The sequence below is a fragment of the Geopsychrobacter electrodiphilus DSM 16401 genome (genome assembly GCF_000384395.1).
GTDB classification, from domain to species: Bacteria; Desulfobacterota; Desulfuromonadia; order Desulfuromonadales; family Geopsychrobacteraceae; genus Geopsychrobacter; species Geopsychrobacter electrodiphilus.
In genome coordinates, this window is record NZ_ARWE01000001.1 from 2,015,647 (window position 1) to 2,073,317 (window position 57,671).

The 57,671-nt window shown below is 51.6% G+C and carries 47 protein-coding genes and 3 riboswitches (2 of these 50 only partly in view); of the genes, 21 read left to right on the plus strand and 26 right to left on the minus strand.

Going from position 1 to position 57,671, the window contains the following annotated elements:
* The 10 genes from D888_RS21260 to D888_RS0109615 all read right to left on the minus strand — a co-directional run.
* Positions 1-730, minus strand: the 5' portion of a protein-coding gene (locus D888_RS21260) for a S8 family peptidase (RefSeq protein WP_020676326.1). 1,877 nt of this gene lie to the left of the window's left edge; 730 of the gene's 2,607 nt are visible here — the first part of the coding sequence; the start codon lies at positions 728-730; its stop codon lies beyond the left edge, outside the window.
* Positions 731-938: 208 nt separating this feature from the next.
* Positions 939-1,532: an SCO family protein gene (locus tag D888_RS0109565; RefSeq protein WP_033423542.1), complete on the minus strand. Its 594-nt coding sequence runs from the start codon at positions 1,530-1,532 to the stop codon at positions 939-941.
* 202 nt (positions 1,533-1,734) lie between these two features.
* A complete protein-coding gene (locus D888_RS0109580; protein WP_020676330.1) occupies positions 1,735-3,177 on the minus strand; it encodes a sigma-54-dependent transcriptional regulator in 1,443 nt (480 codons plus the stop codon).
* Positions 3,178-3,361: 184 nt separating this feature from the next.
* A complete protein-coding gene (locus tag D888_RS23095; RefSeq protein ID WP_020676331.1) occupies positions 3,362-5,563 on the minus strand; it encodes a PAS domain-containing sensor histidine kinase in 2,202 nt (733 codons plus the stop codon).
* A gap of 33 nt (positions 5,564-5,596) precedes the next feature.
* Entirely contained in the window at positions 5,597-6,616 is a 1,020-nt protein-coding gene (galE, locus tag D888_RS0109590) for a UDP-glucose 4-epimerase GalE (RefSeq protein WP_020676332.1), read from the minus strand.
* Between the two features lie 18 nt (positions 6,617-6,634).
* The gene (locus tag D888_RS0109595; RefSeq protein ID WP_020676333.1) at positions 6,635-7,324 is read right to left on the minus strand and encodes a Crp/Fnr family transcriptional regulator; all 690 of its coding nucleotides are present in this window, start codon (positions 7,322-7,324) and stop codon (positions 6,635-6,637) included.
* Entirely contained in the window at positions 7,324-9,345 is a 2,022-nt protein-coding gene (locus D888_RS0109600) for a methyl-accepting chemotaxis protein (RefSeq protein WP_020676334.1), read from the minus strand. The genes D888_RS0109595 and D888_RS0109600 overlap by 1 nt, the downstream gene beginning before the upstream one ends.
* A gap of 90 nt (positions 9,346-9,435) precedes the next feature.
* A complete protein-coding gene (locus D888_RS0109605; protein WP_020676335.1) occupies positions 9,436-9,837 on the minus strand; it encodes an ExbD/TolR family protein in 402 nt (133 codons plus the stop codon).
* On the minus strand, positions 9,837-10,442 hold the full coding sequence (locus D888_RS0109610; protein ID WP_020676336.1) for a MotA/TolQ/ExbB proton channel family protein: 606 nt from the start codon (positions 10,440-10,442) through the stop codon (positions 9,837-9,839). Before D888_RS0109610 ends, D888_RS0109605 begins: the two co-directional genes overlap by 1 nt.
* Before the next feature lie 157 nt (positions 10,443-10,599).
* Positions 10,600-11,100 carry a metallophosphoesterase family protein gene (locus D888_RS0109615; RefSeq protein WP_020676337.1) on the minus strand — a complete coding sequence of 167 codons (501 nt, stop codon included), beginning with the start codon at positions 11,098-11,100 and terminating at the stop codon, positions 10,600-10,602.
* 395 nt (positions 11,101-11,495) lie between these two features.
* Here D888_RS0109615 and D888_RS0109620 point away from each other — a divergent pair, with 395 nt between their 5' ends.
* The 3 genes from D888_RS0109620 (at position 11,496) to D888_RS0109635 (ending at position 16,319) form a co-directional block, all read left to right on the plus strand.
* Entirely contained in the window at positions 11,496-13,760 is a 2,265-nt protein-coding gene (locus tag D888_RS0109620; RefSeq protein WP_020676338.1) for an NADP-dependent malic enzyme, read from the plus strand.
* A 192-nt stretch (positions 13,761-13,952) separates the two neighbouring features.
* Positions 13,953-15,344, plus strand: coding sequence for a threonine synthase (gene thrC / locus D888_RS0109630; protein ID WP_020676340.1), 1,392 nt, complete (start codon positions 13,953-13,955; stop codon positions 15,342-15,344).
* A 153-nt stretch (positions 15,345-15,497) separates the two neighbouring features.
* Positions 15,498-16,319 (plus strand): mechanosensitive ion channel family protein, encoded by an 822-nt coding sequence (locus D888_RS0109635; RefSeq protein ID WP_020676341.1) that lies wholly within the window; start codon positions 15,498-15,500, stop codon positions 16,317-16,319.
* A gap of 225 nt (positions 16,320-16,544) precedes the next feature.
* Here the strand turns inward: D888_RS0109635 and D888_RS0109640 are convergent, their stop codons facing one another.
* The 3 genes from D888_RS0109640 to D888_RS0109650 are packed head-to-tail and all read right to left on the minus strand — an operon-like array spanning position 16,545 to position 21,455.
* Positions 16,545-18,074: an OmpA family protein gene (locus D888_RS0109640; RefSeq protein ID WP_020676342.1), complete on the minus strand. Its 1,530-nt coding sequence runs from the start codon at positions 18,072-18,074 to the stop codon at positions 16,545-16,547.
* A gap of 28 nt (positions 18,075-18,102) precedes the next feature.
* Positions 18,103-20,535, minus strand: a complete 2,433-nt coding sequence (locus D888_RS0109645) for a methionine synthase (protein ID WP_020676343.1) — start codon at positions 20,533-20,535, stop codon at positions 18,103-18,105.
* A complete protein-coding gene (locus D888_RS0109650; protein ID WP_020676344.1) occupies positions 20,532-21,455 on the minus strand; it encodes a homocysteine S-methyltransferase family protein in 924 nt (307 codons plus the stop codon). The genes D888_RS0109645 and D888_RS0109650 overlap by 4 nt, the downstream gene beginning before the upstream one ends.
* 373 nt (positions 21,456-21,828) lie before the next feature.
* Here D888_RS0109650 and D888_RS0109655 point away from each other — a divergent pair, with 373 nt between their 5' ends.
* The 5 genes from D888_RS0109655 to D888_RS23985 all read left to right on the plus strand — a co-directional run bounded on the left by D888_RS0109655 (position 21,829) and on the right by D888_RS23985 (position 26,635).
* Positions 21,829-23,097: a GspE/PulE/PilB domain-containing protein gene (locus D888_RS0109655; RefSeq protein WP_020676345.1), complete on the plus strand. Its 1,269-nt coding sequence runs from the start codon at positions 21,829-21,831 to the stop codon at positions 23,095-23,097.
* A gap of 6 nt (positions 23,098-23,103) precedes the next feature.
* A complete protein-coding gene (locus tag D888_RS0109660; RefSeq protein ID WP_020676346.1) occupies positions 23,104-23,901 on the plus strand; it encodes a hypothetical protein in 798 nt (265 codons plus the stop codon).
* 222 nt (positions 23,902-24,123) lie between these two features.
* A complete protein-coding gene (gene argS / locus D888_RS0109665) occupies positions 24,124-25,872 on the plus strand; it encodes an arginine--tRNA ligase (protein WP_020676347.1) in 1,749 nt (582 codons plus the stop codon).
* A gap of 39 nt (positions 25,873-25,911) precedes the next feature.
* Positions 25,912-26,307 carry a YkgJ family cysteine cluster protein gene (locus D888_RS23980; RefSeq protein ID WP_020676348.1) on the plus strand — a complete coding sequence of 132 codons (396 nt, stop codon included), beginning with the start codon at positions 25,912-25,914 and terminating at the stop codon, positions 26,305-26,307.
* Positions 26,294-26,635 (plus strand): RNA recognition motif domain-containing protein, encoded by a 342-nt coding sequence (locus D888_RS23985; protein ID WP_020676349.1) that lies wholly within the window; start codon positions 26,294-26,296, stop codon positions 26,633-26,635. The genes D888_RS23980 and D888_RS23985 overlap by 14 nt, the downstream gene beginning before the upstream one ends.
* A gap of 201 nt (positions 26,636-26,836) precedes the next feature.
* Here the strand turns inward: D888_RS23985 and D888_RS0109680 are convergent, their stop codons facing one another.
* From D888_RS0109680 to D888_RS0109695, 4 genes are all read right to left on the minus strand, one after another.
* Complete coding sequence (locus D888_RS0109680) at positions 26,837-28,198, minus strand: sigma-54-dependent transcriptional regulator (protein WP_020676350.1); 1,362 nt, start codon at positions 28,196-28,198, stop codon at positions 26,837-26,839.
* 179 nt (positions 28,199-28,377) lie between these two features.
* Positions 28,378-30,891, minus strand: coding sequence for an ATP-binding protein (locus D888_RS0109685; RefSeq protein WP_020676351.1), 2,514 nt, complete (start codon positions 30,889-30,891; stop codon positions 28,378-28,380).
* A gap of 78 nt (positions 30,892-30,969) precedes the next feature.
* Entirely contained in the window at positions 30,970-31,938 is a 969-nt protein-coding gene (locus D888_RS0109690; RefSeq protein ID WP_020676352.1) for a polyprenyl synthetase family protein, read from the minus strand.
* An 85-nt stretch (positions 31,939-32,023) separates the two neighbouring features.
* Positions 32,024-33,526 carry a sensor histidine kinase gene (locus D888_RS0109695; protein ID WP_020676353.1) on the minus strand — a complete coding sequence of 501 codons (1,503 nt, stop codon included), beginning with the start codon at positions 33,524-33,526 and terminating at the stop codon, positions 32,024-32,026.
* Between the two features lie 235 nt (positions 33,527-33,761).
* Here D888_RS0109695 and D888_RS0109700 point away from each other — a divergent pair, with 235 nt between their 5' ends.
* From D888_RS0109700 to D888_RS0109740, 9 genes are all read left to right on the plus strand, one after another.
* A complete protein-coding gene (locus D888_RS0109700; protein WP_020676354.1) occupies positions 33,762-35,177 on the plus strand; it encodes a cbb3-type cytochrome c oxidase subunit I in 1,416 nt (471 codons plus the stop codon).
* 3 nt (positions 35,178-35,180) lie between these two features.
* A complete protein-coding gene (locus D888_RS0109705) occupies positions 35,181-36,047 on the plus strand; it encodes a cbb3-type cytochrome c oxidase subunit II (RefSeq protein ID WP_020676355.1) in 867 nt (288 codons plus the stop codon).
* Between the two features lie 2 nt (positions 36,048-36,049).
* The gene (locus D888_RS23635) at positions 36,050-36,190 is read left to right on the plus strand and encodes a CcoQ/FixQ family Cbb3-type cytochrome c oxidase assembly chaperone (RefSeq protein WP_020676356.1); all 141 of its coding nucleotides are present in this window, start codon (positions 36,050-36,052) and stop codon (positions 36,188-36,190) included.
* Positions 36,191-36,233: 43 nt separating this feature from the next.
* Positions 36,234-36,446: a cbb3-type cytochrome c oxidase N-terminal domain-containing protein gene (locus D888_RS0109715; protein ID WP_020676357.1), complete on the plus strand. Its 213-nt coding sequence runs from the start codon at positions 36,234-36,236 to the stop codon at positions 36,444-36,446.
* Positions 36,443-37,741 (plus strand): 4Fe-4S dicluster domain-containing protein, encoded by a 1,299-nt coding sequence (locus D888_RS23100; RefSeq protein ID WP_020676358.1) that lies wholly within the window; start codon positions 36,443-36,445, stop codon positions 37,739-37,741. Before D888_RS0109715 ends, D888_RS23100 begins: the two co-directional genes overlap by 4 nt.
* Position 37,742: 1 nt before the next feature.
* The gene (locus tag D888_RS0109725; RefSeq protein WP_020676359.1) at positions 37,743-38,201 is read left to right on the plus strand and encodes a FixH family protein; all 459 of its coding nucleotides are present in this window, start codon (positions 37,743-37,745) and stop codon (positions 38,199-38,201) included.
* A 1-nt stretch (position 38,202) separates the two neighbouring features.
* Positions 38,203-40,593, plus strand: coding sequence for a heavy metal translocating P-type ATPase (locus D888_RS0109730; protein ID WP_020676360.1), 2,391 nt, complete (start codon positions 38,203-38,205; stop codon positions 40,591-40,593).
* Complete coding sequence (locus D888_RS0109735; protein ID WP_020676361.1) at positions 40,590-40,739, plus strand: cbb3-type cytochrome oxidase assembly protein; 150 nt, start codon at positions 40,590-40,592, stop codon at positions 40,737-40,739. Before D888_RS0109730 ends, D888_RS0109735 begins: the two co-directional genes overlap by 4 nt.
* 89 nt (positions 40,740-40,828) lie before the next feature.
* Positions 40,829-41,527, plus strand: a complete 699-nt coding sequence (locus D888_RS0109740; protein ID WP_020676362.1) for a sulfite exporter TauE/SafE family protein — start codon at positions 40,829-40,831, stop codon at positions 41,525-41,527.
* A gap of 2 nt (positions 41,528-41,529) precedes the next feature.
* On the opposite strand, the gene D888_RS0109745 is transcribed toward D888_RS0109740, so the two are convergent.
* Positions 41,530-42,465: a helix-turn-helix transcriptional regulator gene (locus D888_RS0109745; RefSeq protein ID WP_020676363.1), complete on the minus strand. Its 936-nt coding sequence runs from the start codon at positions 42,463-42,465 to the stop codon at positions 41,530-41,532.
* A gap of 275 nt (positions 42,466-42,740) precedes the next feature.
* On the opposite strand from D888_RS0109745, the gene D888_RS0109750 reads away from it, so the two are divergent.
* The 3 genes from D888_RS0109750 to D888_RS0109760 all read left to right on the plus strand — a co-directional run bounded on the left by D888_RS0109750 (position 42,741) and on the right by D888_RS0109760 (position 45,310).
* Positions 42,741-43,070, plus strand: coding sequence for a cytochrome c3 family protein (locus D888_RS0109750; protein WP_020676364.1), 330 nt, complete (start codon positions 42,741-42,743; stop codon positions 43,068-43,070).
* 380 nt (positions 43,071-43,450) lie between these two features.
* Positions 43,451-43,532, plus strand: a riboswitch (cyclic di-GMP riboswitch).
* A 175-nt stretch (positions 43,533-43,707) separates the two neighbouring features.
* Positions 43,708-44,550 (plus strand): hypothetical protein, encoded by an 843-nt coding sequence (locus D888_RS0109755; RefSeq protein ID WP_020676365.1) that lies wholly within the window; start codon positions 43,708-43,710, stop codon positions 44,548-44,550.
* A 388-nt stretch (positions 44,551-44,938) separates the two neighbouring features.
* Positions 44,939-45,310, plus strand: coding sequence for a PilZ domain-containing protein (locus D888_RS0109760; protein WP_020676366.1), 372 nt, complete (start codon positions 44,939-44,941; stop codon positions 45,308-45,310).
* A 78-nt stretch (positions 45,311-45,388) separates the two neighbouring features.
* On the opposite strand, the gene prsR is transcribed toward D888_RS0109760, so the two are convergent.
* From prsR to D888_RS0109795, 7 genes are all read right to left on the minus strand, one after another.
* Positions 45,389-46,804, minus strand: a complete 1,416-nt coding sequence (gene prsR, locus D888_RS0109765; protein WP_020676367.1) for a PEP-CTERM-box response regulator transcription factor — start codon at positions 46,802-46,804, stop codon at positions 45,389-45,391.
* Positions 46,801-48,900, minus strand: a complete 2,100-nt coding sequence (prsK, locus tag D888_RS21280; protein WP_020676368.1) for an XrtA/PEP-CTERM system histidine kinase PrsK — start codon at positions 48,898-48,900, stop codon at positions 46,801-46,803. The genes prsR and prsK overlap by 4 nt, the downstream gene beginning before the upstream one ends.
* Before the next feature lie 6 nt (positions 48,901-48,906).
* Positions 48,907-49,545, minus strand: a complete 639-nt coding sequence (locus D888_RS0109775) for an exosortase C-terminal domain/associated protein EpsI (RefSeq protein WP_020676369.1) — start codon at positions 49,543-49,545, stop codon at positions 48,907-48,909.
* Complete coding sequence (gene xrtA, locus D888_RS0109780; RefSeq protein ID WP_245555006.1) at positions 49,542-50,348, minus strand: exosortase A; 807 nt, start codon at positions 50,346-50,348, stop codon at positions 49,542-49,544. Before xrtA ends, D888_RS0109775 begins: the two co-directional genes overlap by 4 nt.
* A gap of 208 nt (positions 50,349-50,556) precedes the next feature.
* The gene (locus D888_RS0109785) at positions 50,557-51,804 is read right to left on the minus strand and encodes a TIGR03790 family protein (protein ID WP_020676371.1); all 1,248 of its coding nucleotides are present in this window, start codon (positions 51,802-51,804) and stop codon (positions 50,557-50,559) included.
* A 323-nt stretch (positions 51,805-52,127) separates the two neighbouring features.
* Positions 52,128-53,333, minus strand: coding sequence for an Ig-like domain-containing domain (locus D888_RS23105; protein WP_020676372.1), 1,206 nt, complete (start codon positions 53,331-53,333; stop codon positions 52,128-52,130).
* Between the two features lie 11 nt (positions 53,334-53,344).
* A complete protein-coding gene (locus tag D888_RS0109795) occupies positions 53,345-55,417 on the minus strand; it encodes a fibronectin type III domain-containing protein (protein WP_020676373.1) in 2,073 nt (690 codons plus the stop codon).
* A gap of 134 nt (positions 55,418-55,551) precedes the next feature.
* Positions 55,552-55,630, minus strand: a riboswitch (cyclic di-GMP riboswitch).
* 203 nt (positions 55,631-55,833) lie between these two features.
* Positions 55,834-55,911: riboswitch (cyclic di-GMP riboswitch) on the minus strand.
* 253 nt (positions 55,912-56,164) lie between these two features.
* Between D888_RS0109795 and D888_RS0109800 the strand changes: the two genes are divergently transcribed.
* Positions 56,165-57,244, plus strand: a complete 1,080-nt coding sequence (locus tag D888_RS0109800; RefSeq protein WP_020676374.1) for an IS30 family transposase — start codon at positions 56,165-56,167, stop codon at positions 57,242-57,244.
* A gap of 266 nt (positions 57,245-57,510) precedes the next feature.
* Here the strand turns inward: D888_RS0109800 and D888_RS0109805 are convergent, their stop codons facing one another.
* Positions 57,511-57,671 carry the final stretch of a YdcF family protein gene (locus D888_RS0109805; RefSeq protein WP_026362324.1) on the minus strand. It continues 436 nt past the right edge of the window, so 161 of the gene's 597 nt are visible here — the last part of the coding sequence; its start codon lies beyond the right edge, outside the window; the stop codon is at positions 57,511-57,513.

Here is a 57,671-nt window from a genome sequence, read left to right on the forward strand (position 1 = left end):
GCTCGAGTCCCAGGCTTGAAAGCTGGCTGGTCACCGCCTGAGGCGTTATTCCCGGAGCGGGCTTTTTCAGCCGGACGATGACCTGGTTGGGCACGAATTCGTCCTCGATATGCAGGGAACGTGACAGAGTGGTGAAAGGGGCCTGTCCGATGCTGAGGGTATAGTTCGAGCCGGCATTGAAAGCGTAGACCTGCAGATAGTAATCACCGCTGGTCAGGACCTTGATCACCTCCTGCCGCGTCAGCCCCTCTGAGGTCTGGGCATCCAGCAGAGTGGTGGGATTCACCAGGAACAGGTCAAAATCGGGATTAGCGAGATTGGCGCTGTTGCCATCATGATCGGAGATCGTCAGGGTAACCGTTTGTCCGGCGGTCAGGGTGACCCGGTACCAATCCTGGAGATCGGCGACGGCGGAGAAACGGTCGCCGCTTACGCCGGTCGGAACGGCGGTCGCATACCCACCCAGAGTGACCGGGTTGGAGAGGGTTTGAGCATTCGCCGGGTCATCATTACTGACCGCTCTGGACTTGGGGTCGTTAGTGTCTACATCGACAGCACTCGTCGCAGCGGGCGTGATGGTTCCGCTCAGGCTGTAGGTTTCAGATGCAGGTGCCCCGCCCCCGGGTTGCGAGACCAGAGCACGCGTCGGGGTGCTGTCTCCGCAGGAGGCCAGAAACAACAGGGCAATAAACCCGAGCCCGACGAAGACCATTTTAAAGCTGACAGACATAGACACCTCTAAGTTTGTGTGAACTGTGCAAGCCGGCGACCTGCGGGTTCAGGTTCCTATGGGCCCTGTAAGTCCCCTGTCACAGAACTTTTTGCCTTCTCCCTGAAGGAGAAGGTGCCCGCAAGCCGAATGAGGGGAGCCTTCTGCTACCCTCCCCCTCCTCTGACCCTCTCCCTGGGGGAGAGGGAATTGAGCAGAATCTTTACTTTTACTTGCCGAAATCTAGCCCGGCCCTGCGGAACTCCTCAAGAAAAATCTTGCCGGTCAGCATGCCATTGAGGCGGATCCAGTTATTATGACCAGGCAGTCGGATAAAATTAAGCGGCTGATGGTCCATTTTATCGGCGACAAACGCATTAAACGCCGTGGTAACCTGATCGATTTCGGCCCGGCTTCCGGTCAACAGGGTCCAACCCGGCTTGCCATGAAATTTCTGCAGGTAACGGTTCAGGACTTCGGGCGTATCATGTTCGGGATCGATGGTGACGGAAACCAGCACCACCTGATCACTTTTATCCCCCAGTTGGCGCTGCAGATCGATATAGCCCATGGACAAGAGAGGACAGATGGTGGTGCAGGTCGCGTAGATAAAATTAACGATGACCGGCTTGTCGCTTTCAAGCAGACGAGGCAGAGAGACCATCTTGCCGGTCTGATCCTTCAGCATCAAATCGGGAATCTGGTAAGTTTCGACGCTGCGCGTGTAGCCTTTTTTATCCATCATCGCCTTATGCTTGGCATGATCTGCAGCCGACATGCCGGACATACCCGACATCCCCGACATCCCGGACATGCCCGACATTGAAGTGTGCTCCGCGCAACCGAAAAGGCTAAAAATCAAGCAGACCGAAAGGATAAACAAACATGAATTTCGCAAATACATAAGAAAGCTCCCTGTCAAGGTTAAGGCGTTAGAATAAGAAGAAGTAATTTTGACCGCGGGGGAAAAAGGTTCTGCTCTGCCAACTGACAGCCTGGTCTTCATCAGGGATGATCGAGGCCATTCAACTGCTGCCTTTTCTGGCGTCACCATAGCCGTGTTTTTTTAAGCGCTTGTTCAAGGTCTGACGACCAATGCCGAGCATCTTACTTGCAAGACCCTGATTACCCCGGGCGAGCTTCATCGCTTCATCGACCATATAATCCTCGACTTCACCGATGGTGGGAAAATGGCCGAACAGGGTCTTGAGAGGATCTTCATCAGCGATCACCGGTTTTTCATGCCCTGTAGAGGATCGCTGATGATCACCAATCACCGCGCTGAACGATTTCATCGACAGGACTCCGCCGGTATGACGAATGACGGCATCACTGACCAGGGCTTCAAGCTCACGAATATTCCCCGGAAAGTGGTAGACACTCAGAACAGCGGCGAGTTCAGGCGGGACGGTCGGTTTCTTTTTACCCAGATTTTTTGCAGCAGCATTCAAAAAATGTTCCAGCAACAGCGGAATATCTTCCTGTCGTTCCCGCAACGGCGGGACATTAACCTGGTGAGCGAACAGACGATAGTAAAGGTCGTTGCGAAAGCGGCCCTCAGCAATAAGCTGCTGAAGATTGCGGTTTGTCGCCATGATGAGCCGCGCATCACTCTTTTGTACCAGATCCGAGCCGACCGGATAATATTCCTGCTCTTGCAACAGGCGCAGAAGTTTAATCTGCGAAGCCTCGTTCATGTCCCCGATTTCATCGAGAAACAGGGTCCCGCGCCCAGCTTTGGCGATCAAGCCGTCGCGAGTGACTTCGGCGCCGGTGAAGGCGCCTTTTTTATGCCCGAACAGGGTGTCCGTAAACATATTATCATCAAGGCCGGCGATGTTGACTGCGACAAACTCCCCTTTACACCCACTGATTTTATGAATAGCTTGTGCGACAAGCTCCTTGCCCACACCGGTCTCCCCGACAATTAATATCGGTTCTCGGGTCGGTGCAACAACCTCGATATACTGGAAGAGCGCGCGCATCTTCTTGTCGCCGGTGATAATTCTGGTGAAGACTTCCGGATAGTCCAGGCGGTCGGAGAGCATGTATTGCTTGAGCGATGAGAGCTCTTTGGCCATGCTGCGCATTTCAAAGGCTTTCCGCAAAGAAGAGACCAGCCGGCTCGCCTCTACTGGCTTGACCAGATAGTCAAAGGCGCCAAGTTTCATCGCCTCGACCACCGTGTCTATCTCGTCATTTGCCGTGACAAGAATTACGGGTATATCAGGATATTCCTGAACAATTTTAGGGAGGAGTTCGATGCCTGAAACCTTGGGCATGCGCAGGTCGAGCAAAATAACCGCAATCGGCTCCTGGGCAAGGAATTCAAGGGTTTTTGAACTGTCAGACAGGGTGACGATGCCATAAAACCCATGCGCCTGAAGACTTAATTTTGTTGACTGGAGATTTTGTTCCTCATCATCGACCAACAGAATTTTTCTGATCTCGGAAAACGGTGGTACCACGCTCAACCTCCCCCGGATATTGGAATCACTACAAGGACCATGTAACCGACATTCTTTCGCAGCTTGCTGGTTTTTGGAAACCTCAGCTGCGGTGCGCTTTAAGCCGTCTAACTTAGGTCGGGTAACAGAAATCATGCCTTGCTGCCCCGCCAACCCCCTACGCAATTTTACGAAATCCCATCAATTACAGGGTACTAGGAAGTTTAACAGTAAACGTTGTCCCGCTGTCAAATGAACTGAAAAATTCCAGCTGCCCGCCATGATCCTTGATGATCGATTGACTGATTGAAAGCCCAAGCCCCGTCCCTCCTGAATCAAGCTTCGTTGAAAAAAATGGTTCCAGGATTTTTCCCTTCAATTCATCAGAAAGTCCGCAACCCTGATCATGGACTCTGATCAGAATCTGCCCGGAGTCGGGATCAAGGCTGGTCGATATGGCAACCGAACAGCTTCTGTCAGGCAGTGCCTGACACGAGTTCATCAACAGATTGATGACGACCTGGCCCAATTGTTGGGAACTGCCTTTGACCAGGGGGAGATGCCGGGCGAGATCAAGTTGAAAATTGTCCGTATACTTGGCCAACTCGTAATGCAGCATGCTGACAGCGGAGAGCACCACATCATTTATTTCAATGTCCGTTAAGACAAGAGCCCGGTCTTCCCGCACAAAACGTTTCAAATCATTAACAATCGCCTTGATTTTTTGAGAGCCGTCAGTCAGGCCTTTGAACAGAAGCGGGACCTGAGTTTCCAGTTCATTGAAAGGGAATCCTCCCAGATAAAAATCGCCGGTCTCGCGATAATATTGCTGCAGGATGTACTGAGCATCATTCCAGACTTTACCCAGCAGCTGCGCATTCGCCAAAACATAATTATTCGGATTATTTATCTCATGCGCTATCCCTGAGACCAGCAGCCCGAGAGATGTCATTTTGTTGGTCTGGATTAATTTAGCCTGTAATTCGCGGGTTTCAGCTTCGAGCCGCACCCGCTCACTGATATCGCGCAAGGTGACGTAGATGACAAATTCTCCACGCAGAATTATTTTTTTCGCGCGCAGGGAGATCGTCATCTCGCTACCATCGCATTTGTGGTGTCTCAGGGTTTCAACTTCAATCTCACCAGAGAGATCAACCTCAGCAATGGCCCGGGTAAATTGCTGAAAGGGTTCCTCGTCACAAAACAGCTGAATACCTGAGGTCAATATTTCCTGTTTGCTGAAGCCATAGAGTTTTTCCGTAGTCGCATTCAGATCGAGGACTTCACCCGTCCCCGTTTTAAAAAAGAGGATGGCATCTTCGGTTTGGTCAAATATTTCACGAAAAATGTTGTTGCTGGCCAGCAGGGCCTCCTCGGTCGCTTTTCGTTGGGTGATATCATGAAATAAGAGCAGGTATTCAACCGGGCCGTCCCGCTTGACCTGACTGACCGACAGGTCAAGTACCAGGGGGACGCCATCCTGTCGTTTGGATTTGAGATCATAAAACTCAAGGGGCTGATCGATTTTTTCATCAGCTATCCTCATCAGCTCTGAAGTCAGCTCGAATTCATTTGAATCCAACAGCTCCGCCGCTGATTTCCCGATGACCACCTGGGCCGGAATCCCAAAAATTTTCTCTGCGGAGCTGTTGAAAGATTCAATTATGCCCCTCAGGTTAACCTTAATAATGGCATCCGCCACCTGATCATAGATGAGGTTGGTTCGGGCGCTTTCAGAGAGCGCATGACGTCTGAGAGGACGCACCACCAGAATGTATAACAGCGGTGAAATCAGCACCAGAGTGACGAACCCGTCCAACAATTGATACTGAACGTCCGTTAAATGAAACTGGAAATGCGTAAAGGCGATCTCTTGCAGGAGATCGGCGAGAAAAATCATAAAGAGCAAAAGAACGACAAGGGTTCCGGGCGCGCTGACAAAATCGGCCAGGGGTTCAAATCTGAGGTGAACCTCGAGGCGGTAGAGGAGCCACCAGAAGAGCGGCGCACTGAAAAGGACGGTTAAGGCGCCATCATAGACGCCGGCGAGTTCGGTGGTGGTGTCTATGCCAAACCAGGGCAGGCACAGCATGAGGCTGAATTCAATCAGGAACAGAACGGCAAGCACCAGAAAATAAAGCGGGATCACATTCTTGAAAAAATAGAAACCGGGCTTAACTTTGCCACGAACAGCAGGCCTGAACACAAAGAACCACAGAGGCAGGGCGATGACGCAAAGCAGCAGGGTTGCGTCGATCAAGGCATCCTGGACTACAGGGATGCGGGCAAACACATTGCGATAATACTGCATGACCAAAACTTCAGCGGCAAAAACGGCCATCAGCAGCAGACAAAAAACGCCTGCCATCGTAGAAAACTGAGTCGGTTCAGCCTCAGGCTTGGTCATTGAAAAGTAATCCCCTACAGCAAAGTAAAAAACTCACACCTTGGAATTATACCCTTTCGGGTTGTTGCATTGCCAGTTCCAGCCGTCGCGACACATTTCGTTTAAGCCTTTTTCGGCGAACCATCCCAGTTCGCGGTGGGCAAATGAGGGATCGGCGTAGCAACTGGCGATATCCCCCGGCCTCCGCGCAACAATCTGATAAGGGACCTCGCGGCCGGAAGCTCTGGAAAAGGCCTTGATCATATCCAGAACCGAGTACCCCTGCCCGGTGCCGAGGTTGACGGACACACAGCCAGGTTTCTGCGCCAGGCGCTGCAACGCGCGCAGATGTCCCCGGGCTAAATCAACAACATGAATATAGTCCCGCACGCCGGTTCCGTCAGCGGTTGGATAATCGCCGCCAAAGACCGAGAGAGAGTCACGTTGACCGACTGCAACCTGTGCAATGAAGGGGAACAGATTATTGGGTTTCCCCTGAGGGTCTTCCCCGATCAAGCCGGAGGCATGCGCACCAACCGGATTGAAATAGCGCAGGATTGCGATGCGCCAGGCAGGGTCAGAGACCTGCAGATCACGCAGCATCTCTTCAATAAAGAGCTTGGTCCTGCCGTAAGGATTTGTCGCTCCGGTTGGAGCATCTTCACGAATCGGCAGGGAGCGGGGATCCCCGTAAACAGTCGCCGACGAACTGAAGACCAGGGTTTTGACGCCAGCGGCAGCCATGGCTTCACACAGGGTTGCGCTGCCAGCGATATTGTTCTGGTAGTAAGACAGCGGTTTTTCGACCGACTCCCCCACCGCTTTAATCCCGGCAAAATGGATAACCGACGCGATTTCATGGGACTGAAACACAGCATCCAGGGCAGACCGGTCACAAACATCCGCGCGAATCAGCTCTACTGATTTTCCGGTGATCCGCTCGACACGTCTCAGCGCTTCGGGGGAGCTGTTACTGAGATTGTCATAGACGACGACCTCGTAACCCCCTTGCAACAGTTCAACAATGGTATGGCTGCCGATATAACCGGCGCCGCCTGTAACCAGAATTTTCATTCAGGGCCCCTGCAGTTATTAAATAGTTTTTTGAGAGAGGGTTTCCAGAAATTTCCGGTCGAGGATCTCAATTCGCTTGCCCTCGACCAGGATCAACTCTTCATCGGCCAGCTTGCGCAGGCTGCGAGAGAGGGTTTCGCTGACAGTTCCAAGGTTTGATGCGAGCTGGCTTTTGTTGACGGGGAGCTGACAGCTGCCGTCCGCTTGAGGTTTAAGGGTGAGCAGGTAACCGGCCAGGCGCGCCGGAACATCCTTGAAGGTCAACTCCTCGATCTGGTGTGCGAACTGACGCAAAAACTGCGACAGCCCGGCAATCATATTGATGGCGATGCCGGAGCGCCGATGCAGAAGATCAAGAAACTCCCGCCCGGGCAAAAACACCAGTTCAGCAGGACAGAGGGTTTCGGCGAATGCCGGATAAAGCCCGTCACCAAATATGGCCGCTTCGGCGAAGGTGTCGCCGCTGTGGACAATATGCAGAATCCGTTCTTTGCCGTCTGCAGAAAGTTTGTAGATCTTGATGCGCCCGGCGCTGATAACATAAAATCCGCTGGCGGCCTCCCCCTCCGAAAAGAGCAGGCAGCCGCGCTCTTCGGTCTGGAGCCGCGCGAGGGTGCACAGCGCATCAAGATCCGCCTCAGGCAACCCGGCGAACATGCGACAAAACTTGAGACCGGCCCTGATTTTATCCCTGTCATTCGTGGCCATCAGCTCTTTTCCTGTATCTGTTTGAGTCGGTCGATGACGTTCCGGCTCTGATCCCGCCGCTTTTCCATGTCATTAAAGATGAGCATGGCGAGTTCACTCACGGAGTCGACGGCGCCCTCAATAGCATCGCTGTTCTGGCGCTGCTGCAGAGTCGCATCAACCATCCCCTCGGTCATGTGACGCACATCCTCGATAGCACGGACAATACTGCGTGCCCCCTGCGCCTGTTCACGCGAGGCGCTCGAGACCTGTTCGGTCATGTTTCCAAGCTCTTCGATGGAGCGGGTAACGAACTCCGCCGAAGTTGACACTTCACGGGTCGCCTGCCGGATCCGCAGCGCCATTTCCATGGCCTGACCAGCAGTATCGAGGATCTGGCCCAGCGCCATATCGGCTCCTCGCCCCTTGTCAAAACCATTGTCGACCAGTTTCTGGGTGTTGCCGATCTGAGTTACAACCTGGATCATGCCATTCTGCATATCACGGATCAAACCGGCGATGGCGGCCGAGGAGCGGCCCGACTGTTGGGAAAGTTCACGGATCTCTTCGGCTACGACCGCGAAGGAACGCCCCTGCTCTCCAGCCTGCGCCGCAATAATCGCGGCATTCAACGCCAGCAGGTTAGTCTTTTGCGCGATATCTGAAATAACCGAGGTGATACTGCTCACCTCGGAACCCAGCCCGGAGAGCTTGCTCATGGCTGTCGCCGCCTCTTCGACCCCGGCGCGGATTCCGGTCAGGCCTTTGAGGGTCTCCTGTACCGACAGGGCACCATGCTCGGCGCGTTCACTCGCCTGTTGCGACATCTTGTGCGACTGCACGCTGTGCTCTTCGACGCTGCGAATCGCGGCGGCTATCTCACTCATGGCAGAGATCGACTTCTCCATAAATTCTGAGAGCTGCAGGATATTCCCGCCAACCTGCTCAATTGAAACCGAGATCTCCCCGGAAGCAGACTGGGTGGCATTGACGGCATCACGAATGACGTCGGCGGAGCTGGCGATATCCCCAACCAGCTTTCGCGTGGAGCTGGAGGAGGCCTTCAGTGAAGCGAGCAGTTTCTGATAACGTTCGCGGTAGTCATTAAGCGCCTTGAAGGTCAGTTCAAGTTCATCTGTCAGATTAACCACCGCGCCGACCAGCTCCATGCGGACAATGGCCGCCGACAGTTGCCCGGTCAGCAACTTCAGCGTATCGGAGTCTGTCTCCTCCAGGGGGCGGGTACTGTTTTTATTGTCGAGGCAAATCAGGGCAGTAACATTGCCGTTGACCACCACCGGGCTGATCAAAAAGCTCTTGGAGCGCAACTGCGGGATTTCATCACAGGGGGGCTTAAGGCGGAAGTCCTCAGGCATGAGCTGTACGTCATCGATAAAGAACTGGCGTTTCTCGATAACTGCCTTGTAGAGGACACCGGCTCTTTCATCCAGCGGCAAGGTGACCCCCTGAACAAAAACGTCCCGACCCCCGCGGCTGTCGACAAAGCGCAACAGCTTCTCGGGGGCGTCCACCATAAGCAGATTGACCCTTTCGAATTCGAGCACATCGTGCAGGGCGTTACAGCTCAGGCCATAGAGCTCGTCTTCATCCATCGAACTCTGGAAGCGCGCTGAAATTCCATGAAAATTACGGATTCGATCGTTCAGTTCGCGATAACGCCGGGCAAAATCCTCTTTTTGCCCGGCGACCGTACGGTGCATCTCGTCAAGACGATCGGCGCGCTGATGAATCTGCTGGGCAGAGCGGCCGATAAAATAGCCGAAGAAGCTCAAAACAATCGAAGTCCCTGCCCCCATGTAGATGTAGTGGAAAAGGTTTTCCCGGGTCGCAACAATATCGAGCAGCATGCCGCCAAAAAAACTACCCTCCGCCCTGCCGAAAAAAACCGCTCGCAGCAGCATCCATCCGAGGGGCGCGGCGACTCCGAGCATAAACCCGGCGAAGGCATACAGGTAGCAGCGATCGAGTCCGTCGCTGCCATGAGATGGAGCGACTTGAGGGGAGGAACTAATTTCATTCATGCAGACCTGCCTGTGATTATATGAACCATTAACGAGCACGACTTGCCAATATCTTTGATGCTATGCCGGGCACCCGCCCCATCGCCCGCCCTATTTTTTTTCGGTCGCGATAACCAGCTTAATGAACCCTGCATTTTTGGCGCTCTCCATCAACTGGACGACCTTACCATGTTTGACATCTTTATCCGCCATCAGCAAAAACGTAATTTCAGCGGCCTTGTCGCCATACGCCTGCAAGCGTTGCGTGAGACCTGCGAGATCGACCGGCTCTTTTTCAAAGAAAATCGTCCCGTCCGCCCGCAGGTAGACCCGGACCTCATGGGCTTCTTTTTTTAACACTTGAGATGAGGATTTTGGCAGATTGACGGTCAGACCAGGTGTTTCAATGAAGGTGGTGGAGATCATGAAGAAAATCAGCAACAAAAAGACGACATCGACCATGGGAGTCAGATCGACGCGGGGAGATTCAACCTGACGACGACGAAAGCCCATCAGCGGGTCTCACCGATCAGGTCGACAATCTGCATGCTGTACTCTTCCATTTCAAGAATCGCACGATCAACCCGACTGGACAGGTATTTGTGCAGCAGGATGGTCGGCACTGCCAGGGACAGGCCGGCGGCCGTCGTCAACAACGCCTCTGAAATTCCACCACCGAGGGTGGCCGGAGTCCCGACCCCTTGGGTGGCCATGACGTTGAAGGCGCGGATCATACCGAGGACAGTGCCGAGCAGACCGAGGAGCGGGGCGATAGTTGCGATGGTGCCGAGCAGACCAAGATAGCGTTCAAGGGACGCCGTTTCGCGATGCCCGACCTCTTCAACAAGGGTCTTGATATGCGCCCGACTGGTGCCGCGGTGTTTCAGGGCCACCTGCAGGATACGTCCCATGGGGGTGTCCTGCTGATGGCAGAGGTTGAGAGCCTGCTCATAGTGTTCGGCAATGATTAAACGTTCTACTTCACGAAACAACGGAGCAGTCGACCGTTTCAATGAATGGTAGGTCCAGATCCGATCGAAAAAAATCGCCAGGGCGATAATCGAACAGACCAGAATCGGATACATGAGGGCCCCGCCCATTTTGAATAGTTCAAACATTCAGGTTGTTTCCCTTTTGAAATATGATGCGCTCGCCATTCAATCTGATACTTTTTGCGAAAGCATTAAATATGGTGAATCAGAGGACAATATCACAAGGATATCAAGTCGCAAAGGGTTAAGCGCGAACAACCGGGGATGGACATCCACAACCTGATTACAAATAAACATGCCTGGCCATCGCCTCTGCTCCCAGGTCCAGTAAACCGACGCTGCACCGCTCGGCTCTACCCCGGTGCTCAAGAGCACTCCCGGGATTAAACAGCAACAGGCTGCCGCGCCTTTCGAGGAAGGGCTGATGACTGTGCCCGAAGATAAGGACATCCAGAGTCTGTCCACTAAATTCATTGAGGACCCGGGTGGGAACTTCATCCGGGGCACCCCAACCATGGATCAGTCCGATCCGGAAGCCTGCGAACCGCAGAACTCTCTTGACTGGCAAGCCCGGTCTTGCCGGGTCCATATTCCCGCGAACGGCATAAAACGGGATATCGTCAAAACAACTCTCCAGTTCGGGTAAAATTATATCCCCGGCATGCAGGATGGCATCGACTTCGGCAAAGAGGCCATTTTTTAACCCGAATGAAAATTCAAGCGCATCACCAAGGGTGGTTAAATGGGTATCTGATAGAATTCCTAACCGGCAGATATCATTCATGTCTGTATCCCTTTTGAGGGAAAATCTCCCTCACTTCAAACGCATAATGGCCATTTTCAGCCATTATGTGCATATTTTATCTTGAATATCAGCTTGCAGCCTTATTCCCCTGAAGGACTAAAGGGCACCTTGACGCCCGCTACCAGCCTGATACAGTTGGCGGAATGTCGATTTTTTAAAATTGGCACTGTGATTGCGTCTATAATCGTTCAAATAATGCACCACGGATACGTAAAGACTTGACTTAATTTTAGCGAAACTATAATTTTTTAGCCCGACTAAGGTAGGGCAGGACTTGAGAGAGATCCTGCCCTTGTCTCATCACGAGACCGGTTCAATCGACATTCCTGCTGGACAAACAGTGCCAGACACCATTTCACAGGAGGTAAAAGCAGATGGCAAAATTGAGTGATGCGCTCGAATATCATAGAATGGGCCGAAAAGGGAAGATTGAGGTTATCACCACGAAACCCTGCGCAACCAGCCGGGACCTGTCTCTTGCCTACAGCCCCGGCGTCGCCGAGCCCTGTCTTGAAATTGAAAAAAATCCGGCTGATGCCTACGAATATACCGCCAAAGGCAATCTGGTCGCGGTGGTGAGCAACGGCACCGCCGTACTCGGTCTGGGCAATATCGGCGCCCTGGCGGGCAAGCCGGTTATGGAAGGGAAAGGGGTTTTATTCAAGAGCTTCGCCGATGTCGATGTTTTCGATATTGAGCTCGACACCCAGGACAGTGACGAGATTATTCGCACCGTCAAACTGCTTGAGCCGACTTTCGGCGGGATCAACCTTGAGGATATTAAAGGACCTGAGTGTTTCTACATCGAAGAAGAGCTGAAGAAGATCATGAATATCCCGGTCTTCCACGACGACCAGCACGGGACTGCGATCATCTCCGCCGCCGGCATGATCAACGCCTGTGAAATCTCCGGCAAAGATATCACCAAGGCCAAGATGGTCGTCAATGGTGCCGGCGCCGCAGGTATCGCCTGCGCCAACCTGGCGATCACCATGGGGATCGACAAAAACAACGTCATTCTCTGTGACACCAAGGGCGTTATTTACAAGGGTCGCACCGAGGGGATGAACGCTTACAAGGAACGCCTCGCGGCTGAGACTGACGAACGCACCCTGGAAGAAGCGATGGTCGGCGCCGACATCTTCTTCGGCGTTTCGGCCAAAGGTGCTCTGACCGCCGAAATGGTCAAATCTATGGCAAAAGATCCGATCATCTTCGCCATGGCCAACCCCGACCCAGAGATTACCCCGCCTGAAGCCAAGGCGGTGCGAGATGACGTTATTATCGGTACCGGGCGCTCCGATTATAATAATCAGGTTAATAATGTGCTCTGCTTTCCCTTCCTCTTCCGCGGCGCCCTCGACGTTCATGCCAGCGCCATCAACGATGAGATGAAACTGGCGGCGGTCAAGGCCCTGGCTGATCTGGCCAAGGAAGAAGTCCCTGATTCTGTGCGTAAAGCCTACGGCGGCGCCGAGATGAAATTCGGTCGTGAATATATCATCCCCAAGCCCTTCGATCCACGCGTTCTGTTGCATGTCGCACCGGCGGTCGCTCAGGCAGCCATGGACAGCGGTGTCGCGCGCAAGCCGATTGTGGATATGGAGAAATATGTCGAACACCTCGAAGCCATGCAGGGACGCTCCAAAGAGATCATGCGTTCCCTGATCAACAAGGCCAAGTCCAACCCGAAACGAGTGGTCTTTCCCGAGGGTGATGACGAAAAAATTCTACGCGCCGCGCAAACCCTGATTGAGGAAGGGATCGCCAAACCAATTCTGATCGGCGATGAAGAAGAGATTCTGGCCAAATGCCAGGAGATGGGGATCGAAATGAACCCTGCCATCGTCATCGTAAACCCGAAGACCTATGCCAATCGGGCCGCCTACATCGATGAGATGTTCGCCATGCGCCAGCGTAAAGGGATCACCCGCGCTGAGGGCAAACGCATGATCAAGAACAACCGCAACTACTTCGGCGCCATGATGGTTCACCTGGGCGACGCCGATGCGCTGCTCTCGGGGATCGACCACCACTACCCCGAAACCATCCGCCCTGCCCTTGAGGTCATCGGCAGACAGGATGGTCTGTCCAAGGTCCACGGGGCCTACATGATGGTCTCGAAGAAACATATCTCTTTCTTTGCTGATACTACGGTGACCATTGAACCCTCTGCTGAAGAGTTGGCTGAAACGGCAATACTGACTGCCGAGGTCGCCCGCGGCTTTGATATCGAGCCGCGTGTCGCGATGCTCTCTTTCTCGAACTTCGGTTCCACCAATCATCCGCTGGTCAGCAAGGTGCAAAAGGCCACGGCCCTGGTCAAGAAACAGGAGCCGGGGCTGCAGGTTGAAGGTGAACTGCAGGCCAATGTGGCACTCGATCCAGACCTTGTCGAAAAGCAGTACCCCTTCTCAAATATCAAGGGGAACGCCAACGTCTTTATTTTCCCGGATCTGCAGTCGGGCAACATCAGCTACAAACTCCTGAACAAACTTGGCGATACGGAAGCGGTCGGCCCGATCCTGATGGGCATGAAAAAACCGATCCATGTCCTGCAACGGGGCGACGATGTGGCTGACATTATCAACATGGCGGCTGTCGCCGTGGTTGATGCCCAGAAGCTCGAAAGTAAATAAAAGCCCAGCTCAAATCATAATCAGAAGAGGGTGCTGTTCACGCAGCACCCTCTTCTGGTTATTCCTGCTTTTCTTTAACGCCGCTTTTTTGCTAGGATCAGCTTCCTGAAACAGAAGGGAGTAGCCTGGACGCCCATTAATCGCCACGCCTCGCATCTCTCGCCATACACCTCTCGCTTTTCTGGAGTTTTTATGAAATACCGTTCAACCCGCGGCAAAGTCAATGGCATCCCTTTTTCAGAAGCTGTCATGATGGGCCTCGCCGACGACGGCGGTTTGTTGCTCCCGGAATCGATTCCGCTGCTGTCCGCCACTGAACTTCAGCAGATGGCCGACCTCAGCTATCCCCAGCTTGCGCTCAGGGTGCTTTCGCATTACATCGATGATATTCCGCAAGCCGAGCTGAAAGAACTGATCGACCGCTCCTATGCCACATTTCTTCACCCCGAGGTGACCCCGGTGATGCACAAGGACGGGCTGTTTATTCTCGAACTCTTTCATGGCCCGACCCTGGCGTTCAAGGATATCGCCCTGCAACTGCTGGGCAACCTGTTTGAGTATATGCTGGCGAAGACCGGGTCGCATATGAACATTATCGGTGCGACCAGCGGTGACACCGGCAGCGCTGCGATCTACGGCGTGCGCGGCAAAAAGGGTGTCAATATCTTCATTCTGCACCCCAAGGGAAAAGTCTCTCCGATTCAGGAGATGCAGATGACTACGGTCACCGACCCCAACGTTTTCAACATCGCCGTCGAAGGCACATTTGATGATGCCCAGGCGATCGTCAAGGAGATCTTTGGCGACCTCGACTACAAACAGAAGCATGCGCTGGGCGCCGTCAATTCGATCAACTGGGCACGTGTCCTGGCCCAGGTCGTCTATTATTTTTATGCCTTCTTTCAGGTTCAGAAAACCACCGGCTGTTCAGAAGTCGAATTTTCGGTGCCGACCGGGAATTTTGGCGACATCTTCGCCGGATATGTCGCGAAACAGATGGGTCTGCCGATCAAAAAGCTGATTCTGGCCACCAACGGCAACAATATCCTCAGCCGCTTCGTTAACAGCGGGGACTATTCTGCCGCCAAGGTTAATCACAGCCTCTCCCCCTCTATGGATATTCAGGTTGCAAGCAACTTTGAACGCTACCTCTTCTATCTCTATGAGGGGAACTCAGCACGGATCTGCGCTGCCATGGAAACGTTTAAAAAAGAGGGCGTCCTGCCGGTTTCGGCGGAGGAGCTCAGCCAGGCTCAGCAGATATTTTCAGCCGCTTCGATTACCGATGCCGAGACCTTGGCGACCATTGGCGAGTTCGCATTCTCGACCGGTTATATTCTTGATCCGCATACCGCGGTCGGAGTTCAGGCTGGCAAACGCGTGGGTTCAGGGGATTGCCCCTTGATTTGCCTGGCAACCGCCCACCCCGCCAAATTTGGTGAGGCGGTGTATGCGGCTTGTGGCGAAGACCCGGAACTCCCCTCCGCTTTTCAAGGGATTGACCAGCTGGAGAAGCGTCTGGAAACCTTGCCAGCCGATATCACTGTCATCAAGGACTATGTCACCAGATACGCGCTCAGCTAGGAGTCTGTCGGACTACCCATGAGCAGGCCACAAATCCAGCTGTTTGTCCCAACTCTAATCCCATAAAAAAGCTCATCTTGACTTTCAGATGAGCTTTTTTATGGTTTAATCTTCAGCAGACATCTTTTCCCAGCCAAGAGAAAGGTATTCTCCATGTTTCAAAATATCAATCAAGAGACCCTGATGACCCTCGTTCAGGAATATGCTTTACCTCTGTTCTGGGCCCTGCTCATTCTGTTCGTTGGACGGTTGGTCGCCAGAGGGTTTACCAGCATGATTCGGCGAGCCATGGCACGGGCCAAGATTGACGAAACTCTCATCAGTTTCACCACTCATGTCACTTATATCGCCATGCTGGCCTTTGTCTTTATTGCGGCGCTCGGCAAGCTTGGAGTTGAGACGACCTCCTTTGCCGCCGTGCTCGCTGCCGCAGGTCTCGCCATAGGCCTGTCATTGCAGGGGTCGCTTTCCAACTTCGCTTCGGGGGTGATCCTGATTCTGTTTCGTCCTTTCAAGGCCGGCGACTTTGTCGAGGCGGGTGGCGTTGCTGGCGCTATCGAAGAGATTCAGATTTTCAGCACCAAGATTCGTTCTCCGGATAATAAACAGATCATTGTCCCGAATGGACAGATCACCAGTAGCACCATCGTCAATTATTCGGCCAAGGAAACCCGCCGCATCGATCTGGTGATCGGCGTCAGCTATAAAGATGATCTCAAGAAAGTCCGTACGGTCTTGCAGGAGATTCTAGCCAACGAGCAACGGGTCCTGGTCGATCCAGCACCTGTCATCGGCCTGCTTGAGCTCGGCGACAGCAGCGTCAACTTCGCCGTTCGCCCCTGGGTTTCGACCGGGGATTACTGGCCGGTACGTTTTGACCTGCTCGAAACGATCAAACTGCGCTTTGATGCAGAGGGGATCTCCATCCCGTTTCCGCAACGCGACCTGCATATTGTTTCGGGAAAAGTCGCTTAACCTTCCGCTTCGGGTCTCCCTTTTAGCATGGGCACAAAAAAGCCCGATCACTCAGGTGATCGGGCTCGGTCAATTCTCTCACTGAGGGAGAGGGGGGATAGTTGCAGCCGGCTTCCCCCTCATCCGGCCTGCGGCCACCTTCTCCCCTGGGGAGAAGGGAGGAAATTGTGTGACAGGAGCCTTTCGCCCCCTAAAGGAAGCTATACGCTTTGGAGCATGGCTGATTTATTCCGCGGTATGGATAATCACATCAATGCGTCGATTGATTGCGCGGCCAGCGGGAGTGTCGTTTTTGACCAATGGGCGCTCCGAGCCGTAACCGATCGCCATGACCTTCTCGGGTTTAATCGCTTCATTGGCGACAAAATACTTCCGTACCGCATTGGCGCGCTCCTGTGACAGTTTTTCATTAGCCGCCGCCGAACCGCTGCTATCGGTATGCCCTTCTATCACCACATCCGGCTCTCCAAAGGTGTGGATTGCCGAACGAACAGTGCTCAATAAGTCATAATTATCAGGGGTAATAAACGCCCGACCTACGGGGAAGCGGATAGCCTTAAGCCGGATGACCAAATCGTGCCCCTGCCGGTAAACTTCGGCCTGATCTTTCGAGAACAGCTTCTGAACTTCAACAAACAACATCTGAAACCGATGTTCGGCCTCCAGGGTGGCCTGAGTTTCACGCTCCTTGGCCTCCAGCAGTTCACGGGCTTTTTGAGCCTCTTTGGACTCCCCTTCGAGGAGCGCGATTTTGTCTTTGAGCCCAAGAATCTCCTGCTGCCGGTCTGCGATATCGGCCTCAAGCGACGTGCGGTCGTCTTTGAGCTTTTTCTGCAGGAACAGATTATCCTTTTGCAGGGCAGCTATTGTGGCGTGAATATTCTCAAGCTGGACCTTCCACTCCATATCACGCATATCGGTCGCATGGAGCTGCGTGGTCGTATCATGCAAAACAGTTTCGAACCAGAGCACGGACTCTTCGTCGCTTAAGGTTTTGAGGCGAGCAATCTGCGCCAGAATCTGGTCAAGCCTCCGGGCCTGGAACAAGGCAGCATTGGCCTTGAGCTGAATCTGGGTCGTTTCATAACGATGAGCGGTAATAAACTGATCGGCCTCAGCCAGCTTTTTTTGAGCCAGCGCGTACATTGACGGCGCCAAAGAGCTCGCTCGCTCAGCTTCCGATTTTTTTAATTGAGTGATTACAGCGTTAAGTGCGTGCAGTTTTATGGCGCGTAACTCAAGATCTGAGTAGCCGTCAACAAGGTCGGATTCCGCCTTTTTAGCAGCAGCAATCTCCCCGTTTTCGATCCCGCGGGTAACCTCGAGGAAGGCTTCTTCAAGTTTCTGGAATTCTTTAGCGAACTCTGTCGCATTGACTTTAATCGCGGCATTACGTGCGTCGACGGCCTGGCCGATGACCGCTTTTGTTACGCGCGAGTAGTCTTCGGCCTTTCCCAGATAGGTCTTGGCATAGGCTATATTTCCCAGAACTTTTTGCGACCCTTCGCCGAGGGATATCCCCTTCCGGGCACGCTCGAGAGCAAGACCGGCCTGCGCAAACCAGTGGGGAGACAACATATCCAGCTGGTTTTGACGAGCAGCTAAAATGGCCTCGTTCAGGGCGGTAAACTGGGGAACAAGTTCATCCGTCGGCGCAACCTTCTCCGGGGTGACCTGAGGTGTGCTGCATCCGGAGAGGACAAAGAACAACATCAGCAGTCCAATCCATAGCGCCGTTTTTACCTGTCGATACATATTCGCTCCTTCAATATTTGCGGCCTTATCAAACAGCAAAATACTTCGCCTGGGGATGATGCACGACCAGAGCTGACGTGGTCATCTCTGGGACCATCTCATAATTTTCGGTCAAACTGACCCCGATCCTTTCGGGCTTCAGCAAATCAAACGTAGGCTGCTGCAGTTCAAGATCAGGACAGGCCGGATATCCGAAGCCGTAACGACTGCCGCGATACTTCTGCACCACAAAGCCGCCGACGTCCTGGGGTTCAGCCGTCGCTATCCCCATTTCGAGACGCATCTGCATATGCCAGTATTCAGCCAGGGCATCCGTCAATTCGACACCAAAGCCGTGCCACAGCAGGTACTCTTTATAGCTGTCTGAATCATAGAGAGCCCTGGTCTTCACCGCCATCTCGGGCCCAAGGGTAACGACGAAAAGGCCAGCGATATCCCCACCCTCTTTTTGAGTTCGGAAAAAGTCGCTGATACAGAGGTTGGGTGCAAAGCCCTGACGGGGGAACCCGAAACGATAATCTTTTCCCTCATCTTCCAGGATCAGTTCATTCTCTTCACTGCGGCACCGATAGTATCCCCAGGAAACCTGTGGATTTAAAAACCCTTCGGCGAGCGCCTCAGCCTTGATCCGGGCATAGGCGGGAAGCACCTCGTCTGCGATCAATTTAGCATAATCCTCAGCCGAGAGTTTTCCGCGCCGGTAACCCCAGCGACCGCGAAACAAGGCCTGCTCATTCACCAACGAGAACAGGGGTTCAAGCTCCTCTATTCGTTTTGTGCTTGAACCGAGAAACGGAGTGGAAGGGACATCAATATTCCGTTCGACCTCTATCCTGGGTCCGGGACGAGCCCCGGCAGCGGTCTCTCTTATTTCAAATTTTGTTGACGCCAGGGTTCCTGCTTCGAACTCACGAACGGCTTTAAGTCCGGCGAAAGCATCGGCACAATACACCACTGGCGCCTTATAACGCGGGACACAGTCCGTGGCGACGAATCGGGGGGTTAAGGCTGCACCACCGAGGAGAATCGGCTGGGTCAGACCGGCATCCTGATATTGGCCGAGATCTTCTTTCATCAACAACGCTGACTTCACCAACAGGCCTGAGAGTCCTATGACATCCGGCTTGAGTTCGCGGGCCTTGGCGATGATCTCTTCGGCCGGCACCTTGATTCCCAGATTGTAAACTTTGTAGCCGTTGTTGGTGAGGATGATGTCGACCAGATTTTTGCCGATATCGTGCACATCACCGGCAACCGTGGCGATCAGGATGCTGGTCTGCTCTTCCCCCTCAATCTTCTCCATGAAGGGTTCGAGCAGTGCGACCGAGCGCTTCATCGCTTCGGCCGATTGCAGCACAAAGGGGAGCAGCAATTCACCACGGCCGAAGAGCTCACCCACCTCACGCATCGCCGGGACCAGCAGGGTATTGATGATATCGAGCGGTCGCCAGCGGCCGCGAAGTTCTGTCAGCAGGTCCTCGAGCCCGTCCTTGTCCCCTTTGAGAATTTTCCGCCGCAGCACCTCTTCGAGCCGCACGCTTGTTTTATCCTCGTTTTCATCCTCTTCGACGGCTTGTTCAAAATGATCAATAAAAGCCATCACCGGATCGGCTCCGCGGTTATACAGCAGATCGAAGCAGACCTCGCGGTCCTCCTGACTGATAGAGGCGAGGGGAACGATTTTGGCCGCATCGACGATGGCCGTATCAAGCCCGGCCTCGACCGCTTCATGCAGAAAGACTGAATTGAGAATCTTACGGGCTGCCGGTCGCAGGCCGAAGGAGATGTTACTGACGCCAAGGGTAAAGCTGACTCCGGGGAGTTCCTGTTTAACCTGACGGATCGCGTTCAGGGTCTCGATTGCCGCCGTTCGCATGCTGACATCGCCAGAACCAACGGTAAAGGTCAGCAGATCGAAGATCAGGTCCTGTGGGCGTAAGCCGTAGACGTTCACGGCGAGATCATGAATCTGTCTGGCGGCAGCAACCTTCTTTTCACAGGTCAGAGCCATCCCCTCTTCGGTGATGGTTAACGCCACGACCGCAGCGCCGTATTTCTTCGCAACTCTGCAGATGCGGTCGAGATTCTTGCCGCCGTCTTCGAGATTGATGGAATTGATAATCGCGCGACCGGGATAGAGCGGTAACGCCTCCTCGATGGTATCGGGGCTGGTCGAGTCGATCACCAGTGGCGCCTTGCAGGAACCGGCGCAGAGACTGATCATCTTGAGCATGTCGCTCTTCTCATCACGTCCGGCATAAGCAACGCAAATATCCAGCAACTGAGCCCCGCGCGCCTCCTGATCAAGGGCCACCTTGAGACAGGCGTCCCAGTCTTCGGCCAACAGCGCTTCACGAAAAGCCTTGGAGCCATTGGGATTACAGCGTTCGCCGATCAAGAGGGGTGGAATCTCCTGAGAGAGCTCGACGGCCTGATAGAGACTGGCAACTGATTTCTTCATCGGCTCACCTCCCGCTTGCCCGGCACCGCACCGACAAGTTTCTCACAGAGTGCCTTGATATGCGCCGGGCTGGTACCGCAACAGCCCCCGACGATACTCACCCCGAGCTTTGTCACAAAATTATACATCTGACCAGCGAAGTCGACGGGAGACAAGGGATAGGCCGTTTCGCCGTTGACGACTTCAGGAAGACCCTGATTGGGGATCACGGAAATCCGTTTCGGCCAATGGTGTGAAAGTGAGCGCACGTGACTCGCCATATCCTGCGGTCCGGTCGCACAGTTAAGCCCGAGGGAGAACAGATCAAAGGGCTCGAGGGTCGCGATGACGGCAGCGATGTCTGATCCGACCAGCATCGTCCCCTGCTGCTCGATAGTCACCGAGACGAGCACCGGCAGTTCGAGTTTTGCGGAGGCAAGCACCTCGAAGACGCTGATCATGGCGGTCTTGGTCTGCAGCAGATCCTGGCAGGTTTCGATCATCAGACAGTCAACCCCGGCCTCAAGCAAGGCTTCCACCTGCTCACGCGTAGAACGCGCAAGATCCGCGACGGAGATATGGCCCAGACTCGGTAATTTTGTCCCTGGTCCGACGGAGCCGGCAACATACTTACCGGTCTTTCCGGCAATCGCGGTACGGGCAAGTTCAACCGCCCGGCGATTGATCTCCTTGACGCGATCCTGCAGCCCGTATTCTGCAAGGACCACGCTGGAGGCGCCGAAGGTGTCGGTTTCAAGCACCATCGCCCCGGCATCGAGCATACTCTGATGCAACCGAATAATAAATTCCGGTCCATGGAGATTGAGAACCTCGTTACAGCCATCACAACCGGCCCAGGCTTCATCGGGTATCGTCATCTGTTGCAGATTGGTTCCGCAGGCACCATCAAAAATCAGTACCGGGTGATCGCTGAATCCCATATTATTTAACCCTGTTGATAAAATTGATATCTATGGAACAGGATGGTCAGAACTTAAACCAGCATTAAACCAAAACCTGTCGCACGCAAATAGAAGAGCCGGTAATTATACGCAGATAATCGGCATGAAAAAAAGGCTTTGCATGATAAATTAAGGGCCTCTTTTTCATTTCAGTTCACGAATGATTTTAATATACTCTCATCTACTGTTCTTTCTCCCCAGGTGGAGATCTTTTTTTTGGCACACAGAGTTCATCCGACAGCGGGATTAGTGCTATAAATCAATACACATGGGGGCGATGTCTACATGAAAATTCGTAGCCTTGATCAGAGAACAAAATGACCTGTCTGCCTCCTGCTGCAAGGAACCGATAATGACGGAACGTCTGGGCGATTTACTTGTTGCTGAAAACATGCTCTCCCATGAACAGCTTGAAGAAGCCATTGAGGCTCAATCACTTTATGGCGGCCGCCTGGGAACGAGCCTGATCGAGCTTGGCTTTCTCAGCGAAATTGAGATTGCCAGAACCCTGAGCCGCAAACTGCAGCTGCCCTACATAGAACCTGACCTGTTAATGAAAATCCCTGCTGAAGTCATCGCCCTGGTGCCTCAAAGACTCGCCAGTAAACATCAGGTGATTCCCTGCCGTCTGGAAAAAAAACGGCTTTTCCTTGCGATGTCCGACCCAACCAACCTGACAATTATTGATGCCCTTGCCTTCCGTCTGGGGTTTATCATCGTACCGGTTGTGGTCCCTGAGATCCGGCTGATGCTGGCCCTGCAAAAATATTATCGCCACGATCTCTCTTTGCGTTTTCAAGCCCTCAGCCACAAGCTGGCGGCACCGAAACCGGGGGTTGGTGTCCCCAAAAAACAAAGTCTACCCAACTCGAAGCGCGTCTTGCACCACTCTCCCACAGAGGAAGACATTCTGGAACTTTCAGACGCTGATATTCTTGGAGATGAGACCAATATCCCTGATGCCTGGCCACTGCTCGGTGAGAATGAATCCCTCGACAGGCTTTCCGATCTTGAATATCAGGAATTGGTCAGCCTGCCCGAAAACTTGTCCGTTGTTCCGTCCGGGAAAGTGGCTGACGGCGCAGATCAGACACAATCGGCCGCGGAATTTGAGAAATTACGCGCTGTTGGACAGCACCCTTTCATGCTGTGCTGCAAGCGCTTAAATACAGCAGAAGACCGCGAAGATATTGCCAACGCCCTCATGGACTATATCGAGCCCCTCCAGGGTGGTGCTGGCCTGTTGATGGTCAAGGATGGAATGGCAATCGGCTGGAAAGGCGCCTTTGAGGGCAAGGAACTTGTCAATTTCGACCAGTTGCAGATCCCTCTCAATCAACCTTCAATCCTCAAAACCGTGGCCGATACACAATCACCCTACACCGGCCCGCTGCCGAAAGAGCTCAACAACGTGCTACTCTCAAGCCGCTTCAGCCCGAATTTGCCCACCTCAGTCCTCCTGCTGCCTTTATATTTGCGCGGACGACTTGTAACCCTGCTCTACCTGCAAGGTGCCGATGAAGCCATGCAGGCGAAGCTTCCGGAGTACCAGAAGCTCATCACCAAGGCCGCTATGGCGTTTGAGATGCTGATCCTCAAAAACAAAATCCGTATGGGGTGAAATCCAATGACGGTTTATGAATCCGGTCATATCCAACCCTCCAGGGTCGAAAAATTCAATTTTGCACTGACGGCAACCCCTGACCAGATTTTCCAGCTTATTCTTGAAGAAGACCCTGAAGTTCTCAAGGTTTTGCTGCGGAACCCCAACCTGAAAGAGGAGCATCTTCTCACGCTGCTCAAGCGTCGGGACCTGGCTGAAGACCTGATCAACCATATTTATCAGCGTCGCAAAACCAACATCTCTCACCCCCTCATTCTGGCGCTGGTGAAAAACCCAGGCACCCCGGGAGCGCTGGTAAGGAGTCTCCTGCCAAACCTGCGCCTGTTCGAACTCGTCGATCTCTGTTACATCCCCGGCGTAACCCCGGACCAACGTTTTGCCGCAGAACGCACCATTCTTCAGCGCCTACCAACCACGCCTGTCGGAAATAAAATCACCCTCGCGAGACGCGCGACGTCCACCATCGTTGGAGAACTTCTCAAGGAAGGGGACGCTCGCACCGTCGAAGCCTGCCTAAATAGCCCCCGCCTGAAAGAAGCCGCAGTATTCCAGCTGTTAACTGGTCCGCAAGCAACCGCAACGACCATATCAATGGTGGCTCGCCACAGCCGCTGGCAACAACGGCCGAACCTGCGGATGGCGATACTCAAAAATCGCCAGACACCGACTGTCTGGTTCACGCTCTGGTTACCGACACTTACGACACCCTTATTAAATCAGCTGCTTTCCAGTCAGCGATTATCGGTTCAACAGAAGGCGCAGCTTCGCGCTGAATTAAACAAGCGCGGAGGGAGACGTTAATTTTGCGCAAGCATCAAATTTAATACTGACCAAACTCCGCGGGTTTTATGGCGCAAAACATAACGACCGAATTTGCATCGCAATCCCGCCTCTCGAACCCTGAAATCACCAGGCCAATCCCTGTATTTATCGAGTTTAATCTTTGGCAGAATTGATTTTTAAACGTGAAAATGAAATGATGCGCTCCCTTGCTTGAACTAGCCGAAATTCAGGAGATACCTGGTGAAATTATATGTCAGAACACAGCTTGAACAGATTATTGAAAAGCTTAAAGAACAGCAGGTTATCCCTCAAGAGCTAACCCCACACTTCACTGTTGAGCGGACCAAAGACAAGAGTCATGGCGATTTTGCCAGTAACCTGGCGCTGACCCTTGCAAAACCGGCCGCGGCAAATCCGCGTCTCCTCGCCGAGAAAATTGTCGCCTTATTACCTGATGACGGCGCCATCAGGAAGGTGGAAATTGCCGGGCCCGGCTTCATTAATTTCTTTCTCGATGAAAGTTGGCTTTCGCGCCAGGTCTCCCTGGCCCTTGCCGATCCGCGCCTGGGTGTGACTACAACCGAGGCCCCAAAAGTTGTCGTGATCGACTACTCTTCGCCAAACCTCGCCAAAGAGATGCACGTGGGTCATCTGCGTTCAACGATCATCGGTGATGCGGTGGCCCGCACCCTCGAATTTCTTGGTCATAAGGTTATTCGCCAGAACCATGTTGGGGATTGGGGAACGCAGTTCGGCATGCTGCTCGCGTTGATGGAGCTGTTTCGCCAGCAAGGTCGTGAAATCAGCATGGAGCTCTCTGACCTGGAAGGTTTCTATCGCCAGGCTAAACAAGAGTTTGATGCCTCGGTTGAATTTGCCGAGCGGTCTCGTCAGCTGGTCGTTGAACTTCAATCGGGCGACAAAAACTGTCTCATGCTCTGGCAGGAATTCTTAAATATTTCACTCAGCCACTGCCAGAAGATCTACGACCGACTTGGTGTCGGCCTGACTCCTGCGGCCATTCATGGTGAAAGTGCCTACAACGCCGATCTTCCGCTTGTCATCAGGGACCTGGATAAAGCAGGATTATTAACCGAAAATCAGGGCGCAAAGTGCGTTTTTCTGGAAGAATATAAGGGACAGGACGGCAACCCCATGCCGATGATTGTCCAGAAGAAGGATGGCGGATACCTTTACGCAACGACCGACCTAGCTGCCTTGCGCTATCGTCAGAATCAGCTGCATGCGGACCGCATTCTCTATTTTGTCGATGTTCGTCAATCTCACCATTTTCAGCACCTTTTCTCCGTCGCGCGCAAGGCGGGCTTTCTCGCCGAAACGACGCAGGTTGAGCATATGGGCTTTGGCACGGTCATGGGCGATGATGGCAAGCCTTTCAAGACCCGCAGTGGCAGCGTCGCCAAGCTGGCAGACCTGATCGACGAAGCGGAAAAGCGGGCCCGCATTCTGGTGTCTGAAAAGAACTCCGAAATGTCGCCCGACGAACTCGACGAAATCGGCCGGGTGGTCGGCATTGCTTCGATCAAATACGCCGATCTGTCTAAAAACCGCACCAGCGATTATCTGTTCAGCTTTGACAATATGATCAGTTTCGAAGGAGATACGGGGCCTTATATGCTCTACGCCTACACCCGCGTCGCCAGCATTTTCCGTAAGGCCAAACTTGTTGAAGGCACAGTATCCGGGGAGATTCTTCTCGGCGAGGAGATCGAGCGTGAACTCGCCAACCAGCAGATTCAGTTCGCAGAAATATTAAACCGGGTCGCCGAGCGCGGCACCCCTCACCTGCTTTGCGCTTACCTGTATGAATTGGCTTCGACTTTTTCAAGCTTTTACAAACAGTGTCCTGTTCTCACCGCTGAACCAGAGGCCTCGCGAAACAGTCGCCTGCAACTGTGCCTGCTGACTGCGAAAATTCTCAAGCAGGGGCTTTCTCTCCTCGGAATCGGCACTCTGGAGCGCATGTAACCCCGATCGGGTTACAGATCCGCCCCTGAATGGAAACATATGAGCTCCAAATTTAATTGCCACTGCTGCGGCAATTGTTGTCTAATGTTGGTCGATGCCTACAATGGCTGCGTCAGTAATGCAGACATGAAACGCTGGCAAAAACAGGGTCGGGATGACCTGCTCGCCTGGATCGAAACCCTCGACCTTGGCCCGGGCAACCAGTTGCACACCGCCTGGATCCACCCCGAAACCGGCGACGACGTTGAGCGCTGCCCCTGGCTGCTCTACAGAATTAACGCCAGCGGCTACCTCTGCGGTATCGAAGCGACCAAGCCGGATCATTGCCGCGCCTACCCCGAACATCAGCGCCACGCGTCAACCACCGGTTGTCAGGGGTATTGTGCGGAGTATGTCACATCCGCCCCACAGGAAAGGCTCCATGATGAGTCATAAATCCAAAGTCAAAGATATTTATGTCGCAGATATTTCATTCGAAGTGGTCGAAGAAGATCTGCAGAAGCTCTTCTCCGTCTGCGGCACGGTCAAAGCGATTAACATGTTGAAAGATGACCGCACCGGGCATTTTAATGGTCGGGCGTTTATCCGGATGGCGAGCGATGCCGAAGCCAAAGAGGCGATCAATATGCTGGACGGAACGCGACTGATCAATCGCTGCATCAGCGTAAGCGCCGCACGCGATAAGCCGATTATTGAACCGATTGAGGAGACCGCAGTCAAAAAATCACGCCGCCCCAGGCCGGGGAAAGGGCGCCGTAAATAAACCCGCAACGACCTGTAAAAAAGATGAAAAAGGCAGCGAGATATTAAACTCTTGCTGCCTTTTTTTTAAAAAAATTACTTCCTCCCTGAGGAGTTCAGGATGGAGCGAGGAACGATCCGTTAAGGGACCGTGGAGAGAGTTGCTTCTGGCGGAGTGGGTACAGCAGGACGCAATCGATCGAGCTATTTCAGGTCAAAGTTTTTAGCTGAGTTCGTATTTTTCCAACTTGTAGCGCAATGTACCCCGGGGCACATTGAGAATACGGGCGGTTTTGGCGACATTTCCGCCGGTAATCGAAAACGCCCTGGTGATCAACTCTTTTTCAACCTGACAAACCACATCATCCAGCACTATCCCTTCCGGCGGGATTTCAAAACGGAAAGGGACCTCGCTTTGGGGAGCCTCTCCCCAGATTTCCCGTGGAAGATGGGCGGGTTTGATCTCATCAACATTGTGCATGATACAGATCCGCTCAACGACATTGCGCAGTTCGCGCACATTCCCCGGCCAGTGATAACGCAGCATCAGATCCAGGGCATCAGGTGAGAAAGAGCGTATCGCCTTGTTAAACTCACGACTGAAGCGCTGCAAGAAGTTCTCGAGCAGGCAGGGGATGTCTTCACGCCGTTCGCGCAGAGGTGGAATGTGAATGGGAAACACATTTAAACGATAATAAAGATCCTCGCGAAATTGCTTCGCTTCGATGGCATCTTTGAGTTCGGCGTTGGTCGCTGCGATGATTCGCACGTTGATGTCTATATTCTGATTTCCACCCAATCGTCTGATCTTGCGATCTTCGAGAACGCGCAGGAGCTTCACCTGCAGCCCCATATCCATTTCGCCGATTTCATCCAGAAAGATCGACCCATTATTTGATTCTTCAAAAAGCCCAAGTTTGCGGGTTTTCGCGTCGGTAAATGCACCCCTTTCATGTCCAAAAAGCTCACTTTCCAGAAGATTAAAAGGCAGGGAACCACAGTTAATCTCGATAAAGGGTTTATCGACCCGAGGCGAGAGCCTATGAATGGCCTGGGCAACAAGTTCTTTACCTGTCCCGCTCTCGCCGGTGATGAGAACTGTCGCTGTTTCATGCTTGGCGACCTCCCGGATTTGATGAAAGATCTGCAACAGCGCCGGACTATTTCCGACCATGTTGATATCTTTCTCTTCACGGGCCAGGCGCTTGACCATACGCCGCAACGATTGTGTTTCAAGTGCCAGCTTCACAATCAAATGAATCGCATCGGCCTTAAACGGTTTTTTTATGTAGTCATAAGCGCCAATTTTTAACGCGGCGACGGCGCTTTCTACGGTGCCATAACCGGTAATAATGATAACAAGCACTCCGGGGTCGGCTTCCTTGATCGCTCGCAAAACGTCAAGACCACTTTTATTGCCCAGATTAAGGTCGAGCAGGACCAGACCGACCTCCTCTTCACTGACAATACGCACGGCCTCATCGGGAGAATCGGTTGACTGAGGCCGATAGCCGTCATCCGCCAGTATCCGTTCAAGGTTCTCCCGGATAAACGCCTCATCATCAACAATCAGAATTTTTTCCATACCCCGGACTCCTGTAAATAATCACAGCAGAATCGCTTCATTATGAAACATCGTATTAAAAATATAGTGTTGATGAGTTCAGGAAGGCAAGATAATTGGTTAATTTTGGCCACTTTAAGCGGGCTGAGCTTAGCGGCCATTCGGATCTACATATAAAGCCCGAAACAAAGTGGCCGTTTTTAGCCGGCAATACCCTTAGGGTTTAATGGCAGGGTCAGGCAGATGCGCGTGCCCTGACCGAGGGTACTTTCAGCGCTCATTGTCCCTGCATGTTCCGAGATAATATTATGACTGATCGAAAGGCCAAGTCCTGTCCCCTCGCGTCCTTTACTGGTATAGAATGGCTCAAAAATCAGGCCGAGTTTTTCAGGTTCTATTCCGTAGCCGTTGTCAATAATTACAATTTGAACTCCCTGGCGCACGCATCTGGCGGCAATCTTTAATTGGCCACCGTCTGGCATGGCATCAATGGCATTACTGAACAGGTTAAGAAACACCTGCTTTAAACGGTCTACATCAATCGACAGGAAGGGCAGCCCGCTATCGTAATGAGTGGCAATTTCAATTCCCTGTCTTTCACATTGTTTCCGGACGAGAAAAATTGAATCATCGATGACCTGCGTTAAGTCAGCTGAAACCAGGCGGGGGGTTGAGGGTGCCGAGAAGTGCAGCAGTTCACCAACCAGGCCCTCAAGTCTTTCAATTTCCCCCAGGGCTTTGCGGATCAGGAGTTGGTCCTGTTCCTGCCCTAAAAGGCGGTCATGCAGATCATCCAGCAACAAGCTCACACCCGTTAAAGGGTTACGGATTTCGTGCGCAATTCCTGCCGACATGCGGCCCAGCGACGCCAATCGATCCATACGTGACATCTGCTCTCGCATATTGACCCGCTCTGTAAGGTCTTCAACGGTCAACAGCCATCCAGCCTGACGCCTGAAACTGAGAGGGAACAGAGACAAGCGATAGGTCAGGTGCCGGTCATTCCGCTCAAGAGATATATATTCTCCCCAGGCCTGCTGTTCCATAGATGAAAAAGCCTTCTCTAGCCCTGCGTGAAACTCGGGCCAGTCCTTGAGAATTTCTGGCCAGGGAGCCGCCGCCTGAGGTTGTATTATCCCCAAAATTCTGGTAGCAGGCCCGTTAAGGGTCATCACCTGCCTATTCTGATCAAAGGTCAGAATTCCGGTTTCGATATTTTCGACCACCGTGTGCTTGAAGTTTCTTTCACGAATAATCTCCTGCCGCGAGCGGCGTAACGCCTGCAGGGTCTTTAAGAGTCGCAACTGTCGCAAACTTAAATCGTTTGCCATCCGGTTAAATGAATCGGCCAGCACACCAACCTCATCCTGTGATTCGACTTCAACCCGAATCTCAAGATTTCCGCGCGCCATCTGACGTGTTCCCTCGGTCAACAACAGCAGAGGGCCAACGATACTGCTGGAAAAACGATAGGCGATCGCAATAACGAACAGGACCGTCATGGAGATGACAAACCAGGATTCATTCAGATAGTTAGTGATCTCTTTTTTTATCAGACCGGCGGTGGCCAGGGCGGGTTTATGAAAGTTTTTTACCTCGGCGCCGATGGTAATGCCGCCAAAGATTTTATAGCGCTTATAATCCCCTTGATTGTAAAAAATAGGAGCGTAGGCCATGATTTTACGCGACCCCCCGATATTGGTAATATCGACCACTCCCCGCTTTCCCTGACGCACAGCCTCGCTGACTTCAGGGTAATTCTGATGAATAAAACCCGCCTTGAACAGATTAAAAGGGATACGTCCGGCTTTCAGAGTTTCAGCGTTTGTCTCTGCGCTATAGGCCGGCACCAGGGTTCCCTTATGATCATAGCCCCGAATGTCCCAATATTTGGGATGGGTAATCATCCAGCCTTCATCATCAAACATGAAGGCATAATTACCACTGGCGTAGGAGGGGAAAACCGTATAGCGCTCTTCTGTCGGCGAAATGTGCTGGGTAAACTCCATCAAGTGACGATGATCGAGGGAGAGGACGACGATCCCCTGCAGAGTGTTGTCTTTGTAAATTGGGGTTGCAAAGCGAATAACCCCCTGATACGGCGTCCCCTGCACCGCCTCCAGCGGGGTTTCAGCGCCTTGAAGTTGCTCATCGCGGCTCACGTACCAGCCGGCTAAATGAGAGACGTATATTTCACCGGCGCGCAGTTTTTGCGTCTTATTAAAATAGTCTTCACTTTTATAGGTGGTGTTGGCCGGATCAGAGACATTGCGCAATTGCAACGAAGGGCGACCAGCGACTACGCGTATCTTCTCCTGCCCTTTCGCATCGATATATGCGAGTTCATGATAAATGAGAATCTTTTCCTTGACCTCAATCGGCGTGTCGTTTGTGCCGCGACGGTACCAGACGTTACGTTCATGCCCCCATGCGAATTCAAGGTAAGAGTCCTGACTGGGTTCGAGCAGGGCGAGATCCCGAAGATCCCCTTCAACCTGGGCCAGAAAACCACTGACTTCGCGAGCGACCATCTCAGCACGCAGCTCGAGGGACTGGGCAGCCTGGGCATCCAGGGCCTCAGTCGTTCGTTGACGCAATAAATTTTCAACCAGGCGCAGACTCTGTTGGGAATTAACCAGCAACAGAATCAGGGGGATCAGTGACAACAACAGAAAAGCCCCGAGGACTTTTTTATGCAGATTGATCTTGAACATCCGTCTCCTTCAAACGAAAAAACCGCCCCCGACAGTTAACAGGTGCGGCCTTTATTTGAGGTGCTAAAGATACCCGCCTTATTTACTGCGTGCCACGACATAGTCTGCGAGGTCAAAAAGTGCGTCGCGCACCTCACTCTGCGGGAAAATTTCAAGATGTGATTTTGCAAGCTGTATTCTTTCAACAGCCCGCATGCGGGTATATTCAATGCCATTATGCGCTTCGATCAATTCACAAACGCGCTCGAGGTCGCGATCTGACAGGTCGTCGAGTTCAATGACCCGCTTGATTTCAGCCCGTTCGGCCTCATCAACAAGCGCATAGGTCCTGATCAGCGGCAGCGTCATCTTCCCTTCTTCAAGGTCATGTCCACGCGTCTTGCCAAACTCTTTTTGATCGGCAACGTAGTCGAGAGCATCGTCCATCAACTGAAAAGCTATCCCAATTTCAAAGCCGAACTCACGCAAGGCATCTTCCCGTTCGGGAGACGCCTCCGCAAGCACAGCGCCTACCTGACAGGCGGCGGCAATAAGGATAGCCGTTTTATCGCGGATAACCTCGAGATATCGCTTTTCATTGACCTCAAGGTCAGCCGTATTCAATAACTGCTGCACCTCGCCTTCGGCCATCTGAGTCGTAGTGTCGGAGAGCAGTTGCAGGATTTTCAAACTCTTGCAGCCAACCATAACCGAAAAAGACTTGGCAAAGAGGAAATCCCCAACCAGAACTGAGGCCTCGTTCCCCCAAACAGCATTGGCCGAGCGGTTGCCGCGCCGCAGCTCGGCGCCATCGACGACATCATCATGCAATAATGTCGCGCTGTGAATGAACTCGATTACACCTGCGAGCTCAATATGATAGTCCCCTGTGTAATCACACAACTTTGCTGCCAGCAGCAACAACATCGGACGGATTCTCTTGCCACCACTGGAAAGCAGGTACTCTCCCACCTGACCAATCAATGGTACATCAGACGCCAGATTCTTACGGAATCGTGCCTCAACGGCCAGCATGTCTCCCTGTATCAGGGCCGAAACTCGCTCCATTTAGGTTATATATCCATCTCTTTTAGGTGTGGGAAAAGTTTCTGCCGCATTCTAAAAACCGTATGCCCCGATGTCAAAGACTTTTTCATGACAGTTGAGAGGCATTTTCATCAATATCACATGGTAGATAGATTAGAATACGTGCTCCCCCAAGGGGAGATTCAAGGGCTTCGATACTACCGCCATGTTCTTCGATCAACTTACGACAGATCGCCAGACCCAGGCCGGTCCCCTTCCCTTTCTCTTTGGTTGAGAAAAAGGGATCAAAAATGGTCCCACGTTGTTCCTCTGGGATGCCCGGGCCATCATCATCGACACTGATCTCTGCCCCGGCTTTTGTCCTTTTCAACTCGACATGAATCTTTCCCGATTCATCAAGCGCCTGAACCGCGTTTAATAGCAGATTAACCAGGACCTGTCGCAACCGATCTGGGTCGCCGATCAGTCCGGGCACCAGAGGGTCAAGCTGCATACTGAAGAGAATTCTGCGAAACAGTTTTTGTGGCTGGAGTGACGCCCAGGTCCCTTCAATCAATTCTGTTAAATTGATCGGTTCCCATTGCCGGGCTCCGGTACGAGAGAGGCTGAGAAGACCGCCGGTAATTCTTTTACAGCGCAGACATTCATCCACAATTGCCCTGACATCGTCACGACGTTTGTCCGCAGGGTCCAGATCTTCAAGCAGGAGTTGTGCATAGCCAAGAATAATCCCGACGGGATTGTCAATTTCATGAGAGACGCCTGCCGCAACCTGCCCTACCGCAGCCAAACGTTCCGCCCTGGCCAGGCGATCATAGATTCTATGAAGTTCTTCGTTGGCATGGGTCAACTGCTCATTGCGATGGGTCAACTCTTCACGGCTTGCCCCAAGACTGCTGGCCATATCATTGAAAGCTCCGGCTAAAGCGGTGAGCTCATCGGAACCACGCAAAGGCAGGCGTATTTCAAGTTCTCCACGAGCGATAGCCCGGGCACCCTCTGTCAGTTGCTGGATGGGACGGGTCAAACGCCTGGCAACCAAAGCCGCGAGCAACAATGAGACAAGGGCCGCACCGAGCGCAATTCTCAAAAACGCCTGATGGATTTCTTGTAATCGCTGATCAACGGTCCTGAAAGAGTAATAAAAACGTACATTAAGTAATCGGGATCCGGCCGGGCTGAAAGCTGGCACTACCACATCGAGCACTCGGCGCCCCTGCTGATCGGCGAGTATCCTGTAGCTCAGGTCACTACTATCGCTCTCAAAGATCGAATCTGTCGGCAGGTCCTGCTTTGAAAATCCAGGGAAAATAGCAGAGCTGAAGAGTTCACGACCGGTGACTGAATGGAGTGAAAAACGTATTAAATCATGACTGAACCCGAGTCGCTGAACCATTTCCCCTTGCTGCAATGGCGATAGCTGGGTGAAATCTCCCCGAAAATGCTTGAGAATCTCGGGGGTTGAAAACCTGGCCGCAGCCAGATGTTGAGCCTGTAGATGTTGTTGCCAGAGGACAGCCTGTCGCTTCTCCAAAAGACCAAAGGTTACCAGCAACAAGGTCAGCAGCACTGCCCCCGTGTATAAGAATAATTTTTTCGCAAGGCTCATATGTGGTGAGGGTACCTTATTTGTTCCTCTGTTTCACACATCTTTTATTATTCCCGGATTTGCCGCATGCATAGATAAGAGTATTTTTTATTTGACAGTTTCGTTGATGCCTCCTAGAATCATCACCCTTCAAGTAATCATTACCTGTCTCTTAAATTGACATTGCCCCACTTTAACTTAGACTCTCTCAAATATAAATTATCCCTGATTCGGGGAGACAATAACAGGAGGCCATATGGAGAAACCGGAATACAACACAGACATTGTCAGGAGTTTTATACACTGGAGCGTTCTCTGGGGGCTGGTTGCAGTCCTGGTTGGTGTCACGGTTTCGTTTCAAATGACCAATCCTGAACTGAACTTCCCTCCCTATTTCACCTTCGGTCGTCTACGCCCGATTCATACCAATGCCGGTATTTACGGCTGGGGGGTCGGCACCATCTTCGCCATGTTCATTTATATCACCCAACGACTGTGCAAGGTCAGGATCTGGAGCGACAAACTGGCCAGGTTCCAGCTGTGGTTTTTTAATATCACCATCCTCGCCTCGGCGGTCACTCTACTCCTTGGCTACACGACGTCCAAGGAATATCACGAGATGGAGTGGCCGATCGACCTGATGGTCATCGTCCTCTGGGTGGTCTTTGCCATTAACATTATTATGACGATTATCAAGCGTCAGGAAGAGCAGATGTATATCTCGCTCTGGTACATAATGGCGTCAATCATCGGCGTGGCGATCCTTTATACGGTTGATGCCGCCGAAGTCCCGGTTTCACTGTTTAAATCCTACTCGGCCTATGCCGGGACCAATGATGCCAATGTACACTGGTGGTTCGGGCACAATGCGGTGGCAATGGCCTTGACCGCCCCGCCGCTGGCGATGTTCTACTATTTCCTGCCAAAAACAACCGGGGTGCCGATCTACAGCCATAAGCTTTCGATCGTCGCCTTCTGGTCACTGATCTTCATGTACCTCTGGACCGGAGCCCACCATCTACTCTGGACCCCGGTGCCCGACTGGATCCAGACGTTGGCGATGGCCTTTTCGGTGATGTTGATCGCCCCCTCCTGGGGCTCGGTCATCAACGGCTACATGTCGATGAAAGGACAGTGGCACCAGATGCGCGAGAACTACATTGTCAAATTTCTGATCCTCGGCATTACCTTTTACGGACTGCAAACCCTGCAGGGACCAATGCAGGCGATCCGTTCCTTCTCGGCGTTTATCCATTACACCGACTGGGTGCCTGCCCATATCCACATGGGCACCATGGGTTGGGTCTCGATGATCAGTTTCGCCTCCATTTACTATATGGTTCCGCGTATCTACGGCAAAGAGATCTATAGTATCCCTCTGGCAAACCTGCACTTCTGGTTGGTTTTGATCGGACAGTTGGTCTGGACAATCTCACTCTGGGTCGCCGGGGTGATGCAGGCCGGGATGTGGAACGCCATGAATCCAGATGGCAGCCTGACCTACACCTTTATGGATACCATGGTGCAAATGTACCCCTTTTGGTGGGCACGAACCTTTGGCGGGCTCATCTTCCTCAGTGGGCTCCTGGTCTTTATCTACAACCTGTTTAAATCTTTCCAGAGCGGTGAGAAGACCGTCTCCGTTGCCACCACCGCAGCAGGGAGGGCCTAAGTCATGTGGGAGAAGAGACCTATCCTGTTTTTGATTCTGGCGACTGTCGTCATCATGATCGGCACCACCGTAACAATGATCGTCCCATTCCTGTCGGTTAATACCGAAGCTGACCGAATTGCCAGTGTCAAACCCTACACCCCGCTGCAGCAGGAAGGGCGCGACATCTACATTCGCGAAGGCTGCAACAATTGTCATACTCAAACCGTTCGCCCGCTGGTCAGTGAGGTGCTGCGTTATGGTGAATATTCCAAATCGGGCGAGTTCGTGTACGACCGCCCCTTCCTGTGGGGCTCAAAACGCACGGGTCCGGATTTAGCACGTCTGGGTGGAAAATATCCCGACTCCTGGCATTACAAGCACCTGGAATCACCGCGCGCAATGATCACCGGCTCAAACATGCCGGATTATGGCTGGCTGAAGGCGAACCCTCTCGATCCTCAGATGATCGAACGCAAGATGAAGGTTCTTCACTTCCCTTACTCGGCCGCACAGCTTTCCGACTTGGCTGATAAAAATGAGATGGATGCCCTTGTCGCCTATCTGCAGAAACTGGGGAGCGATATCCCCTGGCGCAAGGCCGCTCAAGCGACCATTGTCGGTGAATTGAAAAATCCCTATGCCGGCGCCTCACACGAGCAGATAGAACCCTGGGAAAAAATGTTCGAGAACACCTGTGCTCCCTGTCATGGCGAGCATCGCGAAGGCGGAATCGGGCCATCTCTGATTCACACAAAAAAAACCGAAGCGGAATTATTCAATATTATTTATAACGGTATCGAAACTGGCGGGATGCCCTCTTTCGGCAGCATGGGTTCAGACAAAGTCTGGCAGATGGTCAACTTCGTCAAACACTACGAGGATGATTGATTATGGACCTGGCCTCAATTCTGTACCTTGGCGTGACCTCTCTGTTCATCGTTATCTTTGTGGTGATCGTTGTGCGGACCTACAGCCGCAAAAATCGGGACAAGAACGAAACCGCCAAGTATCACATGCTGGATGACGATTGATCGGGGCAACCCACAGCGCTTTTCTTTGACAAGGATGGTACTTATGAACAGTATCGATCAACATACGGACGAACACGCAGACGGCATCGTTGAGGACCGCAAACAAGCCCCGCCGATCTACTTTAATATCCTTTTTTACGGCTTGATCGTCTGGGGGGTCATCTTCATGGCTTATTTCCTGCTGAGTGGTTGGAGTTCTCACCAGGAATTTGCTCAAAAGATGAAAATTCATCAGAATCAAAGTTCCAGCAAGTGAGTTCACCTAAAGGGGGGAGCATTCCTCCCCCCTTTAATTTACAGGCTAAAACAGGGAATAATCGCCTTCTCGGCCCGTATCGACGCAGCTTTCAGTGGCTTATAAGTCTGCTGATTCTTCTGCTCCCCTGGGCGCATGTCGACTCGGTTAGCCTGTTGCGGGTCGACTTCACAACCTTAAGCCTGCACCTGTTCGGTGCGACCTTAAGAATCGAAGAACTCTACCTGCTGCTTTTATTCAGCCTCGCGCTGGCTCTCTTCTTCTTATTAACCACCCTGATTTTTGGCCGCGTCTGGTGCGGATGGGCCTGCCCGCAAACCACTTTGAGTGACCTTGCTGAATGGGCCGCGCGGAAATTGAAACTGAAGGTCAGTGGCTTTCGTCTGGCTGGCGCTGTCTGGCGCAAAGCTCTGCTCCACATTTTTTTCCTAATGGTGGGGTTGTTAGTCGCCAGCAATCTGCTCTGGTATTTCATTGAGCCAGAGCGATTTTTCAGACAGCTATTCCACGGCCAGCTGCACCCGGTGGCCCTCGGTACCCTGATAGTTATCACGGCAACCGTCTATTTCGACCTGGCCTTTCTGCGTCGCATTATCTGTCGCGATTTCTGCCCCTACGGTCGCTTTCAAACCGTGCTGGTTGACACCAGCACCCTCGTGCTGCATCTCCCTGCGACGGAAGCCCCACGCTGTATCAAATGTGGCGCCTGTGTGCGGGCTTGTCCGATGGAGATCGATATCCGTCGCGGGTACCAGATTGAATGCATCAACTGCGGACGCTGTCTGGATGCCTGTCGCCGGGTGATGAACAAGCGCAAAGAACCTGGTCTGATCGGCTATTATTTCGGTATCAATGGTGAAGGCCCGCGTGCCATTTTCAACCCGCGGACTCTCTTGTTAGCCTCCGGGTTCATGGCACTGTCCATCTTACTCGTTTGCGCAATAAAGCTTCGCCCTGAAGCAACCCTCAAGGTCGCGCTATCTCACCAGGTCGCTAGTCGTCGCCTTAAGGATGGGGACCAGGTCAGCTTCTTTAACGCCTGGATCAATAATCGGACCACCACTAAAGCCGAATATCATTTGTCGGCCGAAGATCAAGGTAACGGTCAAAAATTAGTCTTGAAAGGGCCGACCCATGGCATCATCGTGGATGGTGGACAGAATCAAAAGGTCGATTTTGTATTGCTCACCCCTTTCACCGGAGAGGAGAGTCGGGTTAGCTTTAGACTCATCGCCAAAGATGGAAGCAAATTGGCGGAAACTGACGCCTTAATCACCCCCAGACAAAGCAGGTAACATGGTCACCTTAAAGCGAATAAGTCCTTACGTTCTGTTGATTTTCCTTCTGCTCGGCTCCTTTTTACTCTTCTCGGCCTGGTCGGCACGACAGGCGGCGACCAGAGGCAGCCAGATTTCCGATATCAACTATTACAGTAAGGGGCTTAAATATAACAACACCCGTATCGAAGAACGCGCCGCAGCAAGCCGTGGCTGGAAACTTACGACTGAAATAAACAATAATAACCTGAGGTTCAGCCTCTCCGACAAGGACGGTCATTCGATAAGCCATGCCAGCGGAGAATTAACCCTGTTCCTCAGCCAAGAGGACCGAGTGGTGCACCTGCAAACTACCGAACCGGAACCAGGCCTCTACCTGCTCAAGCTTCCCGATGAAATCAAGGGCAATCTACAGGCACGGATAGTGTTTGAACAACAGGGCGTACGTATCAGTCGTCAATTACTGGTAAACATCTGAGATGCCGGCCACTGAACGTCAATACTGCGTCCACTGTGGCCTGCCGATTTCACCGTTGGATCTGGTGACAGAAACCAGCGCAGATCAGACGTTTTTGTTTTGCTGCCAGGGTTGCCGTGGCGCATGGCTTATAATTCGCGGCGCCGGGCTGGACAGTTTCTACTCGCGCAAAGAGCTTAAGCACGACCCTTTAAAAAAGATAAACGTTACTCCTTTTGATCCTGTATACCTGCAAAACTTTGTTACCGAGAGCTCCACCGGAGCCGAAATCAGTCTGATTATCGATGGTATTCACTGCGCCAGCTGCATCTGGCTGATTGAAAGATACATGCGGCAGCTGCCTGGCGTTTTAATGGCCAGGGTCAACTTCGCAACGCATCGGCTGCTGCTGCGTTTTGATTCCGGGGTAACTGACGTCTCGCACCTCTGCTGGAAATTATCTCAAATAGGCTACCAGCCGCGCCCCTACTCCAAGGATGAGCTCCGCACCTCAATGGAGAGCGAACGTCGCAGCCTGCTGCTCCGATTTGGCACCGCCGTCTTTCTCTCGATGCAATTGATGGGCTTCTCCATCGCCCTCTACGCAGGCTACTTCAAGGGAATCGACCCACAAACTCGCCTCCTGTTGCAAACTCTGGCAGCTCTGGTTACAACACCGGTCGTATTCTATTCCGGCTACCCTTTTCTGCGTGGCGCCTGGTTTTCTCTGCGTAACCATTCGCCGAATATGGATCTGCTGGTCGCTATCGGCTCACTTACGGCTTATTTTTATAGCCTGTTTGCGTTGACAACCGGGCGTGAGGTCTATTTTGATTCGGCCGCGATGATCGTCACCCTGATCCTGGCCGGACGACTTTTCGAGAGCGGCGCCAGACATCAGGCCTCGGCCGGTCTGGATCGTCTTCTGCACCTCTCCCCCCCCATCGCCAATCGCCTGATTGATGGGCAAAGCCTGCCGATCGAAAGTCGCTTGCTCGAACCGGGTGATCTGATTCAAGTTTCACCGGGAGACCGTTTTCCCATCGACGGTTTGATTATTTCCGGGAGTTCTGAAGTTGACGAAGCGGCCGTCAGCGGTGAATCCATACCGGTATTCAAACAGGCGGGAGAACAGGTAAGGGCCGGAACCCAAAACCTGAACGGAATGTTGACGATAAAAGTCGTGACCAAGGCAGCCGATTCATTTATTGCACGGATCGGGCGCATGGTCGAAGAGGCACAAACACGCAATGCCCCGATTCAAAAGCTGGCTGATCGTATTTCCGGGATCTTCATTCCGCTGGTGCTGACCATCGCAATCCTGACCTATTTTTATTGGGGAGCCGATCACAACGCCCTGCTTCACGCCATTACGGTTCTGGTTGTCGCCTGTCCCTGCGCGCTGGGGCTGGCAACCCCGACGGCAGTTATGGTCGCCACGGGGCGAGCGGCTGAAGAAGGAGTCCTGTTTCGTGGTGGGGACGTACTGGAAGCGGCGGCCGGACTCAACCTCCTCGCTTTCGATAAAACCGGAACGCTGACAGCAGGTCACCCGCAGGTTGTTGGTGTCAAAGCGGTCAATAATCAGGATGAATTATTGCGTTATGCCGCACAACTGGTCTCGGCAAGTCGCCACCCGTTAGCCCGGGGAATCCTTAATGAAGCTCAACGCCAGCAAGTCGACAGCATATCGCTACAGAACGTTCAGCAAATTCCGGGAAAGGGTCTAATTGCAGATGGCGGAAAACTGCTGGGAGGAAGCGCTGATTTCCTGAGATCTCATGGCATTTCAATCCCGGATACGCAGGGAGATCTCACCATAAGTGAAGTTCATTTTGCCCTGAACGGTTGTTACCTCGGGGTGCTGTCCCTGCGGGACATTGAGCGAAGCGAAGCAGGTGAGGCCTTGACCTTATTGCGCAGCCGTGGTTATACCAGTCTGCTCCTTTCTGGAGATCGACCAGGCTGCGTCAAAGAACTCGCGGACAAACTCCTCATAGACCAATGGTCGGCACCTTTGACTCCTGAATTAAAAACCAGGGAGATTGAGCGCCTGAAAAAAATGGGAAACAAAGTTCTGATGACAGGCGACGGGATCAACGATGCGCCGGCCCTAGCAGCAGCCACGGTCAGCTGTTCAATCGTCGGCAGCAGCGATATCGCCATGGAGCAGGCCGGGCTGCTGCTGACACGCCCGGACCTGATGCTGCTGCCCTGGGCACTAAAGACTGCACAAAAAACCATGTCAATCATTCGCCAGAATTTGTTCTGGGCCTTCAGCTATAACCTGGTGGCCATCCCCCTGGCTGCGAGTGGCAGATTATTACCCGTCTATGGTGCTGCCGCCATGGCTTGCAGTTCGATCGGAGTCCTCCTCAATTCGCTGCGCTTAAAAAGGATCCTGCCGCCATGATGAAGACTATTCTGCTGTTGATGTTCCTATCCTTCTGTATTGGCACCGGGGTGTGGCTCTTCTTTATCTACGCCGTTAAAAAGGGGGAATTTGATGACATCGAAGCCGCCAAATACCGCATGCTTGACGATGATGATGATGATTGACCAATGCCAGGGGTATGAAATGCCTGATCCTGGCGATGATTTATTCCAAAATTTCACAGATTTTCAGGACTTGGCCAGGAAGGTCTGTCATGAACTTTGATCCGCTGTATACCCTTGCCTTTATGACAGCCCTGTTTGGCTCTGGTCACTGTATTGGCATGTGCGGGGGGCTGGTTAGCGCTCTCGGATTATCAACAGATGGCCGCCCCGCCGGCATGGTATTCCACCTGTTTTACAATCTGGGACGAACAATCACTTACACCTCAATCGGCCTTGCCGTTGGCTGGGTTGGATCAGCCCTGGTCTACAAACAGGCTCTTCATGGAATTACCCGTTATCTGCTCCTTGGCAGCGACCTGCTGGTGATTCTTGCAGGGCTTGGCACCGCGGGGCTCTTCTCCTGGCTCAACCTGTCACACTTCGAGTTTGCCGGTCCCATTCACAGTATGACCAAAGCGGCACGTAAATTACGCAAGCTGCCGGCAGCAGTCTCAGCTTTGCCCCTCGGCATTCTCTTTGGTTTTTTACCCTGCGGTTTTCTCTATGCAATGATCCTGACCGCGGCCCAGAGCGCTGATATGTTCAAAGCAGCAGGCATCATGCTGGCCTTCGGCTTGGGAACCATGCCGGCCCTGTTTTTTATCGGGAGTGCCGTTCACCTGATGGGACAATCAAAAAGAATTTGGATGTTCAGGGTAGCAGGAGCCCTGGTCGCTCTGATGGGATCATATAATTTTTATCGTCATATCCACATGTTCATGCTGGCTGGCAGTATGCACGCAGGATAAAATTATTTTGCAATCGCATGGGGAGTTACTTTAACCGGGACAAAAACATGTTTTTTCTTGTCATATTTGTACCCTCCCGCGTCCCACATTTCTTCAATCAGATCCCAGTCATAATGAATCTGATTTGAGGCATCGACCATATCATTGACATCGAGTATCTCAAGATCATCAATAACTGAATTCCCATTGGTGTCAGCCCAATGCAGGGGAGCAATCTTCAAACTACCTTTGGAAGGGATCGCATAAGAAAAACCCTGCCCTTCGGGATTGGCAACCACGACACCACTCAAACGAATTTCGCTGTTAAATGCAATTTTTAAAGGGGGTTGAAGGATATATACAACCTTAATAACTTGGGCAGGACTGCGAATCATCCAACGGACATTGCCGTTCAAATTATCGACACTTGCCGGCGGCGGATCGGCTTCAACCAGATTCCATCCCGGAGGAAATTCTTCTCTTATAATCAACCCTTTGAGTTTTTTCTTTGATGAAATTTCAAGATGGATGGGAACTCGGGCACCAGGCGCGGTATAATTCGGGATATGCCGATGACCACTCAGCAGATTCGGCGGAACAGATATTCTGTGGTTCAGAACGACGGCAACGATTAAGATCCCAACCAAAAGAATCGCACCAGCAACGTAGCGATTAAGATGACTTTTCTTAGGAAGTACTATCTCTTCTTGGGTGAATTCGAGGGGTTCGCTGTTTTCGGTTTTCAAGATCGCCTCGAGATCAACCTCGAGCGCCTCCGCAAGCTTAAGCGCGTTATCCCGACGCATCGTAGGGTAACGATTATTTTCCCAGCGCGAAACAGTATCAGTTGTAACGCCCACCACCTTGGCAACATAAAACTGGGTCAGTTTTCCATCTTCGCGGATCCGGCGGATCGCTTCACCATCTATCGAAACCGAGGGCGAGGAAAAAGTCTTCATTTAAACCCTCCAGAAGCAAACCATCTATTCATCGCAATCCGGGGAGTCTAGCAGAAACAGGATACCTTGACAAACGGTAGTTAATATTGTACTCAACAGTCAAAAACCAATTAGACATTAAGCACTATAAGTGTCTGTATTTACTTGTTTGGATATCGACATCAGGCGACATTCATCCCGATGTCTGATGACTTTCATTTTTACTTGTGGCAGTCTGGCCCCTGAGCGGTTTCGAAGCCCGTTTTACCTAACTGTTAAATTAAAGGGAGATTGAAATGAAAAAATTACTGATTTTGATTGTTGCTCTTGCCATGGTGTCTGCAGCCGCAATGGTTGTCGTCGCCGAAGACAAAGGTCCCGCTGAAATTAAAATCCCTGCCTCCATGGGCGAAATTACTTTCCACCATGCAGAGCACCAAAAACGTGTTGCAGACTGCACCACCTGCCACCACAAAGGGGCGGGGACTGCTTGTCGTAGTTGCCACGGAGTTAAGCCTGAAGCACCGAAGGCAAAAGATGCGTTCCACAAAAAATGTAAAGGTTGCCATAAAGAACAAAATGGCCCAACCAAATGCAAAGCTTGCCACTCAGGCCCAAAGAGCTGAGATAACTCCACACGGCTTCGACGCAACTAAAAAGGCGGTCTGATTCAGGCCGCCCCAGACAACTGACAAACCCCGCATTTTCAAATGCGGGGTTTGTTTTATTTTGATCTTTTCCTGCTCCTTGTCCTGTCGCACGCCATCTTCTTTATATCCTTACCAGCCACAGGCGGTGGGCCCTTTTCCAGGGGACATCGCAATCCTCGCGTACGTACATTGACGATGACCCGGCAAGAAGTCTGACCCATCAATAATATTTGAGCTCTTTTTTAGTTGACCGTAAGTCTTTTATTGAATTAGATTCACCGGGGTTGGAATATATCAAATCGCATAAAAAGATAATTAAACAAAGGGAAACACAGGCACACACCAAAAAAATAAATCTCCGATAAGGGCAAAACCAGAGAGATCTGGTGACGCAAAGCCACGGGCCCAGTAACTAATCAGGGTAGCCGAGTTGCCGAAGAGAGTGATATTCAAGCTTCAACCACTCACACTACGCAAGCTCTGAACGCTCATCTCCGGTAACGAGATGAGCGTTTTTTCGTTTGGACTGACACATGGGAAACTAGTGCAGTTATATAAACTCAATCTTGCCGGACACGGGCTGTCCCGCTAGGAAAACAGAAGAAATTAAAATATGATGAAACAAAAATACATCCCCTTAATTGTAGCCGGTCTGCTATTTATTCTGGCAAATACGGCATGCGCCCAGAACATCGCCCTCGCCTGGGACCCTAGTCCAGGGTCTGATGTCGTTGGTTATAAACTGTATTACCAGGCCAACGCACCGACCTTGCCACTAACCGGGAACGAGGCCACACAGGGAAGTTCACCTATTAATGTGGAGAACAGTACCAATTTTTCAATCAGCGTGCCAGACAACCAGATCTACTACTTTGCCGTCACGGCATACGATGCCGCGGGGTACGAAAGCACCTATTCCAACATTGTTGCCAGTGGATGGATACCACCATTAATTGCTCCGATAAATGGTAGCGCGGCAGAACAATCTCAGACAGAAACCTTCAACTGGGAAACTGCTCCGGCAGCCTACAATGTCACATATACGCTCTACTATGGGACTGATCCCCAGTTATCATTACTTCCCCCTTCCATAAGAACAGGGGCGAAAAGCATCCCACTTCAGCCGATATTGTTCTGTTCTCTGGTACTACTGATCGGTATCATACTTTTCAACACCGATTGGCGTAGAACAGCTATTGCTACTGGAGTTATGACCTTGGCACTAGGATTTACGCTGACAGGGTGTGGTGGCGGTGGCTCTGCGGGCGGTCAGTCAATTTCAGGGACCAACAGTACAAATACGGTTGTTGTCGATGTGGGAACCAGCAATTATCATGTTGCCCTCGACCTGAAACCTGCAACAACCTACTACTGGAAAGTGGTTGCCAATGACCAGACGAACCCAGGCCTGAAATACACGAGTCTGACCTACAGCTTTACTACGGTGTTAAATTAAAAAGGTCTTTAACGATCAAACCGCCGGAGATATTGAGTTTCACCATAAGAGACAGGGTCAGGGCCAGGATTGCGATTCATAAGCCGGAATTGCGGCTCAATATTTTTTTTCCTTCTGTTGTCCTGAGTGTTAAATTTATCGACAGTAAAACTCTGGTCTTTTCGTCATCAAAAATAGGAATTTGCAATTTACCTCGGACAAAAAAGACGACCTATATACCTGTAAACACAGTAAAATATTTATTATACAAAGGTTAACACTTTTTATAGCTAAACACAGGCATTTTAGGATCGAGGCTTGCATTTCAATTATGACTTGTTTGATAATATTTACAGGGTTACCCTCTTGGAAATTTTTTAGAAAATGAGAGAGGAGTTCAATAAATACTATGAGTCACGACACATCGAAAGTCAGAAAATACCCGCGCCATAAGGTCGTTCAACGAGCACTTGTTCTTATCAACCAGGGCCTCGATAGCCTTCCTTTTCACATCGTTGACGTCAGCAAAGGCGGCTTGGCTTATCGTTATCTGGGGCCTCGTTTAAAGCAATCCAAGGCTTATAAAGTCAACCTCTACCACGAAACGGAATTGATTGTTGAGGGCCTCCCGGTCAAGCCAATTTCAGATCAGAGCTTAACCAAAAGCACAGTACCACTGAGAAGGGGAAGTTTCCGTTTTGAGACTCTTGATTCTGAGCAGAATGCTCTGATTGAACGCTTTATTAACACCTGCTCAGAACAGGCCTTGCCCACAACCTAAGCACCTGTGCTTCCAGTCACGCCAGCAACGGGGATGGATCAGGCCCTGCCAAAAGAGAAATCAGTTTCTCGCTAAAAGCTACACAGAATAGTTGTGCAAACCATGTTTTTTTAAAAGGTCATATAGGGTTGGACGACTGACAGACAATTGCTCTGCGGCTTTTTGAATGTTTCCTTGAGCCTGTTCTAATGCATAGCTCAGCAGGTCATATTCAATCCTCGAACGAGCATCCTTCAGGGTCAGGCCTTTGAGATTTAGCTGACCCGTAGCAGGGCATATTTCAGCTTCTACGACATCTTCATCTCCTGGTTCCGGTTGAGGCACGAATCCCAGATCCCAGGGTTCAATGATCGAGGTTTCCGCCATCACCACCGCGCGTTTTATTTTATTCTCCAACTCACGCACATTTCCCGGCCAGTGATAATCTTGCAGCCACGAGAGTGCCGCCTGGCTGAACCCACGGGTTTTCTTGCCAAATTCCTGACCGAAGCGACTCAAAAAAACATTGGCCAGCAACCGGATATCCTCACCGCGTTCGCGCAGGGGAGGCAATTCAAGACTGATAACACCGATGCGATAATAGAGGTCTTCACGAAACTGCCCCTGTTGAATCGACTCCATAATATCGATATTTGTTGCGGCTATAATCCGGGCATCAACGCTGATATCTTCGCGTCCACCAACCCGCTGAATCCTCTTTTCCTGTAAAAAGCGCAACAACTTCACCTGAAGCAAAGCTGGCATCTCGCCAATCTCGTCCAAAAACAATGTCCCGGAATCAGCATATTCCACCTTACCCTGGACCATAGCCTGGGCACCGGTGAACGAGCCCTTTTCATGGCCGAACAATTCCGACTCAAGGAGACTTTCAGGAATTGCCCCACAGTTGATGGCGATAAAGTTCCCTGTCTTGCGCAGGCCGCCCTGATGAATTGCCTGGGCGACCATCTCCTTTCCGGTCCCGCTTTCACCCAGGATCAGGACCGGGACGTCGATTGAGGCAACTTTTTTGATCGTAGCGAAAACCTTCTGCATCTGGGGGCAGTTCCCGAAAATCCCCGAGTGCCCCTTACCGCTGTTCCGCACCCGCAACTGCAGGGCACGGTTCTCTTCTTCAAGCTCAGCAAGCTGAAAAGCGCGCACCAGGATGATCTTGAGCTCAGCGAGGTCGATGGGCTTATGATAAAAATCGTAAGCCCCAAGGTTGATCGCCTCCAGAGCGTTAGCGTGGTCTTCGTTCCCAGAAAGGATAATCACTTTGCAACTGGGTTGCTTTTGTAAAATAGCCTGCAAACAGCGCAACCCTTCGGTAGCGTTATCGACCTCCGGGGGTAATCCCAGGTCCAGGGTAACAACCTGCGGGCTGTGCTCATCAAACAGTTTAAGGGCTTCGTCGACCGACTCCGCCAGAAGGATTCGATAATCCTTGCCCAACCCCCATTTAAGTTGCTTGCGAATTTCCGAACTGTCATCAACAATCAGTAAATTTTTCACATCCCACTCCTGAGTGTCACATCCACATTTTGTCGCCGGTCATCTCCACGCAGATCTGGCGCCAGAGGCAAGTGTAGCGTAAAACTGCTCCCTTCATCGGGTTGACTCAATACTTCTATCCGCCCACCATGCGCTTCCACAATCTGGCGACATTGATATAAACCGATACCTAAGCCATTCTTCTTGGTTGTTGCAAAAGGTTTGAACAGCCGATTTTTAATAAAATCAGCGTTCATCCCGCACCCTTTGTCCGTGACCCTCACAAACCCCCAGGAATTCTCTCTTCCATATTCGATTTTAACCTCGGCCAGATTCGCAGAAGCCTCGCGGGCATTGACGAGAAGATTTAAAATCACTTTATAAATTTCTTCGTCATCCGCATCAATCAAGGTCGGCGTGCCGTCAATTTGAACTTTACAACCACTTGTGACAACGGCATCAGTAATGATTTTTTGCACATCCACCGGGGTAGTAATCAGTTGAGGCTTTTCCTTAATATTTTTAAGGCGGGAGATCAAAGTCTTCATGTTTTGAACGGTCTGATCAACCGTCTCGAGCATGTCTTGTTGGAATTCAGGGTCATCAATATAGTTACGCGCGTTATCCAGCATCAACGATAGTCCTGATACCTGGTTTTTTAGATCATGCAGGACAAACGTTGACACCTTACCAATAGCTGCCAGTTCACGCACCGTCGTTAACTGCTCAGCCAAACTGATCCCCTGCAAGGTCGCAATAGATTGCCGTGCTAGCATGCGCATCAAATCATAATCTTCGTAGCTCAGTTGTTCGTTCTGATTAATCTGTCCGGCCAGCACGATAAATCCCGACAACTTATTATCAAAACGCAGTGGAATGATAAACGATGCCCCGGCAGCGCTCATTGTTTCGAGAAGCGGGCTCTCAAGCCCACTATTAACTTCTGTCAGATTAACAATCCAGTCTCTTCCCTCAAGTTCAGCCAGCATCGGATCTGATACTAAATAGCTACGCCAGTCCCGCTGAAACTCATAGTAGGCTACGCTTGAAAAAAAGTTCTCTTCCGGGTGCCGCAGATAAATGGAACCACCCTTAGTGCCAAAGGTTTCACAGAAAAAAACCAGAATTGCCTGTTGCAACCCGGACAGTGAGCCTGCGGTAGAAACCCTATTAGTAAAAGCCAGCCACTGGTCCCGATAATCATATTTACTCTGGAAAAAATTTTTATGCAGCACAACCCTGACCCGACGACGCACGCTTTCTGAAAGAGACAGGAGTGAAACCACCACAGTACAAATCATCGCAACGGCCAGCATCAGGCTGCGATGTGCGCGAAGTTCCATATATTCCATGCCTTCGCCAAGCATCCCTAGCCCAAGGAGATAGACACCAAGCGCCAACAATATCATTGAACGATATGCTGCGTTTCGCGATATACAAATTACCTCACCACGACTGCGATAGACTCGTGAGTAGAACAACAGACAGATTGTTAACAACAGAGCAAAGGCCCGCGCGTCCTGCAGCCTCATGTCCAACGAGCGATACAACAGGGTCTGGCTGAAATAGACGACCAGGGTACCTAACAAAACACAGATGGCAATAATTTCGAATTTGACGCGCCAGCGCTCATGCTGGTTTAAAGCCGAGAGGGTACGTTCCAACTGCACCATCGGTAGAATCAACAGGCAGGATAAGATGAGGTAAAACCAGAAACCGGTACTGGTCAAAAATAGAAGCTTCTCCTCACCAAAATCGGGAGAAAAGAAAAGCCCTGCGGGATTCAGCCAGAAGCTCCAGAATGCAAATAAAAGAGCGAGCGGTAACAGCCAGCGAGAAGCCCGAGATAAATTTTTCAACCCTGACGGACGACAGAAATTACCCGAATAAAAAAATGCGGCCAGAGGGAGACAACCTTCAAGCCGAACAACAAAGATCTTTAAACCCAGGTTCTCAGGGTGAAGAAGAATATTCGATTCCAATGCCTGGAGTGTAGCGTACAGAGCGAGCAGTACCAGCGGGGGGAGAAGTTCAGCGATACGAAATTTCAGGGCCAGAAAAAGACCAAATAAGAAGGTCGCTATTAGGGAAATGACCGTGAGAGAAGAAATAAGCATCACAGATCAAATTGGCAAAAATGTGTTTATAATTGGTACAAAATCACGCATAAACTCTTCACCCGTCGCCAGAGCCTTTGCTTCATCCTGATGAATCATCAGAGACAAACGGATAAATGCTGAATCCCGCCGGTTCCTCAGGATAGAATTTTTGATCATCACAAACTTCAGCGCATATTCATTGGTCAGCACCTCATCGCCCTCCTGAAACCAGTACAAAAACAACTGTTTCTGTTGATCTTTCTGATAGACCGCGCTGACATAAGGGACTTTATGCCCGTTAATCAGAACAGAACGGACCTCATCATGCAGACGATTCCAGCCACTGCCCGGCAGACACTGCTTGGGCGAATGGATCGGTCCACTATCGGGCCCCCCGTCATGGAACCCGAGATAAAAGCCGAGTTGCTCACCACGTGAGTTTTGGTAGTTGCGGGACAGATAGTCAGACGGCCTTAAGACCTCAAGTACCTGCCCAGAAAAGTGCGATTCCCCGGTCATGACCCAGTTTGCGACTCGCAGCGGGAAAAGATTAAACGGTTTCCCCGTCGGCACCGCCACTTCAGTGCGAGTCTGCACATAGACAAAAGCCAGGCCAAGAATCACAAACAGCAGATAAAAACGCCAGGCTTTGATGGCATTCATGACCAGACCTTTCTTATCAAGCCACTGGCGGCAAACAATAACACCATCGCCAGAACAAACACGGCCATCCCGGCAAATTCGTGAAAAAAGCCCTCGGCTGCGGCAGCACCAAAATGCTGGGCGAGCAACCCCGTCACTATGACCCGAATCATATTGGTCGAAATCGCAATGGGAATAGTCAGGAGAACCAGAAGGATCCGGCGTGAAATTTTAGGTTGTGAAACTATAGCTAGAGCCACTCCCAGAGCCAGCAGCGACATCAAAGATCTCAACCCGCTGCAGGCGTCAGCCACTTCAAGAACGGTCTGCGGGAACATGATAATGTTCCCTTCGCGCACCACCACAACCCCCATTAATTTTAAGGCAATGACCGAAAATTTGGCGACAAATAACTTCAGGGGAAACGCCATGGCGTCGTAAACAATATAGGGGAGCGGAATCATGAAGAAGAGAAAGCCGAGCGGCAGGGTCAATTGTTTTAACCACTGCCAGCCGAACAGAAACAGGACAATTCCTGCCAGCAGCAACACGAACGACGCGCGCTTGGTAAAAAATTCCTGCGCCGCCAGCCCGGCAAAGAGAACCAGCAATGAGAACAGAATCAGGAACAGTCCACTGTTGGCCGGTTTCGGCGGCAGCTGCTCCAGCTTATGCCGTTGTTGCCAGACAAAGTAACCGGAAATAAACGGGACCAACAAACCGTGGGAATAATTGGGATCATTCAACCAATCAAAAAAAAGCTTCTCAAAGATACCAGAATAAATCCCCGCAATGCAAAAGATAAGAATGAGAAATAGACTCATTTGCTGTTTTGATAATGGCGAAATCATAACAATTACAGTTTCCCCTCAATAAAAACGGCTGTTCAATCTGCGTGAATTCAGGAGCAGAGTGCCCCTGCACTGGAAGAGACTTAAAGAATAGGTGGTAAACCCATGATCTGCAAGCGATTAATCGAATAGCCAGGCAGCACAACGCAAGGGTTTTAAAAAAATAAGTTCAATACTCCACTCACCTGATCTTTTGTTTAAGCCAGCGCGGACGATAAAGGGGATCCCCGAGCAGAACCATCTGCCACGAAAGATATCGCTGGCTGTGAAAATAAGCTTCAACCAGGGTCTCGGCATCAACAGTCAGCAGCCTGAAAAAAAGCTCCGGTTCGGGAAAGGCCTGAATATAAGGCTCAGCAACCGGGCCGAGAGTGGCGGTGACGCCGTCCTCCAACATCCGTTTGCACCACCCCTGCCCTGGCCCTGCGCGCAGGGTCGCACATTCACCGCTGGCAATATGATAGCCGATGGCCCCACGCCGCCAATCAAAAGCATCGACGTACTTTGCCAAACTGTACCAACCACAATAGAGGGCTGCATCGGGTGCCTCACCAGCTTGAAACAGGCCCGGCTCAGCATTTATCACCACCGGCATCAGGTTGAGCGACTTCAATTGTTCAGCTGCCAGATGAATAGACTGATCATAAAGATCATAGCTGCGCAAATTCGGCGTTCGATTCGCTGGGCCCTTGGCGTCAAAATAAGCGGTCCCCCGCAGCCCATCACGTTCGGCGAACAGGCTATCATCAATCATGCGCCTGGCGATTGCCAGTGAAGGAGCATCAATGCGACTTCCCAGCAAAACTTCAGCTGGAGTGTTCTCCAATTTCAGATGCTGGTAACCGACAAAAAACGGATTCGGCTGCCAGGCGTCGAGCGCATAATCGTCCTTCAGTACCAGCGTCAACTCAGAATCGAGCGCGGCGCCAGAATCTGACTTACGGGAGCGACTGATTTTTCTATCCAGTAACTCTAACTGCATCCGATCAACCGCAACGCCAGAGCGATGTTCATCAGCAGATTGGATAGATTGCATTAAGGTGTCGCGCTGCCGTTGCAACCGACGCAACGCTGCCAGCTCCTTTTCTGTCAGTGCCGGGGGCGCGACTTTTAACGGTACACCGTAGAGGGTGACAAATGCACGGATAGAGCTTGAAGATTTTCGTGCCTGTATAAAATCACGAACCGGTTGTGCAACCTGTTGGTTGTAGACCTTGCGCGAGCAGGATTCGTTGGCTTCGATGGTGAGCGTCAGCAAGTTTTCCGTGGGGATGCTACGCTTTTCCATATAATAATGAGCCAGCTCGAGGCTCCCCGGCATACGCCGGTTAGCGATCACCAGAACTTCAGCGGGCGACAATGCCCAGGCGGGAAGAAAGATGCCACAGAGGAGGCTAAGCGTCATCAGTAGGATGAGGATAATTTTCATATCTGCTGTAATCGCGGATACAAGTCTGCGTTAAAAATTGGATACCCCCACCCACCCACGTAAGATCCTCCTGAAGAATGTCTGGATTACTGAGTTTAGACGAAGAACTTGATGCTGAAGAATAGCAGAATTTACCGCCGGCGCATGGATAGTCAGAAAGACTCCCGGCAAAAGTGCATCAGACAATTTGGCAACGTTAAAATCCTCCGCCACACGGAGGTCGTCAAGAGTATCGATCGGCGGCTGGCCACCCTTCCACCGTACCGATAGAAAAGCATCCCGAGGCGCAGGCCGACCCAGCGATGAAAGGAGATACAATAGCCCTAAAAATTTGGGAGATCTGGCGGCAACTGATCGAAGATCGTTGTGAAACTCCAGCTAATGGGGTTAGTAACAGTGTTCCCATAAATGTCGGAAACAGCCGTAAGATCAACCCGGTAGGATGAGAACGCCATCAAGTACACCTCGGATGAGAATTTAACCTGTTTCAGGACAGGATCATAAGAGACTGTTCCGGGTACCAAACCCGTTGGGCCGCTGAGCTTAAGTGTCTGCACCGATACTGATGCAGGGTCAAGTGCTTCATCAAAAGTCATGGAGATTAACGCATCGATGGATGCACTGCCATTGACTACAGGGCTCTGACTGATGACTCTTGGCGGGGTCATATCCCAAACTGGATTGGCGGCCAGTATACGTTCGCTATACCGATCAAGAAGTGTGGTATTTAACGCGGCGCTATCTATCCCCAACATAATGGAAGACTTGATCTCCTCGACCGCGACTGCATCAACTGCATTAATAAGTCTCTGCGCAATGATCGCACCATTATTCATCACCTGATCGCTGATCATCAATGAACTTGCCTCCCTGTGGCTCTCAGCATAAATGGGACCGGTATTCTGCTCAACATCTGCCTGCAGGCTGCCCATCAAGGCTGCGGTAATGCGAGCGGCACGATGAACATCTACCATCTCAGGTTTCGTCTGTTGCTGGAGATAGTCCTCAAACAGGGAAACACCGCTGCTCAGGCCAAGCTTCGTACGAACGCGGGTTTCTGCGTCCGCAAACGAAAGAGAGGGGTTTTTGTCGAGTTCATTCTTGACCAAGGTCGTCAGGGGGGAGACAAAGGACCAGTGACCCGCCGGGGCTTCAAGGATGTAACCCTCGGAGATACTCTGATTGCTCTGGTCTTCATCTACCGTCACACCTGCGATAATCTCGGCGACGACCGGATAAAGTCCCCCTTCCCCCGGCTGTATATCCAGTGAGAATCGACCTTGAGCCCCAGAGTTTGTCCATGGTTCATCATTATCCTGGCGACGATTACCGTTGCGATCCAGGAAAACCCTGGCATTAGTGAGATAACCATCGGCAACCTGCCCGTTCAAAACGGTAACGGAACCTGTGTTCGCCACGATTCCGCTGCCACTGCCAGTGTCACCGCCACCTCCTCCACCGCCACAGGCGGCCAAAACCAAACCCAGGGATACGACGGTGAGACATTTTATATATTTAATAGTACGCATTTTTTTACTCCCTATTGTTGCGGTTTTGGAACGATAAGAGACGCCGCCTCATTAACCGAATTGACGTAGATCCAGTAACCAACCCGGGGAATGAGGATCGCTCCTTGTGCTCCAGCACTGCTTTCGAAAATATTGTTGTTCCCCCAATCCAGGCCGGCGAAGCGATAAAGTCCGTTAATCACCTGCTGGCTACTGGCAGCTTCAGCCCAGGTTATTGGCGCAGCTCCGGTGTTCTGAAATTGAACTTCTGCGAGGGGAACATTCCCGCCATAGGGATTAGAGATGAGATTCCAGCCGGTTTTGACCGGGATTTTATATGTCAGTGTCGTGATCTCGCCAAATGATCCAAGGTCAGGCAGCAAGCTGTTAGTCATCCGTTTGATGACATAACCTTCACCTGGGCTCGCTGGGCCATTAGTGTCAACCAGGGCGTAACTGCCATTACTGGTAACACTGTGAACCCAGCGAAAGGACTGGGTTGCCCCAAGCGCTTCGACACTGCTGAGTTGAGCAGGCGCGATATCTCCCGGGGTGCCGACGAGATTCTTTCCATTCAAAAGTTCAACCCGAGGACCAGCAAGTTCGGTCCCGACGGGTAAGCGGGAAAGAATATTGCCTTGCGCATCTCTGGTTTCAAAGTGGAAATGCTGAGACGCGGCCGGGCCGAGACAGGTTTTGAAAACGTAGGTCGCACCAACATTAACGTTGCCGCTTTCACGGGTCATTACATAGGCGTATCCGTTCAGGTGAAGAACAACCTCTGGCAATACCCCGCCAGAACTATCCTGCATGACAACCCGGAATATATATTCGAGGTCACCTTTTGGAAGTCCGGCAACAAGGTTGTTTGAGTCATCGCCATTATCAGCACGGCTGACACCAGGCAAACCGGTTTCCGCGGTGGGAAGCCTCAACCCTTCGATTACAACCGAACCAACATTTATGGTGATTGCTTCAGAATCACTCAAGCTGCCGTCACTGACGTTGAAGGTCAGGTTATAACTTCCTACCTGGCTGCTGCCTGGGGTCCAGGAGAAGGTATGCGTTGTCGTATTGAAATAAGCTCCACTCGGCAGGCCAGCAACGCTGTAGGTCAAGCTGGTGCCGTCGGGGTCGCTAGCATTGACGGTGAAGCTTAACAGGGAACCCTCGTTGACCGTCTTGCTGCCGATGGAGGCTAACACCGGGGCCTGATTCAGGTTACCGACACTGATCGTAATGGTTTCTGAATCACTCAGGCTGCCGTCACTGACGCTGAAGGTGAGGCTGTAGTTTGCCGCCTGGCTGCTGTTCGGCGTCCAGCTGAAGGTATGGGTCGTCGCATTAAAGGAGGCGCCGCCTGGCAGACCAGTAACGCTGTAGATCAAGTTGTTGCCGTCGGGGTCACTGCCACTAATGATGAAGATCAAGGCTGAACCTTCATTGACCGTTTTATTGCCAATAGAGGCCAACACTGGGGCGCGATTCAGATCACCGACACTGATCGTGATCGTTTCTGAAGCACTCAGGCTACCGTCATTGGCACTAAAGGTCAGGCTGTAACTCCCCGCCTGGCTGGTATTCGGTGTCCAGCTGAAGGCATGCGTAGTTGGATTGAAAGAGGCGCCTGCTGGCAGACCGGTAACGCTATAGGTCAGGCTGTTACCGTCGGGATCACTGGCACTGATTGTAAAGTTAAGGGTAGAGTTTTCGGTGACTATCTTGTTACCGATAGCTGCTAAAATCGGGGGCAGATTGGTGGTACCGCCAACTGCAGCACTAGTGACTATGTTGGAATAAGCACTCTCATAGCCCGATGCATCATATGCAACCACCGCAAAATAGTGGGTTTGAGTATCGGCTAAACCGGTAATGCTCGTGCTTAAGGATGTTCCGACATCAATCGGCGAGTTACCCTGATTGGCACCACTGCCATTGAAAGGCAGGGCAGAAGAATCGGCCCGATAATAGAGCTTGTATCCAGTAATGTCGCTACTTGGGCTGGGATCCCAGGCCAAGGTCACCGACTTAGCGCTGGCGACATTTGAAAGAATTAAACTGAAACAAAACGTGAAAAATAATATTTTGCCGATAATGTGAGCCATTTTTTTCTCCTGCATTTATTTGGACTGACTGTTTTAGCTATACGGTCAGGGCAAAAAAAGCGCTCACCTCGTTACCGAAGGTGAGCGCTTTTGAGTACAGGGAAAAATCAGGGCAAAAGTTAGCTAACACTCTCTTCGGCAACCCGGCTATCCTGACTTTCAGGACCCGTGGTTTTGCGTCGCCAGATTTCTCTGGTTTTGCCCTTATCGGAGACTAATTTTTGTATTTAAAACTAAGCCATCTACGTATTACTCCTGTTGCGCAAGGCAGCGGCAGTTCAAAATTTGATAGTCTAAAAATTCCGGATAAGTTTGAATCAAGGTAGGGTGAAACAAAAAAGCGCCCACCTCAGTTAAAGAGGTGGGCGCTTTTGATTGCGGGAGGATAAGGTGGGCAAACAATTGCGTACACACTCTTCGGTAACCCGGCTGTCCTTATTTGAGGACCCGTGGTTTTGCGTCACCAGATTTCTCTGGTTTTGCCCTTATCGGAGACTTATACAGTTTTTATGAGTGCCTGATACTTTTCCACTTTGGGAAAACGATTATTAATTAGAATACAATAACTTATTGGTTCGTATTATGCCATATTTCAAAATGCAGTCAAGTACTTTTTTTAATTTTATTTTTATTTTACAACTACTTAACATCACATGTATTTTCAAGAGATATCAAAATCTGTTATCGGTTTTTAAAAGGCCGGGCTCAAAATTGAAGTGCAACACTTTGAGGAGTTAAAGTGTTGCTATGGAAGATACCTACAAGCATTTGGATTGTACAGAGCGGGCAGTTATTCAAGTGGGACTGGAGCAGGGACATTCTTTGCGCTCCATCTCCCAGAGTTTGAGCCGTTCCGTGAGCACCGTAAGCCGAGAGTTGCAACGTAACCATTGGAAGCCACCGTCTTCCCGGTCAGGTCGGCGGGGCCGGCGACCGGTAGCAGGAGGCTATCGTGCCACACGGGCCGAGCACCGCGCCAGACAGCTGGCACACAAACCACGAAAGGATAAGCGACTGATCCCCGGCAATGCCCTCTGGTCGAAGGTTGTTTCACTCTTGCAGACGGGGAATTCACCAGAGCAGGTTTCTGGTACACTGAAGCGCATGCACCCCAAGGAGCCTCAGTTTCAGATCAGCCATGAAACCATTTACACGGCGATCTACACCATGCCGCGCGGAGAATTACGCAAAGAGGTCATTTCTTTGCTGCGGCAATCCCGCAAGAAGCGTCGGCCGCGCAGCCGTGGTGAAGATCGCCGGGGCAGTCTCCCCAATATGGTCAGCATCCATGAGCGCCCCCCAGAGGTGGACGAACGATTGGTTCCTGGCCACTGGGAGGGCGACCTCATCAAGGGAGCGCGCAACGCATCGGCCGTGGGGACGCTGGTGGAGAGGACCAGTCTGTTCGTGGCTCTGGCCAAAGTCGACAATGGCAGCGCTGAGTCCGCCCAGAAGGGGTTCAGCTATGTTCTCAATCGGATCGATGCCCAACGACGTTTAAGCATGACCTACGACCAGGGCAAAGAGATGGCCTGTCACGAGATACTGTCGGAGAAGACCGGGATCAAGGTTTATTTTGCCGATCCCCATAGCCCCTGGCAGCGAGGCATCAACGAAAACACCAATGGCCTGCTGCGCCAGTATCTACCAAAGAGTACGGATCTCTCGGCATTCTCTCAGGAGGAGCTTGACCAGATCGCCTTGAAGCTCAACGCCAGGCCGAGGAAAAGTCTTGATTGGAAGTGCCCAGCCGAAATTTTTCTGCCGGATTTCGATTTTCGCGAATACTATGGGCGCATTCTAGAACCTGTTGCACTTCGAACTTGAAACCGCCAAGCTAAAAACGTAGAACTGATCGCAGCAAGCGACAATCATATTTTTGAAACTTACAATCGTCTGTCATGATCCACACCCGGTTCTTAATCCCCTGATAAATCAACATCTAATCAACTGGGTCCAGGTGATAAAAAACAGGTCTTTAAGTAAGCATCTTCACCCTTGAAATCGAGTAATTCAAAACCGCTTTCTCGAACGATGGTCACCGTGATAGTAAATCAATCCTATAAATTCCATGAAAAGGTACTTTGCTCTTTTTAGCGACTGATACCCCCCCCCCCCCCGAATAACTTCGTCGCATAGGTTGGGTAGATGCCCAACTCAATATCTCGATCATCTGCAAGCTGAGTAAAAGCCAAAAAAGATCTCTTTGTGTGATAGTCAGAGGTAACAATTATTAAGCTGCCAAGATGGTTAT

Bases quoted from the DNA above. Each gene is read 5' to 3' on its own strand.
- D888_RS0109565 (WP_033423542.1), bottom strand. From the start codon at position 1,532: ATGTCGGGCATGTCCGGGATGTCGGGGATGTCGGGTATGTCCGGCATG.
- D888_RS23095 (WP_020676331.1), bottom strand. From the start codon at position 5,563: ATGACCAAGCCTGAGGCTGAACCGACTCAGTTTTCTACGATGGCAGGC.
- galE (WP_020676332.1), bottom strand. From the start codon at position 6,616: ATGAAAATTCTGGTTACAGGCGGCGCCGGTTATATCGGCAGCCATACC.
- D888_RS0109595 (WP_020676333.1), bottom strand. From the start codon at position 7,324: ATGGCCACGAATGACAGGGATAAAATCAGGGCCGGTCTCAAGTTTTGT.
- D888_RS0109600 (WP_020676334.1), bottom strand. From the start codon at position 9,345: ATGAATGAAATTAGTTCCTCCCCTCAAGTCGCTCCATCTCATGGCAGC.
- D888_RS0109605 (WP_020676335.1), bottom strand. From the start codon at position 9,837: ATGGGCTTTCGTCGTCGTCAGGTTGAATCTCCCCGCGTCGATCTGACT.
- D888_RS0109610 (WP_020676336.1), bottom strand. From the start codon at position 10,442: ATGTTTGAACTATTCAAAATGGGCGGGGCCCTCATGTATCCGATTCTG.
- D888_RS0109615 (WP_020676337.1), bottom strand. From the start codon at position 11,100: ATGAATGATATCTGCCGGTTAGGAATTCTATCAGATACCCATTTAACC.
- D888_RS0109620 (WP_020676338.1), top strand. From the start codon at position 11,496: ATGGCAAAATTGAGTGATGCGCTCGAATATCATAGAATGGGCCGAAAA.
- thrC (WP_020676340.1), top strand. From the start codon at position 13,953: ATGAAATACCGTTCAACCCGCGGCAAAGTCAATGGCATCCCTTTTTCA.
- D888_RS0109635 (WP_020676341.1), top strand. From the start codon at position 15,498: ATGTTTCAAAATATCAATCAAGAGACCCTGATGACCCTCGTTCAGGAA.
- D888_RS0109640 (WP_020676342.1), bottom strand. From the start codon at position 18,074: ATGTATCGACAGGTAAAAACGGCGCTATGGATTGGACTGCTGATGTTG.
- D888_RS0109645 (WP_020676343.1), bottom strand. From the start codon at position 20,535: ATGAAGAAATCAGTTGCCAGTCTCTATCAGGCCGTCGAGCTCTCTCAG.
- D888_RS0109650 (WP_020676344.1), bottom strand. From the start codon at position 21,455: ATGGGATTCAGCGATCACCCGGTACTGATTTTTGATGGTGCCTGCGGA.
- D888_RS0109655 (WP_020676345.1), top strand. From the start codon at position 21,829: ATGACGGAACGTCTGGGCGATTTACTTGTTGCTGAAAACATGCTCTCC.
- D888_RS0109660 (WP_020676346.1), top strand. From the start codon at position 23,104: ATGACGGTTTATGAATCCGGTCATATCCAACCCTCCAGGGTCGAAAAA.
- D888_RS23980 (WP_020676348.1), top strand. From the start codon at position 25,912: ATGAGCTCCAAATTTAATTGCCACTGCTGCGGCAATTGTTGTCTAATG.
- D888_RS23985 (WP_020676349.1), top strand. From the start codon at position 26,294: ATGATGAGTCATAAATCCAAAGTCAAAGATATTTATGTCGCAGATATT.
- D888_RS0109680 (WP_020676350.1), bottom strand. From the start codon at position 28,198: ATGGAAAAAATTCTGATTGTTGATGATGAGGCGTTTATCCGGGAGAAC.
- D888_RS0109685 (WP_020676351.1), bottom strand. From the start codon at position 30,891: ATGTTCAAGATCAATCTGCATAAAAAAGTCCTCGGGGCTTTTCTGTTG.
- D888_RS0109690 (WP_020676352.1), bottom strand. From the start codon at position 31,938: ATGGAGCGAGTTTCGGCCCTGATACAGGGAGACATGCTGGCCGTTGAG.
- D888_RS0109695 (WP_020676353.1), bottom strand. From the start codon at position 33,526: ATGAGCCTTGCGAAAAAATTATTCTTATACACGGGGGCAGTGCTGCTG.
- D888_RS0109700 (WP_020676354.1), top strand. From the start codon at position 33,762: ATGGAGAAACCGGAATACAACACAGACATTGTCAGGAGTTTTATACAC.
- D888_RS0109705 (WP_020676355.1), top strand. From the start codon at position 35,181: ATGTGGGAGAAGAGACCTATCCTGTTTTTGATTCTGGCGACTGTCGTC.
- D888_RS23635 (WP_020676356.1), top strand. From the start codon at position 36,050: ATGGACCTGGCCTCAATTCTGTACCTTGGCGTGACCTCTCTGTTCATC.
- D888_RS0109715 (WP_020676357.1), top strand. From the start codon at position 36,234: ATGAACAGTATCGATCAACATACGGACGAACACGCAGACGGCATCGTT.
- D888_RS0109725 (WP_020676359.1), top strand. From the start codon at position 37,743: ATGGTCACCTTAAAGCGAATAAGTCCTTACGTTCTGTTGATTTTCCTT.
- D888_RS0109730 (WP_020676360.1), top strand. From the start codon at position 38,203: ATGCCGGCCACTGAACGTCAATACTGCGTCCACTGTGGCCTGCCGATT.
- D888_RS0109735 (WP_020676361.1), top strand. From the start codon at position 40,590: ATGATGAAGACTATTCTGCTGTTGATGTTCCTATCCTTCTGTATTGGC.
- D888_RS0109740 (WP_020676362.1), top strand. From the start codon at position 40,829: ATGAACTTTGATCCGCTGTATACCCTTGCCTTTATGACAGCCCTGTTT.
- D888_RS0109745 (WP_020676363.1), bottom strand. From the start codon at position 42,465: ATGAAGACTTTTTCCTCGCCCTCGGTTTCGATAGATGGTGAAGCGATC.
- D888_RS0109750 (WP_020676364.1), top strand. From the start codon at position 42,741: ATGAAAAAATTACTGATTTTGATTGTTGCTCTTGCCATGGTGTCTGCA.
- D888_RS0109755 (WP_020676365.1), top strand. From the start codon at position 43,708: ATGATGAAACAAAAATACATCCCCTTAATTGTAGCCGGTCTGCTATTT.
- D888_RS0109760 (WP_020676366.1), top strand. From the start codon at position 44,939: ATGAGTCACGACACATCGAAAGTCAGAAAATACCCGCGCCATAAGGTC.
- prsK (WP_020676368.1), bottom strand. From the start codon at position 48,900: ATGCTTATTTCTTCTCTCACGGTCATTTCCCTAATAGCGACCTTCTTA.
- D888_RS0109775 (WP_020676369.1), bottom strand. From the start codon at position 49,545: ATGAATGCCATCAAAGCCTGGCGTTTTTATCTGCTGTTTGTGATTCTT.
- xrtA (WP_245555006.1), bottom strand. From the start codon at position 50,348: ATGAGTCTATTTCTCATTCTTATCTTTTGCATTGCGGGGATTTATTCT.
- D888_RS0109785 (WP_020676371.1), bottom strand. From the start codon at position 51,804: ATGAAAATTATCCTCATCCTACTGATGACGCTTAGCCTCCTCTGTGGC.
- D888_RS23105 (WP_020676372.1), bottom strand. From the start codon at position 53,333: ATGCGTACTATTAAATATATAAAATGTCTCACCGTCGTATCCCTGGGT.
- D888_RS0109795 (WP_020676373.1), bottom strand. From the start codon at position 55,417: ATGGCTCACATTATCGGCAAAATATTATTTTTCACGTTTTGTTTCAGT.
- D888_RS0109800 (WP_020676374.1), top strand. From the start codon at position 56,165: ATGGAAGATACCTACAAGCATTTGGATTGTACAGAGCGGGCAGTTATT.